The sequence below is a fragment of the Xanthomonas sp. DAR33341 genome (assembly GCF_003992815.1).
GTDB lineage: Bacteria > Pseudomonadota > Gammaproteobacteria > Xanthomonadales > Xanthomonadaceae > Xanthomonas > Xanthomonas cissicola.
In genome coordinates this window covers 1-55,664 of sequence record NZ_QEYV01000016.1, presented here as the reverse complement: position 1 = coordinate 55,664, position 55,664 = coordinate 1, and the positions used below count along the sequence as shown (strand labels likewise).

The following is a 55,664-nucleotide window of genomic DNA, read 5'->3' as shown; positions in this document are numbered from 1 at the left end:
GCGATCGAGGCCGGCGCCGCGCAATGAGCACGGCCGCGGTCCTGCCGGCACCGATGGACGACGGTCGCCGGCTGATGATGACGCTGGTGATCTCGCTGCTGCTGCATGGCGTGCTGATCCTGGGGGTGGGCTTTGCGGTCAGCGAGGACGCACCGTTGGTGCCGACGCTGGATGTGATCTTCAGCCAGACCAGCACCCCACTGACGCCCAAGCAGGCCGACTTCCTGGCCCAGGCCAACCAGCAGGGCGGGGGCGATCACGCCACCGCGCAACGCCCCCGGGACAGCCAGCCCGGCGTAGTGCCGCAGGACCGCACCGGGCTGGCGCCACAGGCGCAACGCGCCACCAGCGTGAACGCACCCGAGCCTACCCAGACCCGCGTGGTGACCAGCCGTCGTGGTGAACAGGCCGTGCCGACGCCGCAGCCGAATCCGCAGACCGACCCGCTCACCCCGGCCGAGGCGCAGCGCATCCAGCGCGATGCCGAAATGGCCCGGCTCGCCGCCGAAGTGCATCTGCGCTCGGAGCAATACGCCAAGCGCCCGAACCGCAAGTTCGTCTCCGCCAGTACCCGCGAATACGCGTACGCGAACTATCTGCGGGCCTGGGTGGACCGCGCCGAGCGCGTGGGCAACCTGAATTATCCGGACGACGCGCGCCGCCGCCGGCTAGGCGGCAAGGTGGTCATCAGCGTGGGCGTACGCCGCGACGGCAGCGTGGAAAGCAGCCGCGTGCTGGTCTCCAGCGGGGTTCCGTTGCTGGACGATGCCGCGCTGCGCGTGGTGCAACTGGCGCAGCCGTTTCCGCCACTGCCCAAGACCAAGGACGATGTGGACATCCTGCAGGTCACGCGCACCTGGCTGTTCCTGCCCGGCGGCGAGCTGCACGACGATCGCTGAAGCAGTGTGCGCCTGATCGGCGCGCCGACGATGGCGTGCTGCGAATCGGATGACGGCGCTGCCGCCCACGCTGCTAGGCGACCTGCCCCGCCTCATACAATCGGTCTGCCAGCACAACAATCTCTGCCGCATCCTGCACGCGCTCGCGCCAGGCGGCCGGGATGCCCTCGATGCCGTAAAACGCGCCGGCAAGCTGCCCACAGATCGCCGCGGTGGTATCCGCATCGTCGCCCAGGTTGGCGGCACGCAGCACGGCCTCGTCGAAGCTATCGGTGGTGGCAAAGCACCACAACGCTGCCGACAGCGAATCGATGACGTAGCCCGTGCCGCGAATCCGCGCTGCGGGCACGGCCACATGGTCGCGGATCGACAGTACGTGGACTGCAGGCGTCAGCAATGCTTCCGGCTGCGCATGCAGCACCTGATCGCGCGCATTTCCGAGCAGCGCCGCGCGCAGCTGGAACGCGAACAATCGGCAGGCATCCAGCGCCTCGGCAGAGGCATGGGTGGTGCGCGAACTGTCGGCGGCGCGCTCGGCAAGCTCGTCGGGGCGATGCGCGTAGTACATCGCCACCGGCGCCAACCGCATCAGGGATCCATTGCCGGCCGCGCGCGGATCGGCGCTGCCGCTGAAGGCGGGGCCGCCATCCAGATAACGCTCCAGCGCCTGGCGCACGGTGTTGCCGATATCGAAACAGTGGCCGGTGCTGCTGAGGTAGCCGTGCTGATACCAGTTGCAATAGCGGTTCATCTGGTCGGCCGCATCGAACCCCTGCCGATGCAGCAGGCTGTGCGCCAGGCACAGCGCCATCGAAGTGTCGTCGGTCCACTGCCCTGCTCGCAGGGCGAATGGGCCGCCGCCGCGCATGTCGGCGATCGGCGTGAAGCTGCCCGGCGCGCAGAATTCCAGCGTGGTGCCGAGCGCATCGCCCACCGCAAGACCGAGCAGGCAACCGCGAAACCGCGCGCGTTCGAGATCGCCGTGTGTCATGGCGCGGCGGCGGCGGCCTTCGCTGCGCGGGCGGCCTGTTGCTCGACCAGGGTGAGTGCAACGTTGTCGCGCAGGTACGCCGGTTCCACGCGCTCCGGCGCCAGCCCTTCGCCCCGCTGCAGCGCAGGCACCGCAAGCGTGAGCAGATCGGCGGCATGCGGCAAGGCACTGGCATCAACGCTGCTCAATTGTGCGGCAAGGCGCTGCTGCAGCAGTCCGTCGGCGGCCGCAAATCCGGTTCCCACCCCAGCCACGCGCTGCGCCGTCTCGGGCATGACCACCGCATCGGGCGTGCACACGCGCTCCGGGGCAAGTTCTAGCAACCCATCCTCGTTACGCGCGAACACCCCGGCATAGACCTCGCCCATGCGCGCATCGATGCAGGCCAGCACATGCCTGGCCTCGGCCGGCGCACGCAAGGCCAACACTTGCAACGTGGAAACGGCCAGCACCGGCAGATCCAGGGCCAGCGCGATCCCTTGCGCAATGCCGATCGCCAGACGCACGCCAGTGAAGGCACCGGGGCCCCTGCCGACCGCGATCGCATCGAGCTGGCGACGGGTGATGCCGGCGTCGGCGAGCAGCGCATCGGCCCAAGGCAAGGCCAGTTCGGCGTGGCGACGCGGCGCCAGTTCGAAGCGCTCGATCACGCGACCATCCACGTGCAGCGCAACGGAACAGGCTTCGGTGGAGGTTTCGAAAGCGAGGACGTTCATGGCGGGGCCGCAATCAGGAAGAAGAAGATCGGTCGCCGCCGACCGGCAACGCGAGCGCGCCATTGTCGCCCACCGCCGGTTCAACGCCAAAAAACGCCTGCACATCGGCAATGGCGTGCGTGCGCGCAAACGGCGGCAGCGACTTCATGAAGGTGCGGCCGTAGCTCTTGTTCACCAGCCGCGGGTCGCACAGCACCAGCACGCCACGGTCGGTTTCGCTGCGGATCAGCCGGCCCACGCCCTGCTTGAGCGCGATCACCGCCTGTGGCAGTTGTTCGTCGCGGAACGGGTTGCCGCCCTCGCGACGGATCGCATCCAGGCGCGCTTCGAACACCGGGTCGTCGGGTGCGGCGAATGGCAGCTTGTCGATCACCACCACGCTCAAGGCGTCGCCCACCACGTCAACGCCCTCGCGGAAACTGGCCGAGCCCAGCAGCACGCCATTGCCGGAATCGCGGAACCGCTGCAGCAAGGTCGCGCGCGGCGCCTCGCCCTGCACGAACAACGGCCATGGCGCGCCGCGCAAGGCTTCGGCCGCTTCGCGCAGCGCGCGGTGCGAGGCGAACAGCAAGAACGCACGGCCGTTGGAGGCTTCCAGCACCGGCGTCAGCGCGCCGATCAAGGCAGTGCCGAACCCGCGTGCGGCCGGATCGGGCAGGTTCGGCGGCAGGTAGCACAAGGCCTGACGCGCCCAATCGAACGGGCTGGGTTGCAGCAAGGTCACCGGATCGCTCAGGCCCAGCCGCTGCGCGATGTGGTCGAACTCGCCGCCCACCGCCAGCGTGGCCGAGGTGAATACCCAGGCCGCCTGCGACTTTTCGCGGTGTTCGCGCAGCGGGCCGGAGACATCCAGGGGCGTGCGCTGACAGCGGAAGCCGCGCGGGCTGAGTTCGTACCAGAGCACATCGTTGTCGACGGTCTCTTCCGGCGGATCCTGCGCGAAATCGGCCACCGGCAGATCTTCGCCCAGCCAGCGCGACAGGCGGCTCAACGCCTCTTGCGCACGTGCCGTGCAGCCGTCGAAACCCGGTGAAGCCTCACGCAATGGCAGCAGGGATTCGCCCAACCGTGCCAGCGACGACAGCACGGCATCGAACCCTTCGCGCACCTGCGGCTTGGCCAGCGCACGCCATTGCGTGCCGCGTGGCGGCAGCCCTTCCATTCCGGCGCGTAGGCTGCGCAAGGCCTCATCCAGCGCCAGGATCGGTGCCTGCAGGCTGGCCTGCGCGCCGGCAACCAGGCGCGCTTCGACCATGCAATCGCGCGCCAGCTCCTGCCATGGCCGCATGCCGAAACTCTCGCCGAAGAAATTGGCCGCCAGTTCGGGCAACTGATGCGCTTCGTCGATGACGAAGGCCTGCGCACCGGGCAGGATTTCGCCGAAACCTTCCTGTTTGAGCGCCAGATCGGCCAGCAGCAGGTGGTGATTGACCACCACCAGATCGGCCGCCTGCGCACGCTGGCGCGCCTGCACCACGAAGCATTCGCTGTAGAACGGGCAGTCGGTGCCCAGGCAATTGTCGACGGTGGAGGTCACCATCGGCAGCAGCGGCGAGTCGTCCGGCAAGGCTTCCAGCTCGGCCATGTCGCCGAACTGGGTGCGCCCGCTCCAGGCCACGATGCGCTGGAACTGCGAGACCTGTTCGGGCGTGGCAAAGCGCGGTTCGCCACGTGCCTGCTGGGTGCGGTACTTGCACAGGTAGTTGGCGCGCCCCTTCAACAACGCACTGCGCAGCCCCACGCCCAGCGCGGCGCGCACACGCGGTAGATCGCGATGGAACAGCTGATCCTGCAGCGCGCGCGTGCCGGTGGAAACGATGGTCTTGAGCCCGGACAGCAGCGCCGGCACCAGATAGGCGTAGGTCTTGCCGGTGCCGGTGCCGGCCTCTGCCAGCAATACATCGCGCTGCTCGAACGCCTCGGCGATCGTCCCGGTCAGGCGCAACTGCGCAGCACGTGGCGCGAACGCGTCGAGCTGGCGCGCAAGCGCCCCGCCCTCGCTGAGCGCTTGGATGCTGGCAGTGGCAAGTTGGGACATGGGACCGAACGAAAAAACGGACAGGAAGCACGACAGCCTAGCGCGTGCGCGGTGATGCTGCCTGGGTTGCACTTGATGGATTGCGCACATCCCGCTGCTGCGCCAGCAACCGTCAGGTGCGCCTGTGCTTGCTGAAACCGCACCGGGCAGCCAGGAGCCCCCTCCTCACCTTGGCTCGAAGTGCTCCAGGCATTTCAAGCGCACGAAGGACACGGCCATCCAAGGCATCCACCGCGCCCGCCTTGCGGTGCGCAGTCGCTTCGATCGCCGGTCTCAGTACCGCTTCACGCCTGCCACGGTGCAACCGGCAATCTGCGCCTTGGCAGAGGCGGCGTTTTCCTTTTCGCCACGCGCCAGACGCGATTGCTCGATGGTCGCCCAGTGCCGACGGCACAACGGCCCGGTCTTAGACCCCAGGTCGATCGCCTGCTTGGCGAGGCGTTCGGCCGCTGGCCAGTCGGCCTGCAGCACCGACACTTCGGCACGTTCCTGCAGAATCGCCGGGTCGCCCGACACCAGGCCCAGCGCCTGATCCAGGGCCGCAGCGGCGCCGGCCAGATCGCCGGCCTGGCGTTTGCTCTTGGCGGTCTCGCGCAAATCATCCACCTGCGGGTCGCGCAGCGGCTGCACCGACAGTTCGGTGTCGTCCGCGCCGGCTTCGCGTTCGATCAGCAACAGCCGCTGGGTCGGGGTCGTCGGGTCCACCGGGGTCGGCGGCGGCGCGGGTGGTGCGCTGACGCAGGCGGTGAGTGCGGCCAGGACGCCGATCGGGGCGAGCAAACGGTGCATTCGGTTCATGGGGTCGTTCCAATCAACGCGTGGGTGGGGCCGCGGCAGGTGCGGCGGCAGGGTCTTCGGGCTTCTTTTCCAGACCGAAGAAGCGGCGCCAGCCACCGCCGCTGGATTGTTCGGCAGGTGCGGCCGCTTCGCCGGGCGCGGCTTCGATCGACGGCGCGTTGCCCGCGCACGGCGCGTAGGCCGGCGTGAAGCCGACCACGAACGGGAACTGGCGCGCACCCGGGCAACCCGGGTCGGTGACGCCGGTGCCGCTGGCGTCCACCCACTGCCAATCCAGACCTTTGCCGCTGACCTTCAATGGCGCACTCGGCAGGCGGGCGAAGATGCTCGACCACACCCGCATCGCGCCGGTGGCGCCATACAAGCCGGTTTCGGCGTTCTGGTCGTTGCCCATCCAGATCACCGCCAGATGATCGCCGGTGTAGCCGGCATACCAGCTGTCGCGACCGTCGTTGGAGGTACCGGTCTTGCCGGCCGACGACAGGCGCCCCAGGCCATCGCCCAGCAACTGCCGCGCGGTGCCGCCGCTGACCACCTGCTGCAGGCCGATGCTGATGAGGTTGGCGGCCACCGAATCGCCTTCCTGCGCCGGCGCCGGGGTCTTGTCGTAGCGCTTGAGCAGCTTGCCTTGCGGGTCGAGCACACCGCGCACCGCATGCAGCGGCTGGATCTCGCCGCCGGCTGCCAGGAACTGATACAGCTGCGCCATGCCATACGGGCTCTGGTCGGTGGTGCCCAGGATCAGCGCCGGATTGGGCTCGGCCTTGATACCGGCCAACACCTGGATCAGCTGCGCGATGCGGTCCGCGCCGACCTGCATGCCCACCCGCACCGTGGCCTGGTTGTAGGAATGCGCCAGCGCATCGACCAGGCGCACCGTGCCGTGGCTGCGGTTGTCGGAATTGCCCGGCGACCAGGTCTTGCCGCGGCTGAGCTGCACGGTCACCGGCGAGTCGTCGACCCAGCTGGACAGCGCCCAGCGGTCCGGCGAGGCCAAGGCCAGCATGTAGACGAACGGCTTGAGCAACGAGCCCACCTGCCGCTGCGCTTCCACCGCACGATTGAAACCCGGCTTGGCCACATCGCGGCTGCCGACCACGGCGAGCACATCGCCGTTATGCACGTCGGTAAGCACCAACCCCGCCTGCAGCGGCGGGCGTTTCTTGTTGTCCAGCCGCTTGATGGTGCCGGTCACTGCGCCTTCGGCATACGCCTGCGCCGACGGCGACATGCCGGTAAGCACGCTCATGCCGGCGCCCTGCAGCACGCCTTCCGGATAGTCGTGCGCCAGCTGGCGCCGCACCAGGTCCACATACGCCGGAAAACGGTTGGCAGCGACCAGGCCAGGCTCGATCGGCACGCCCAACGGCGCAGCCAGCGCGCGCTTGTATTCGGCGTCGTTGATCAGATTGTTTTCGTGCAGCTTGCCGAGCACGAAATTGCGTCGGTCCAGCGCGCGTTCCGGGTTGCGCCGCGGGTCGTAGTACGACGGCCCCTTGACCAGCCCGATCAACAATGCGATCTGCTCGGTGGTCATCGAATTGAGTTCGCGACCGAACCACAGTTCCGCGCCCGACGACACGCCGTGGATCGCCTGCCCGCCGCGCTGGCCCAGATAGACCTGGTTGAGATAGGCCTCCAGGATGGTGCGCTTGTCGTAGCGCGCCTCCATGATCACCGCGTACAGGATCTCGTTGAACTTGCGCGTGAGCGTCTGTTCCTTTCCGATGCCGAGCAGGCCGCTACGGGCCAACTGCTGGGTCAGGGTGCTGGCGCCCTGGCGGACCTGGCCGCCGGAGCGCGCCATGATCCAGGCCGCGCGCACCATGCCGCTCAGGTCGATGCCGTGGTGGCTGTTGAAGTCGCGGTCTTCCACCGCCTGCAGGCCGGTGACCAGCAGCTCGGGCACTTCTTCCATGCGCACCAGGCGGCGTTCTTCCTGCTTCTGGCCGTACAGGGTGGCGATGCGCGCCGGGTCCAGGCGTGCGCTCTTGAGCGCCTTGCGGTCGCCGGCGTCGCGCAGGCTGGCCACGCGCCCACCGGCCAGGCTGACTTCGATACGGCGCGCCGGCACGCGTCCATCCACATCGATGTAGCCGCGGCTGGCGATGGTGAAGCGGCTGCCGTCCTGCTGGTAGGTGCCGGCCAGCTTCGCCTGACCGTCGTCGCGGTACGACGCCGCGTCCAGCTCGGTCTTCAGCGTGGCCGCATCCAGTGCGTTGCCCGGCACGAGCACCAGCGGCCGCCCGTACACGCGGGTGGGGATCTGCCAACGCAGTTCGCCAAAGCGCTGGGTGACCTGCTTGTTCAGATACACCGTATAGGGAATCAGGAAACCGAGCGCCAGCGCGAACGCGGCAAATCCCCAGACGATGAGTCTGCGTTGCCAGCGGGAGCCTTGCGCGTTGGTGTCGTCCTCGAAATCGTCGGGAGCGTCGTTGTCGTGGCGTCGGGGCACAGGAATGCGAGAATGTAGAGTGCGGCGAGTCTAGCGCAGCGCTGTCATGGCTGTGACCTGCCGGCCCGTCGGCCGTTAAGAGCGGCTAACAAAACGACCGATGCCGCTTCGCCAGGCGCGAGGTGTTCTCGGCAGCAGCAGGCATGGCTCGCACACTGCGCTGGCAGATGCAACGATTGCCTCGACCCGCGCTCTGCTCGCCACGTTTCACTGCCCCACCACGCTGGAGTTCCAACGCAATGTCGATGTCTTTGGCCGATGCGCGCTATCTGTTCAATCGCGTCCTCGGCCTGATCCACCGCAGCGTGGCCAGCATGCGCACGCGCGGCTGGCGCGCCACCTGGCAACGCATTCGCGTGCACACGCAGGCGCCCCCGGTCGCCCTGGGCACGCCGCTGTGGCTGCCGCAGGCCGCCCCGTTCGCGGCGTTCGCGCTGCCGCACAGCCCTACCCCGCGGGTGACGGTGGTGATTCCGGTCTACAACCACATTGCGCACACCTTGGCCTGCCTGCGCGCGCTGGCGGCGCATCCGCCGCTGCTGAGTGTGGAAATCATCGTCGTGGACGACGGCAGCAGCGACGCCACCGCTGAACAGTTGCCGCAGATCGCCGGTCTGCACTATCACCTGCGTGCGAGCAACGGCGGCTTCATCGCGGCCTGCAACGACGGCATCGCACTGGCCCGCGGCGATTTCGTGGTGCTGCTCAACAACGACACCATTCCGCAGCCCGGCTGGCTGGACCGGTTGATCGACACCTTTGCCCAGTATCCGGGCGCCGGCCTGGTCGGCGCGCAACTGGTGTATCCGGACGGGCGCCTGCAGGAATCCGGCGGCGTGGTCTTCGGCGATGGCAGCGCCTGGAGCTACGGCCGCTTTGAATCGTCCGAAGACCCACGTTATGCATATGTACGCGCGATGGACTACTGCTCGGGCGCGGCAATCGCGCTACCGCGCGCGCTGTTGCACACGCTGGGCGGGCTGGACCGGCGCTACATGCCGGCGTATTACGAAGACACCGATCTGGCGTTTGCAGTCCGCGCGGCCGGATATCAGGTGCTGGTGCAGCCGGCCAGCGTTGTGGTGCATGACCGAACCAATGAGACGAAAACGGGATCAATGGTTGCGGAGCATCAAAGGCAATTCGCCAAAAAATGGGCACCGCAACTCAGCAAACAAGTTCAGCAACCAGTGCTGCCCGGGCCGGCACTGCTGCACCGCCACCAGCGACAGGTCTTGATCCTGGACGAGTGCGTGCCGCAGCCGGACCGCGACTCAGGCTCGCTGCGGCAGTTCAACCTGATCCGACTGCTGCGCGAAGAAGGCGCACATGTCGTCTTCGTGCCGACACGCCGCGAACACGCCGGGCGCCACACCCAGGCATTGCAGCAGCTCGGTATCGAAGTCTGGTACGCGCCGTTTCTCGAAGGCATCGGCAGCTGGCTGCGCAGCCATGGTGCGCGATTTGCGGTGGTGCTGCTGGTGCGCCACCACGTAGCGCATGCCTGCCTGCCGTTGCTCAGGCAATATGCGCGCCAGGCGCGCACCTTGTTCGATACCGTCGACCTGCATTACCTGCGCGAACGCCGCGGTGCCGAGCTGGCCGGCGATGCCAATCTGCTGCGTAGCGCAGAACGCACCCGCGTGCGCGAGCTCGAGATCATGGCGGCCACCGATGTCACCTTGCTGGTGTCTGCCGCAGAACAGGCGCAGTTGCGCGCGGATGCGCCACACATCCGCACCGCCCTGCTGTCCAACCTGCATGAGGTCGCCGGCAGCGGCCACAGCTTCGCGCAGCGCCGCGACCTGGTCTTCGTCGGCGGCTTTCGTCATCCGCCGAATGTGGATGCGGTACAGTGGTTCATCAGTGACATCTTTCCGCAGGTCCGTGCGCAGCTGCCCGAGGTGGTCTTCCACTGCATCGGTGCCGACCTGCCCGACGCCCTGCGATTGTTGGCCGACGAATGCCCCGGCGTGCAGCTGCATGGTCACGTTCCGGATCTGGTTCCATTCATGGATAGCGCGCGTATCGCGGTGGCGCCGCTGCGTTTTGGCGCGGGCGTGAAAGGCAAGATCAATCTCAGCATGGCGCACGGCCAGCCGGTGGTCGGCACCACCTGCGCGGTGGAAGGCATGCACCTGCGCGATGGCGAGGATGTGTGCGTCGCCGACGATGCGGACGCCTTCGCCGCTGCAATCGTGCGGCTGTATCGAGATGCGACGTTGTGGCAGCGCTTGGCCGATAACGGCTTGCGCAACGTGGCCGAGCATTTTTCGCTGGACGCAGCACGGGCGACGGTACGCGAGTTGTTTATTGCGGGGTGAGCAGGCGGCTAGGGATTGGCGCCTGGATCGTTTGCATCACGAAACGCCCCAGGACACGCAGTGATTGGCGATTGATCCGCCTTCGCCGCATCGCGAGGCTGCGCACGTACCCTCATCCGCCCCTTCGGAGCACCTTCTCCGGTGGAAGAAGGGAGTGTGCATCGCAGCTTGTATCGCGTGCTGGTTGAAGGCTGCACAGCTTGGTCCACCTGCGTCTGCAGCACGCATCGCATCTGATGCAAATATGGGGGCTTGGAGCGTGGGACTGTGCCCGTACCTGATGCAACACGGACCTTAGACCGTGGGACTGCACACGCTCGGCGGGCTTCCAAGTTGCCCACATCACCAGCAACCGCTCACCGCTGTTCGGCCACCGCCTTGACCCGACGCGTGAATTCGGCCAGTTCCGGCAAACCCGGATCCAGCTGATGCGCCTCGTCCTGCGCACGGCGGGCGAAGGCTGCGTCCTCCTGGCCCAGCCGCTCGCTCCCGACCGCCACCCAGCGCTGTGCAAGGCGGCGTCGCGCACCGGCCAATGCATCGGCATTGGGTGTCAGCGCCTGCCAGGCATCCAGGCACCCACGTGCGGCACGCAGGCGGTTGTTGCGCAGTTCGTCCTCGAAACAACGTTGGCTGGCCGGTACCACGCGCGCCGCTGCCCGCAGCACACGCGGATCGCGCGGCGCCAGCGCCTGCGCGGCACGCACGGCGTCGTAGGCGCTGGCGCCGGGCGGTGTCATCCAGTGTTGCTGCGCTTGGGCATCGGTAACGCGCTGCAGCAATGCCCGCAGACGGCGCTCGCGCGTGCCCCGCGACAGGCTCGCGTCCGGGCCGCGCTGGGCGTCGCGCGCGCGCGCAATCGCTTGCCCGGCCTGCACGATCGACGCGGCGCCCGGCGCCAATTGCTGCGCCTGACCCAAGGATTGCAACGCATCGTCGAAGTGGAAATCCGCCGCCTGCCGGCTGGCCTGTGCGGCGTACTCGTCCGCCACCTGGTCGCGGCCCCGCTGGGCGGCCCCATCGTCCGGTTCGGCGGCCAGCACCGCGTTGAAATCGCGCGCAGCCGGGGCCAGGCGACCACGTCGCAGCAAGGCCTGCGCACGTTGACGCCGTTGCTCCAGCACGCGGTGGTACTGGCCTTCGGTGAGCGGCATGTCGACATGCCCGGCGTCGTAACGCTTGGCCGCGGCCAGCAGCGCCGAGGCCTCGCCGAGCTCATCGCGCGCCAGTGCGTGGCGTGCCTGCGCCAACAGATCGGTCAAGGCGTCTTCGCGGCCTTCCAGTGCGTCGGTGCGGCCAGGCGCCAGGGTCAGGATGCGTTGGTAGAGCGGCAACGCACTCTCCGGCGTGCCGTCCAGGCGGCCCTGCTGCTGGGCAGCCGCCGCCTGCGCCAATAAGGCATCCAGCCCGACCCGACGCGCCTGCAGCGCGCGCAGCCGCGCCGCAACCGGGGCGATCTGCGCCTGCGGCGCCTCCAGGGCGGTGGCCAGCGCCAGCGCGCGCTGCGCTGCTGCGACATCGCCTGCTGCAACCGCTGCACGTGCCTGCACTACCGCAGCAGCGCCGGTCCGCGCCAGCCCGGTCCGGGCTTCCCCACGGTCGCTGTCCAGTGCAAGTGCGGCGGCGAACAGTTCCCGCGCACCGCTGCCGTTGGCGGCGCTGAGCTGGCCGCGCGCCAAGGCCGCATCGCCCCGCTGCAACAATTGCTGGATGCGCGTGTCCGGCCACAGCCAATCGGCCAGCGGCCTGCGCAGCACGACCACGGTGAGCAGCAGACAGACGCACAGCGCCAACACCACGCGCCAGAGCGCACGGCTGCGCAGTGGCGCCCAGAGGCGGGGCGATCTGGCCCAGCGCGGGAGCAAAGACATACGGTGGCGTCCATCCTTGGCGCGACCTGACGGGGACGCGTTCACCGCATCATGGTAGCGGTGGAGGTTGCGAAGGCGGCGTGGGCTCTTCGGGAATCGGGAATCGGGAATCGTCAGGCAAGCACAGCTCTCGCCCCTCATGGGCTGTGTGTTTCACACCGGGGCGCACCTTCCAGGTACGCGGCGTCCTCAGCCCAGCCGCCGCACCTCGCTCACCCCGGGCAGCGCATCCAGCTTGCCAAGCAGGCCGGACAGCTGGCCGTAATCGCTGACCTTCAAGCGCAGCCGCAGTTGCGCCCTGCCGGTATCGCGAACGTTGTCGCTGTTGATTTCCAGCACGTGCGCGTCTTCCTGGGCGATCAGGTTGGTGATGTCCTTGAGCAGCCAGCGGCGGTCCACCGCGCGCACCTGCACATCCACCTCGTAGCCGCTGCCGGCCTTGCCCCACTCCACCGGCAACACGCGCTGCGGGTGGGCGGCCGCCAGGCGCGCCAGTGCCGCGCAGTCGGTGCGGTGCACGGTGATGCCACGGCCGCGAGTGAGGTAGCCGGCAATCGGCTCGCCGGCCACCGGCTGGCAGCAACGCGCCAACTGCACCAGCAAATTGCCCACTCCCTCGACGGTGAATTTGGATTTCCCCAACCCATCGCGCCGCGCGGTCGGCCGCGGGGGTGCCGGTACTGCCGGCTGGGACGCGGCGCGCTCGGCCTCCAGCAACGCACGGCTGACTTGGTTCGGGCCGGTATCGCCCAGGGCGACCTGGATATACAGCTCGTCGATGTTTTCGGCGTGGAATTTGCGCGCGGCCACGCTCAGATCCGCATGCTGCAGGCCCAGGCGCTTGAGCTCGCGATCAAGCAAGTCCTTGCCCGCCTGCACGTTGCGCGCGCGGTCCAGCTTATGGAACCAGGCGCGCACCTTGTCGCGCGAGCGCCCGCTGGCCAGAAAGCCGTTGGAGGCCAGCAGCCAATCGCGGCGCGGGTCCGCTTCCTTGGCGGTCATGATCTCCACGCGGTCGCCGCTGCGCAGCCGGTAGGTCAGCGGCACGATGCGGTCGTTGACGCGCGCGCCACGGCAGCGATGCCCGACCATGGTGTGCACGTGATATGCAAAATCCAGCGGCGTGGCACCTTGCGGCAGATCGATCACCTCGCCCTTGGGGGTCAGCGCGTACACGCGGTCTTCGATCAGCTCGGCATCCAGCGCGCCGGCCAGCTCGCCATGCTCGCCCTCCTGCACCTGCTCCAGCAGCTGGCGCATCCACAGAATCTTTCGGTCGAAGGCCTTTTCGCCGCCCTTGCCGCCTTCCTTGTATTTCCAGTGCGCGGCCACGCCGAGTTCGGCCTGAGCGTGCATTTCGAAGGTACGGATCTGGATTTCGATCGTGCGCCCTTCCGGGCCGACCACCGCGGTATGCAACGAACGGTAGTCGTTGGCCTTGGGCCGGGCGATGTAATCGTCGAACTCGCTCGGGACCGGCGCCCACAGCGAATGCACCGCACCCAACGCGGCGTAGCAGGCGGCCACGTCATCGACCATGACCCGCACCGCACGGATGTCGTACAGCTGATCGAACGACAGACGCTTTTTCTGCATCTTCCGCCAGATGCTGTAGATGTGCTTCGGCCGCCCGCTCACCTCCGCGCGCAGGCCCTGCTGGGCAAGCGCTGCCGACAAGGTGCGCTTGACCGCTTCCAGGTAGCGCTCGCGCGCCACGCGGGTTTCGTCCACTTCACGGGCGATGCGACGATAGGTCTCCGGCTCCAGATGCCGGAATGCCAGGTCCTCCAGCTCCCACTTCACCTGCCAGATGCCCAGCCGGTTGGCCAGCGGCGCGTGGATGTCGCGCGTGAGCTGAGCCAGCGCGCGGCGCTCATCTTCGCTCAGGCGATCGGCCACGCGCATGCGCGCCAGCTGCCGTGCCAGCAGGATCGGCACCACGCGCAAGTCGTGGATGATGGAAAGCAGCAGACGTCGCAACCCTTCGCTGTTGCGCCCGGCCTCGCGTCCGGCATGCAGCGCCCAGACCTGATCGGCTGCGTCCAGGCCGTCCAGCAGACCTTCCACCGCCACCCGCCGCTCCGCCGGTTGCCACGGCAGGCCCGCGATCGCGCCACGCAAGGCAGGCAAATCGAACAGCAACGCCGCAATCAGGGTGGCTTCGTCGGCAGCCAGCAGTGCCAATGCATCCAGGGTGTCGCCAAGCAATGCCCACGGCACGTTATCGGTCTGCGCGGGCGGCAGGTCCTGCCAGGCCTGCGCCAGCGCATCGCGCACTGCGGGCGCGATCGAGGCCACGGCGGGACGCTGCAGCAACGCCTGCAGACGATCAAATGAGAAACTGGTCACAGCGGTGGACACGGCGGTGGGCAACAGCAGGGGGCTGACGACTACGGTAACGTGCGCGTCACCTTCTCCACAACGCGTTTTGCCGAGGCGCTCGCCATGCGAGACGCCGCTCTCGCTTATGCCAGGTTCACCCGGCAACGTCTTGATTCGTAACCGCCAGGCGCGAAAAGCGACACGGCGCCGCAAAGGAAAGTTGGGACCGACGCGCCTTTTTACGTCCGCTTTACAACTGCGCCAGACCGCCTGCCTATGCTCGGAAGACGTCGTGCGTTGCATCCAGCAGCCAGCGACGTTTTCCCCAACTGCGAGGTAGCCGTATGAAGACCTGGAAGAAGCCTTTCGTTCGTGAAGTCAATTGTGGCGCCGAAATCAACTGCTACGTCTCCGGCGAGTTTTGATCCTGCACGTTTCACGCGCACCTTGCCGCCCTTCCTCTTGATGCATGACCGGCAGTTGCCGGCAGATTAGGTCACAGTTCTCCATGCGCATCATCGTCTTGGGATCGGCGGCCGGCGGTGGGCACCCGCAGTGGAATTGCCACACCTCCGCAAGCCTGCGGGCGTGGCAGCAAACAGACGGTGCCCAGCGTCGTACCCAGGCCAGTATCGCGGTCAGTGCCGATGGCGAGCGCTGGGTGCTTATCAATGCCTCTCCCGATTTCCGCCAACAAATTCTTGCAACACCTGCCTTGTGGCCGCAGCACGGGCTGCGACATTCGCCGATCGAGGCGGTGCTGCTGACCAGCGGCGAGATCGACCACATCGCCGGACTGCTCTCGATGCGCGAAAGCCAGCGGTTTTCATTGCATGCCAGCAGCCGCGTGTTGGACCTGCTCGCGCAAAATCCCATCTTCGACGCCGTCAATCCGCACTACGTGAGCCGGCAGCCGTTCGCGCTGGACACACCGCTGGCGCTGTGCGGGTTGCAGCTCACGCCATTCTCGGTGCCCGGCAAGGTGCCCTTGTTCATGGAATCGCGCAGCGGCGGCGACCTGGCTGGGTCCAATGAAGAAACCCTCGGGCTTACCATCGACGATGGCCGCCGCCGCATGCATTACATTCCAGGCTGCGCTGCGATGACCGACGCCTTGCGTGCGCGCCTGCAGGACGCCGAACTGGTGTTCTTCGACGGCACGTTGTGGCGCGACGACGAGATGGTGCAGCTGGGCATCAGCCAGAAGACCGGCCAACGCATGGGCCACATGAGCATCGATGGTCCCGATGGCACCATCGCCGCGTTCGCACCCTTGAACGTGGCGCGCAAGATCTTCATCCATCTCAACACCACCAATCCCGTGCTCAACACCCTCTCGCCCGAGTTCGCCAGCGCGCGCGCCAGCGGTTGGGAGGTTGCGCATGACGGCCTGGAGATCGCCCTGTGACCGCCCTGCTCAGCCCCGACCAACTGGAAGCGGACCTGCGTGCCATCGGCGCGCGCCTGTATCACGACCAGCATCCGTTCCATGCGCTGTTGCACCACGGCAAGCTCGACCGAGGCCAGGTACAGGCCTGGGCGTTGAACCGCTTCGAGTACCAGCGCTGCATTCCGCTGAAGGACGCGGCGATCCTGGCGCGCATGGAAGATCCGGCGCTGCGGCGGATCTGGCGGCAACGCATTCTCGACCACGACGGCAATAGCGCCAGCGATGGCGGCATCGCGCGCTGGCTACACCTCACCGACGCGCTCGGCCTGGACCGCACGCTGGTGGAGTCCGGGCGCGCGCTGCTGCCGGGAACGCGCTTTGCGGTGCAGGCGTACCTGCACTTCGTGCGCGAAAAAAGCCTGCTCGAAGCCATCGCCTCGTCGCTGACCGAATTGTTCGCGCCCAACATCATCGGCCAGCGCGTGGCCGGCATGCTCAAGCATTACGACTTCGTCTCGTCCGAAGCGCTGGCCTATTTCGAGCATCGCCTGACCGAGGCGCCACGCGATTCGGATTTCGCGCTGGATTACGTCAAGCAGCATGCCGATACGGTCGAAAAACAGGCGCTGGTCAAGGCCGCGTTGCATTTCAAGTGCTCGGTGCTGTGGGCGCAGCTGGATGCACTGCATGTGGCCTACGTAGCGCCAGGCATCGTCTGGCCGGATGCCTTCGTGCCGGACCGCGACGCCAGCCGGGTCGCAGCATGAGCGGCATTACCCGCGATAGCCGGCCGGCGCTGCGGGCGGGCGTGCGCCTGCAACAAGACCGCGCACGCGAGCAGTGGGTGCTGCTCGCACCCGAGCGCGTGGTCGAGCTGGACGACATCGCCTTGGTGGTCGCGCAGCGCTACGACGGCACACGCTCGCTGGCGCAGATCGCGCAGGAGCTGGCCGCAGAATTCGATGCGGACGCAGCGCAAATCGAAGCGGACGTGATCGAACTCACCGATACCCTGCATCAGAAACGTTTGCTGCGGCTATGAGCATCGCGCCGCCACCGCTGTCGGTGTTGTTGGAGCTGACCCACCGCTGCCCGTTGGCGTGCCCGTATTGCTCCAACCCGATCGCGCTGGCCGCGCTGCGCGAGGAAATGGACACCGCAGGCTGGCGCTCGCTGTTGCAGCAGGCCGCCGACATGGGCGTGCTGCAGGCGCATTTCTCCGGCGGCGAACCGATGCTGCGCAAAGACCTGCCCGAACTGGTCGCACATGCGCGCGCGCTCGGGCTGTACAGCAACCTGATCACCTCCGGCGTCGCTGGCGGCGAGCCGATGCTGGACCAACTGCAGGCGGCCGGGCTGGAACATGTGCAGCTGAGCGTGCAGGACGTCGACCCGGCCGGCGCCGACCGTATCGCCGGCTACCGCAATAGCTTGTCCAGGAAGCGCGAATTCGCCGCTGCGGTCCGCGCACGCGGCCTACCGCTGACGATCAACGCGGTACTGCACCGCCATAACGCCGAGCGCGTGCCCGGCATGATCGCGCTGGCGCTGGAGTGGCAGGCCGAGCGCATCGAAGTAGCGCACACCCAATACTACGGCTGGGGCCTGCGCAACCGCGCTGCGCTGATGCCCAGCCGCGAGCAACTGCTGGCCACCATCGACGCGGTGGAAACCGCACGTCGCCAGCTCGGCGACCGCCTGGCGATCGATTTCGTCACGCCCGATTACTACGCGCGCCAGCCCAAACCCTGCATGGGTGGCTGGGGCCAGCGTTTCGTCAATATTTCTCCGCGCGGCGATGTGCTGCCCTGCCATGCCGCCGAGACCATCGAGGGCATGCGCTTTGATAATCTGCGCGAGCGCTCGCTGGCCGACATCTGGAACAACGGCGAGGCGTTCGTGCGCTTTCGCGGCACCGCATGGATGCCGGAGGTGTGCCAGGGCTGCCCCAAGCGCGAGATCGATTGGGGTGGCTGCCGCTGTCAGGCACTGGCGCTCAGCGGCGATGCCGCCACGCTGGACCCGGTCTGCGAGCGTTCGCCCATCCATGCGCAGGTGCGCGCAGCCGCCGAGCAGGAGTCGGCATCGCCGGCACCGGCCTTCGTCTACCGCCGCCCCGAACGCCTAGCACCAGCCGCTGCGGACATGCTGGAATAGGCAGCGCCGGCGTGCGTCAACAGCGTCTACACTAGCCCCCTCTTCTTCTTCGGATGGCTTCCATGTCGCTCGCGCGCCGCATTCCCTTGCTGGTTTGCCTGACCTTGGCGTTGCATGCCGCCCCCGCCCTGGCGCAACGCGCGGTGCAAGGCGACCTGCAGTCGCAAATGAGTGCCGAACAGTTCAAGGCCGCCGGCCTGGACAAGCTCAATGCCAGCGAACTGGCTGCGCTCAACGATTGGCTACAGGGCAAGGTCGCCAAAGAGGCCGCAGTGGTGGTCGAACAGGCCAAGGAAGCCGGCCGTCAGGAAGTGATCGTCAAGAACCGCGGCTTCTTCGACTTCGGCAGCAAGGAGCCGATCGAGAGCACGATGCTCGGCGAATTCAAGGGCTTTTCGAAGGGCCGCGTCTACACGCTGGCGAATGGTCAGGAGTGGGAACAAACCGATACGGCCAGCCTGTCCGCGGTGCGCAAGGATGCACCCAAGGTCAAGATCAAGCCGGGTCTGGTCGGCGTGTGGTATCTGCAGATCGAGGGTTACAACACCCCTGCAAAGGTGCGGCGGATCAAGTAGCGCATCCGCCACGCTTTCGCGGCTGCCGAAGACGGTCGCCGCGCTTGGCATCGGCAGGCGCCACGCGAATCCCGCCGCTGGGCGTTGCGCATGCAAGATCGCAACTGCAGCCGCTGCACTTCGCCCGCGGGATGCCGCTCACTGCAGAGCAGCGCATGCGCAAGGCAACGCTGGTGCCGGCAGACAGAGCGCAAACCTAGGTGCGACCCCTCTAGGCGCAGCTGACGTGGCGCGCCGAATCATCGTACTCCGCATCGCGCAGACACAGCCCATTGCCGGTAGCGAGAAGCGCCGCCCTCCTTACCGATAGCGACCACGCGTACACTCCTGCACACACCGCGCGCCCCACCCCGTCGCTGACGCGACTGCTGACCACGCTTCCCATGCGATTGGCGCGGCAAGCGCTGGCCACACGCACGGTCTCTGGAGAACCTGCATGCGCTCGATGACCTATTGCAGCCTGGTACTGCTATCGTCACTGACACTGTTTTCCGGCATCGCGTCCGCTGACTCACTCGCTTCTGCTGCGTCGCCGGCAGAGCGCTGCGCGAATGCACCGGAGGTTGGCTTCGGGCAATCCTTGGTGTGTTACCGCGATGCCATCGAACGACAACCGTTGACCTATACGCGCGTTGGCACCAGCAGCGTTGCCGGTGTCGAGCGGCGCGACTACCTGCTGACCTCGCAGGACTGGTCGCCAGAGGGACTGGTCACGCCGTCGCGCTGGCAGCATGACGTGGCGATCTATGTGCCGAAAGAGGCCTTGCCCACGCGCGCGGTATTGATCTCAACCAACGGTACGCGTCATCCGGTGGATGGCAATACGGCGCAGCAGGCCAGCGAGTTGGCGCCCGAGGCGCTGGCGGCGTTGGCGCAACGCACCCACACGGTGGTGATCGCGCTCAGCGACATTCCCAACCAGGCGTTGAGCTACCAGGGCGATACCATCCCACGCCGCGAAGACGACAGCGTGGCCTATAGTTGGTCGCTGTTTCTCAAGGCGCCGCAGCAGCGCAAGACACTGCCGCTGCACGTACCGATGGCGGCCGCGATTGCGCGCACCATGAGCCTGGCCGAGCGCGAACTGGCCCCACTGCGAATCCACCGCTTCGTGCTTGCCGGCGCCTCCAAACGCGGGTGGGCCAGCTGGCATGCCACCATCGCCGACCGGCGCGTGGAGGCGGTGGCGCCATTGGTGATCGACATCCTCAACATGCCGGCGGTGCTGGAGCATATGTCCCGCACCTATGGCGGCAACTGGCCGATTGCTTTCGACGCCTATGCAAAGCAGGGCATCACCACACAACTGCAGACCCCGGCTTTCGCGCAATTGGTGCAGCTGCAAGATCCGCTGAGCTATTTGCACACGCCGTACCGCACACGGCTGGCGGTGCCCAAGTACATCGTCAATGCCAGCGGCGACGACTTCTTTTTGCCGGACAACACCCGGTTCTTCTATGACGCGCTGCCCGGCAGCAAGGCGCTGCGCGTCCTGCCCAATAGTGCGCACAACATTCGCGCCTCCGTCGTCGATACCCTGGCGCCGTTCATCACGCGCCTGCAGCAGCAGCGCCCGTTACCGCAAGTGAGCGGTGTGTTGCGTACCAGCGAAGCGCCGCAGATCCGCTTCCGCTCCTCCGAGCGGCCAACGCAGGTGCAGCTGTGGAGTGCACATAATCCACAGGCGCGCGATTTCCGCTACGCCTGCGGCATACGCTACAGCGCCACGCCGATTGCGCTTGCCGACGGCGGCACGGTCTCGGTACCGGTGCAGATTCCAGAGAACGGCTGGAGCGCGTATTTCGTGGAAGCCACTTACGCGGATGGATTCGTTGCCACCAGCCAGGCCTATGTACTCGGCAAGCAGCGTTACCCCACCCAGGCACCGCCCACCGATAACGCGGCCTGCAGCACGTTGCCTGGCGTGACCAGCGGTGGCGCAGGGCCCTGACGCAGTCCTTGAAACAGGGTGGGTGGGGCGATAGCCAACTGAAGCACCTGGTGGGCAGCTGGGCGCCACGCGCCGGCTTGCCGAGTCCGCTTCACCAACCACTGCGCCACGTTGGACGCATTTGTCCAATTTGCGCAACGAAGTCCGCACAGACAACCCCGAAGCGCACGTTTTTGCACTTGAGTACGCCACCAAGATCGATCCAACCCGGCTGATCCATTGACATCGTTGTCACCAACTCCTAAACAGGCCCCTACTCGCTGACGGCATCGGCCGGTCAGACGGACCAAAGGACTGAATGTGGCTGCGATTTCGCGTTCCGCTTACGCCTCTGCCTCGCCCGATGTCCCCGTTGCCATCAGCTTCATCGCTGCCGATGTCGGCGGCACGCATGTGCGTGTCGGGCACATGCTGCAGGCGCGCGATGCAGCCATCGAGCTTTCGCATTACCGCACCTATCGCTGCGCCGAGCACGCCAGTCTCCAGGCCATCCTCGAGGATTTCCTGCACCAGCGGCGCGGCGTCGATGCGGTGGTCATCGCCAGCGCCGGCGTGGCGCTGGACGATGGCAGCTTCATCAGCAACAACCTGCCATGGACGATTTCACCCAGCCGCATCGGTGCTGCACTGGCAGTGCGCAACGTGCACCTGGTCAACGATTTCGAGGCGGTGGCCTACGCAGCGCCGCAGATGGAACAACGCGCCGTGCTGCAGCTGAGCGGGCCGACACCGCGCCATGCGCGCGCCAACGGGCCGATTCTGGTGGTCGGCCCCGGGACCGGTCTGGGTGCAGCACTGTGGATCGATGCCAAGCCACGCGCGATCGTGCTGGCCACCGAAGCCGGCCAGGTCGCGCTGGCCAGCACCCACCCGCGCGAGTACGCCGTGCTGCAATGCCTGTTACGTGACCGGCACTATTTGCCGCTCGAGCACGTGCTCTCCGGCCCGGGATTACGGCATCTCTACGATGCGGTGTGCGAGCTGCATGGCGCAACGCGGCGTCATCGTCTGCCCGCCGCCGTGACGCACGCAGCGCTGCACGAAGACGATGCGCTTGCGCGCGAGTGCCTGGAGATTTTTTGCGGCCTGCTGGGGAGCGCGGTCGGCGACATGGCGTTGGCCTACGGCGCTGCCGGTGGCATCTATCTGGCCGGGGGCTTCCTGCCGACGATCGGCCAGTTCCTGGCTGGCAGCGCCTTTGCCGAGCGCTTCCTGGACAAGGGAAACATGCGCGCTGTGCTCGAACGCATTCCGGTCAAATTGGTCGAGCACGGGCAACTGGGCGTGCTCGGCGCGGCCAACTGGTATCTGCAGCACCACACCGACCTGTCGTAAGCGATACCACGCGTTCTACCCCGAGCGCGCGTCTGCAAGACCCCGCATCCGGCGAGCGGCAGCCCGCCGTCCATCCCTGTGCGTGATGAGGAGAGACATCATGAAATACAGCACTACCCTGCTGTCCAGCGCCATTGCACTATCGCTGGCATTCGCTGCGCAAGCCCAGGACAGCGCTGGTACGCAAGCCACCGACCTGGATGCCGTCCAGGTGGTCGGCATCCGCGCCAGCCTGGAAAAATCGCTCGATACCAAACGCAACAACACCGGCATCTCCGAGGCGATCACCGCCGAAGACATCGGCAAATTCCCGAGCACCAACGTGGCCGAAGCGCTCTCGCAGATTCCCGGCGTGACGTTGGACAGACGCTTCGGGCAAGGCGAGCGCGTGAGTATCGACGGCACCGACCCCAGCCTCAATCTGTCGTTTCTGGACGGGCATCCGGTCGCGCAGGCGATCTGGCTCTACGGCGAACAACCCAGCCGCGGTTTCGATTACACCCTGCTGGCCCCGCAGATCCTGGGCCGTGCGGAAATCCTCAAATCCTCCGAAGCGCGCCTGACCGAAGGCAGCCTCGGTGGCACGGTGCTGATGCATACGCGGCAGCCGCTGGATCTGAAAGTCAACGAAGTGGCTGCATCCATCGGCTACAGCTACAGCGACCAGGCCAGCCAGGGCAAACCCAACGCGGCACTGCTCTACAGCTGGAAGAACGCAGCCGAGACCTTCGGCATTGCGGTCTCGGCGCAACATTACGAAGAACGCGTGGACCGCCGCGGCATGGAGGTCTTCGGCTACGTACCGGCCAGCACCTTCGCCAATGCCGCAGGCGGCGTGCCTGCCGATGCGGATGTGCCCAACTCGATCAACGCTGCCTGGTTCCAGCAGGATCGCGAGCGCGACAGCGCCGTGGTCAACCTGCAACTCAAGCCCAGTGAAGCGCTGGAGTTCAATCTGAGCGGCCTGTACATCAACGAGAACTTCGACAACTACAACCAGTCGATGTACAGCTTTTTGACCTGGAATGCCGGCACGGTGGCGGCGGTGGACCAACTTGGCGGCGTCCGTAACGGTGTGGTCACCAGTGGCCACTCCAGCGCCAATGCCCTCCCGCTCGGCGGTACGGTGATCTACGACAACAACGTGCGCGAATCGGAGGTGACGACCAAAGGACTGGACCTGCGCGGCGCCTTCCGCGGCGAGGGTTGGGGCTTGAACGGACAGGTGGGCCGGAGCAAGTCCGAGAACAAAGATCTCTCGCAATACTTCATCGAGCCGTTCTACAACGGCGGCTTCAGCTGGGACACCCGCCGCGGCATCCGTTTCGACGATTCGGTAGCGGCACGTAACCCGGCCAATTGGGGTTCGGCCGGCGGCTGGTTCGGCAACAACGGCATCTTCTCTACCGAAAGCAAGGACGCGTATGGCCAGCTGGATTTGAATCTGCAGTTCGACAGCGTGTTCAATCAATTGTTGCTGGGCGTGCGCCACGGCAAGCACGACGAGCGCTTCGAGCTCAATGTCTATGGCGGCGTCACCCCCGGCACCCTGGCCGATGTGGGCACGATCGGGCTCACCGATCTGCAGGGGTTCTATCCCGATCACGGCCGGCACATACAGGCAGGTCGCAACAACGTGCTTAACTGGATCCGCAACAGCCCGGTCGATTACAGCGCACCGGATCCGGCCAGCTACCTCAACAACAGCTGGGCGCTGGAGCAGACCAACAACGCAGCCTATGCGCAGCTGAATTTTTCCAGTGGCGGTCTGCGCGGCAATCTTGGCGTGCGCTACGTGGATTCCAAGACCGAAGGCAGCGGCTTCGTCTACAGCGGCACGCCCTCCCTCGCCGACGCCGGCAGCCTGTGGCAGACCCGCACCCGCAAGGAAGACTTTCTGCTGCCTTCGCTGACGCTGTCGTACGACACCAGCGACGACTGGGTATTCCGCTTCGCTGCGGCCAAGGTCATCGCCTGGGCACCTTACAACCAGATGGTCAACAACACCTTCCTCAACGACACCACGTTGACCGGCAGCGGCGGCAATGCAGACCTGTCTCCGTACGAATCCTGGAACTTCAATCTCTCTGCCGAATATTATTTTGCGCAGCAAGCAGTGGTGGCGTGGTCGGTGTTCTACAAGAAGATCGACAACTACATCGACACCAGCGCCAGCGTGGAGCGCCAGTACAACGCATTGCGCGATACCGCACCGCAAAGCTGGGCGCAGTTGGTGGGCAGCAACGGCTGCACGGCCGATGGCTATTGCGACTACAGCATTCAACGGCCGCGCAATGCCGGCGATGGCAAGGTCAAGGGCTTCAACATCTCCTTCCAGCAACCGTTCGGCGACAGCGGCTTCGGCCTGACCGCCAACTACACCTATGCCGCTGGCGAAAACAACACCGGCGATGCCCTGCCCTACCAGTCGCGCAACAGCCTCGCCTTCAGCCCCTACTACGAAAAAGGCCCGCTCAATGCGCGGCTGACCTACAACTGGCGCGACAGCTACCTGGCCGGCGGTTATGTGGCCGGTGCGGCACCGGCAAGCGTGGACGATTACGCCGAACTCGGCGCCAGCATCGGCTATGCCTTCAGCCCGAACTGGTCGCTGCAGGTCGATGCGCAGAACCTGCTGGACGAGCAATACCTGCAGTATCTGGGTGACAAGGACCACCTGGCCGGTCGCTACAAGAGCGGACGCCGCTACATGGCCAGCCTGCACCTGAAGTTCTAGCGTAGCCAGCAACACGACTGCGCTCACCGCCGGGTGGGCGCGGCCGGTGCCCAGAATCGGCATCTACCACTTACACATGCCGGTTCCTGTGCGCCGTCCCGCCCGCCTGGCGCCTGCTCGCGACGTCTGTTAGCAGCTCTCAGCTTCTAAGACGGACGCCGCGCGGGTTGTGAGATGCGCGCGGCCCGTGTCGGATGCGCAGCCTTGCATCAGGCCTCAGCTGCGCAATGCAGCCACCCGTTGCGACAGTTTCTTCGCCGAAACGCCGGATTTTGCACCCAGCTCCTGCGCAAATACCGACACGCGCAGCTCTTCCAGATCCCAACGCAGCGCCTGCCACTCTTGGCGGTTTTGCAAACCGCGCGCGGCGGCCTCTTCCACTGCATCCACGAACGGTTTGAGCTCGAGCATGCGCGCCTGGTCGCGCGCAGGATCGCGCTTTGCGCGTTCGGTGCGCAGGATCATCGCCCTGAGGTAGCGCGGATAATTGGCCAATGCGTCGGCCGGGGTGTCGCGCAGGAAGCCTGCATGCACCAGCGCGCGCAATTGCTGCTCCATGTCATCCAGATTGCCGCGTGCCCAGCCCATCAACGGTGCTTCCAACAGTGGCTTGAGTTCGGCCACGGCGCCCAGGATGCTTTCGGCCAGCTTCAAGCGCTCCATCGCTTCGCCGAACAGCCGCTTGCTCGCATCGTCTCGGCGCTGCGCAAATGCGCCGGGGTCGCGAATGGCGCCCAGGCCATCGGCCAGCACGGCGTTGAGCGCCGCATCGACCAGATCGCCACGCAAGCGTTCCTGTGATTCGATCGCCGCATACAGCAGCCCGGTCTTGGGCGACACCGGCAGTTGCTTGCGTGCCTGTTTGATCTTGTCGGCCAATGCAATTTCCAGCAAGCGCCGCACGCCGCGCGGATGCGCCCGCGCAGCGTCGTTGCGGTCGGCGAAGATGCGCAGCGCCGCGTTGTCGCCCTGATCCACCAGCGCCGGGTACGCCGGCACACCGGCCTCGCCTGCCACCTGCTCGGGAATCGGCGCGCTCGGAAAATCGCGCAGGCCCTCGGCGGCCAGCGCGCGTCCGGCCCGCGCGGCGAATGCCTGCCCGGCACGCTCGCCGAAGCGCGCCCGCAGTCCGTTCAGATCGCGCGACTCGGCCAACACCTTGCCGTCGTCGTCGCGCAGGCGCAGGTTCATCAGCAGATGCGTGTCTAACGCCTGCTCATCGAAATCCAGCGCGGTGACCTGCGTCCCGGTGGCCTTGGTCAGAAAGCGCGCCAGCTCGCCACGGATATCGTCGGCCGAGGCCACACTGTAGGCCTCGTAGAACGCGCGCCCGAAATCCGGTGCCGGCACGTAGTTGCGGCGTTGCGCCTTGGGCAGGCTACGAATCAACGCAGACGCCTTGTCGGCAACGAATCCCGGCGCCAGCCACGACAGGCGCGAAGGATCCAGCGCATTGAGCAAGTGCAATGGCACATCCAGGGTCACGCCGTCGTCGACGGCACCCGGCTCGAAACGGTAGTGCAACGGCAGGCGCGCATCGCCAAGCGGGAAATACTTCGGAAAGCGATCGGCTTCGCTGCCTTCGCCCGGCAGCAGATCGTTCAACGACCAATGCAGGCTGCGGCGTTTGTCCGGCGGCAAGGTCTTCCACCACGCATCCAAGCCGCTGGCCGAATGCAGCTCGGCAGGAATGCGATCCAGATACCAGCGCGCCTGCCAGCCTTCGTCGGCAACGATACCGGCGCGACGCAACTTGGCCTCTTCTTCGCGTGCCTGCTCGAGCACTTTGAGGTTATCGGCCACGAATGCGGCCCGCGTATTGATTTCGCCGGTCACCAAGCCTTGGCGCACGAACAGGTCATGCGCTGCGGCCGGATCGATCTTGCCGAAATGCACTGGCTTTTTCGGCGCCAGCACCAGCCCGAACAGGCTGATCTGTTCCGAAGCAACGACCTGCCCCTGCGCACGCGACCAGTGCGCATCGAAATGCTTGCGCGCCAGCAGATGCGGCAGCTCGGCGATGGCCCAATCCGGCTCGATCGCGGCATTGGTCATGCCCCACACTTTCTGCGTGTCCAGCAACGTGGCGGCCAGAATCCACGGCGGCGGTTTGCGCGCCAGCGCCGAACCCGGGAACGGCACGAAGCGGCGTTGCCGCGCGGCCAGATAGTCGCCCTTTTCCGTGCGGTGGCCGATCTGGGTCGGCAGCCCCGCCAACAGCGCGCGGTGCAGCGCCTGATAGGCCGCCGCACGTTCGCGTTCGCTGCTACGGGCCGATGCTTCGGCAGCTTCGGCCGGCTGGTTCACTGCAGCCGGCGCGGGTGTCGCAGGCGCTGCGTTGGGATCGGGCTTGCCTTCGCGCGCCAGTCGCGCGGCACGGTGCAGCTGGCCACGCGTGGGTCGGTTGGCGTTGTGGCCGTCTTCGCGGGCGGGCGCACTGGCACCGGCCAGCAGTGGCGCCAGCATCGCGTTGGCCGGCTCTTCGCTCCAGCCCAGTTCTTCGCACAGCAACCGCAGCTGCCGATGCAGCTCGCGCCACTCGCGCATGCGCAAGAACCCGAGGAAATGCCGGTTGCACCAGTCGCGCAGCTTGGACTGGGTAAGATCTTCATGCACCTGCCGGTACGCATCCCACAAGCGCAGGATGCCGACGAATTCAGAGCGCGCATCGGCAAACAGCGCATGCGCGTTATCGGCCGCTTCGCGCGCCTCCGGCGGGCGCTCGCGCGGATCCTGGATGCCCAGGAATGCGGCGATGATGATCATCTCGCGCAAGCACCCATGTTGCTGCGCGGCCACCAGCATGCGCGCCAGCTTGACGTCCACCGGCAGGCGCGCCATCTGGCGGCCGGTCGCGGTCAGACGCCGCTGCGTATCGATGGCGCCCAGCTCCAGTAGCTGTTGCCAACCATCGGCCACCGCACGTTCGTCGGGTGCTTCCAGAAACGGGAAGTCTTCGATCCTGCCCAGCCCCAGCTGCAGCATGCGCAAGATCACCCCGGACAACGAGGAACGTCGGATTTCCGGATCGGTGAATGCCGGACGCGCGGCAAAGTCCGCTTCGGCATACAGCCGGTAGCAGATGCCTTCGGCAATACGCCCGCAACGGCCCATGCGCTGGTTGGCGCTGGCCTGCGAGATCGGCTCGATATGCAGGCGGTCCAGCTTCTGGCGCGGGCTGTAGCGCTTGACGCGGGCAAGCCCCGGGTCCACCACATACCGGATGCGCGGCACCGTCAGCGACGTTTCGGCCACGTTGGTGGCCAGTACCAAGCGCCGGCGCGGGCCCGGGTTGAACACGCGGTCCTGATCGGCTGCCGACAGCCGCGCATACAGCGGCACCACTTCGGTTTCGCGGTATTTGCGCCGTTCCAGCGACTGGTGCGCATCGCGAATCTCGCGCTCGCCCGGCAGGAACATCAGCACATCGCCGCGCGGGTCGATGCGGGTGATCTCATCGATGGCCGCCACGATCGCATCGTTGACACTGCGCTCGCCGTCGCGGCCGCTGCCGTGTTCTCCCTCGTCGCCGTCGCCCGTATCGCCTTCCAGCGGGCGATAACGCACCTCGACCGGGAAGGTGCGGCCTTCCACGCTGATCACCGGCGCGTTGTCGAAGTGCTGCGCAAAGCGCTCGGTGTCGATGGTGGCCGAGGTGACGATCAACTTGAGATCGGAGCGCTTGTGCAGCAACTGCTTGAGATAGCCCAGCAAGAAATCGATATTGAGGCTGCGCTCGTGCGCCTCGTCCACGATGATGGTGTCGTAGGACGACAGCCAACGGTCGCTGGCGATTTCCGCCAGCAGGATGCCGTCGGTCATGAACTTGATGCGCGACTGATCGCTGACGCGATCGGTGAAGCGCACCTGGAAGCCCACCGTGGTGCCCAACGGCGTCTTCAGCTCGTCGGCCACGCGCGCGGCCACCGCGCGCGCGGCGATCCGGCGTGGTTGGGTGCAGCCGATCATTCCGGCGGCTCCGCGTCCGGCCGCCAGGCACAGCTTGGGCAGCTGGGTGGTCTTGCCCGAGCCTGTTTCGCCGGCGATGACCACCACCTGATGGTCGCGGATCAGCGCGATGATGCGCTCGGCCTCGCGCGCAATCGGCAACTGGTCGTCCAGCGTGATGGCCGGCTGCTGCTCGGCCCGTGCCTGGCGTTGCGCCTGCGATGCCGCCAGTGCCTGCTCGAACGCATCGCGCACCTGCGGGTTGCCTGGCTTGCCCTGCCAGCGCGACCATAGGCCCAGCAAGCGGCCACGGTCGCGGCTCATCGCGCCATCCACGGCACGGCGGCGCTCACGCAAGGTGTCGGCAAGGGTGGAGTCGATAGCGCTCATTGATGGAAAAATGTGAAAAATTGAATGACGTTTGATCCTTTAGCCTGTCTATTGTGACGCCATATCAGTTCCCTAAGACATCAACCCCGCAAGGACCATCCCATGTCCAAGAAAAAGAACGCCAACAAGCCCGTCGTCGTCAGCGACGCCCTGCCGGTCGCTGCTGCATCGGCGCCGCATATCGATATCGGGATCAAGGACAGTGATCGCAAGCAGATCTCCGACGGTCTGGCCCGCTACATGGCTGACGCCTTCACCTTGTATCTGAAGACCCACAACTTCCACTGGAACGTCACCGGGTCGATGTTCAACTCGCTGCACACCATGTTCGAAACCCAGTACACCGAGCAGTGGGCGGCGCTGGACGAGGTGGCCGAGCGCATCCGCGCCCTGGGCTACAACGCTCCGGGCTCGTACCGCGAATTCGTCGCGCTGACCTCGATCCCGGAAGAGCCGGGCCTGAGCGACAGCGCCGACTGGCGTGAAATGGTGCGCCAGCTGGTCAGCGGCAACGAAGCGGTCTGCCGCACCGCACGCAAGGTGCTGGGCACCGCCGACGACGCCGGCGACGACCCGACCGTGGACCTGCTGACCCAGCGCCTGCAGACCCACGAGAAGTACGCCTGGATGCTGCGCTCGCTGTTGCAGTAAACCCTCTGGGCTTCGCCCCTTCGGGTTTGCCCAAGGTTTCGCAGTTGCGAAACCGTGGGCCCCTGCTCAATTGCCTGCCACACCCCGCGCCTTCGGCGCGCCCCCTAACTCAGGGGGCTCTTGGTGTCATGTTCACTGCGATAGAGCGCATAGAGCACGGGCTGTGCAGTACTCAGCATTCCTTTGCCGGGCCACGCATATCGAAAGTCTTTGAGCCCCTCTCCCGCCGGGGCGAGAAGGCACAGCTTGCGCGCCACTGGCGCGCTTGCCTCGGCGCGCCCGCGCCGCAAGCGCAGGCCGGGGCGCGGAGCGGGGGTTTGGGTGAGTACGCAGCGAAGCCTCGTGCAACTCCTGCTCCCAACTCCTCACGCATCACTGGTCAACCCAACATCCACATCACGGCAATCCCTGATGCGGCTTCGCGCAACTCCACCCAGCAACACCCCGGCCAGGGCTTGACCCGCACGGTATCCTAGGCGGATGTCTTCCCCCGCCCACGAACTGCTCAGCCGCGTCTTTGGCTACGACGACTTCCGCGGCCCGCAGCAGGCCATTGTCGAACACGTCGCTGCCGGCAACGATGCCCTGGTCCTCATGCCCACCGGTGGCGGCAAATCGCTGTGCTACCAAGTGCCGGCGCTGCTACGCGACGGCATCGGCATCGTGGTCTCGCCGCTGATCGCGCTGATGCAGGATCAGGTCGAGGCCCTGCGCCAGCTCGGCGTGCGCGCCGAGTTCCTCAATTCCACCCTGGATGCAGAAAACGCCCAGCGCGTGGAACGCGCCCTGCTGTCCGGCGACCTGGATCTGCTCTACGTTGCGCCGGAGCGCCTGCTGACCCAGCGCTTCCTTTCATTGCTGGAACGTAGCCGCATTGCGCTATTCGCCATCGACGAAGCGCATTGCGTCTCGCAATGGGGTCACGATTTCCGCCCGGAATACCGCCAGCTCACCGTACTGCACGAGCGCTGGCCGCATGTACCGCGCATGGCGTTGACGGCCACCGCCGACCCGCCGACCCAGCGCGAGATCGCAGAGCGCCTGGATCTGGTAGACGCGCGCCACTTCGTCAGTTCCTTCGACCGCCCCAACATCCGCTACACGGTGGTGCAGAAGGACAATGCGCGCAAACAGCTGCAGGAATTCCTGGGCCGTCATCGTGGCTCGGCCGGCATCGTCTATGCGATGTCGCGGCGCAAGGTGGAAGAAACCGCGCAGCAACTGTGCGCGCAAGGCTTCAATGCACTGCCCTATCACGCCGGCCTGCCGGCAGAGGTACGCGCAGAAAACCAGCGCCGCTTCCTGCGCGAGGACGGCATCATCATGGCCGCCACGATCGCTTTCGGCATGGGCATCGACAAGCCGGACGTGCGCTTCGTGGCGCACGTGGATCTGCCCAAATCGCTTGAGGGCTACTACCAGGAAACCGGACGCGCCGGCCGCGACGGCGATCCCGCCGAGGCCTGGCTGTGCTACGGCCTGGGCGATGTGGTGCTGCTCAAGCAGATGATCGAGCAGGGCGAAGCGGCCGAAGAGCGCAAGCGTCTGGAGCGCGCCAAGCTCGACCACCTGCTGGGCTATTGCGAATCGATGCAATGCCGCCGCCAGGTGCTGCTGGCCGGCTTCGGCGAGACCTATCCCAAACCCTGCGGCAACTGCGACAACTGCCTGACCCCGGCCGCCGCCTGGGACGCCACGGTGGCCTCGCAGAAGGCGCTCAGTTGCGTCTACCGCAGCGGGCAGCGCTTTGGCGTGGGCCATCTGATCGACATCCTGCGCGGTAGCGAAAACGAGCGTATCAAACAGCTGGGGCACGACCAGCTCAGCACCTACGGCATCGGCCGCGATCTGGACGAACGTACCTGGCGCGGCGTGTTTCGCCAACTGGTGGCCGCCAGCCTGCTGGAAGTCGATAGCGAAGGTCACGGCGGCTTACGCCTCACCGATGCCAGCCGCCAGGTGCTCAAGGGCGAGCGCCAGGTCATGATGCGCCGCGAAAACCCGGCTGCCGGGCGCGAGCGTAGCGCGCAGCGCACCGGCCTGCCGGTGCAGCCGCAGGATCTGGCGCTGTTCAATGCCTTGCGCGGCTTGCGCGCGGATCTGGCCAAGGAACAGAACGTGCCGGCCTTCGTGATCTTCCATGACAGCACCTTGCGCAACATCGCCGAACAACGGCCAACCAGCATCGATGCGCTCTCGCGGGTGGGCGGCATCGGCGGCGGCAAGCTGGCGCGCTACGGCGCGCAATTGATCGAGATCGTGCGCGAACAGGGCTGATGCAGCAGCGTGTGTCAACACAACACCGCAGACGGCACAAAAATCCGCAAGATCGACAGCGCGCATTCAATCAGCCGTTGCTAGTTTCACACAGCGAGCTGGCACGCGCTGCCAGCCCCTCTTCGTAGAGTCCAACAGATGAAACGCAGCCTGCTTGTCCTGGTCACTCTGTTTGCCGCCGGCAGCGCCGCCGCTGGAAGTGCGTCGGCCCAAGCCAGCGACGGCAATCCCGACACGGCGACCGCACGTTCGCTGGACCTGAGCCTTCCGCAAGCCCCGGTGCAGCTCCGCTCCGACCCGGAATACAGCAACGACCCGCCGGGCACCTTCTACGGCGACAAGAGCGGCCCCAAGCCGGCACTGGCCCGGCCAAGTGCAGCCTCCATCGCTGCCGAGCGCGCCGAGCAATGCCAGGGCAAGCTGCATGGTGCTGTCGAAACCGGCCTGGGCTATTCCAGCCGCGGCGGCAACAGCAACTGGCAGGCGGTGAATTTGAATTCCTGCAAGACCTATTACGACGACGACGGCAAGGCGCACCAGATTGGCGTCAGCATCAGTGTCGGACGTGGTGAGGGCTCCATCTTTGGCCCGCGTTATGCACCCGGCGGCTATGGTCCAGGCCCGTTCGGCTGGTAACCATACGGCGAGGTTTGCGTTGACAGAGGGTTCACTGCCGCATCGCTGAGAATGTGGCCTGCCTTACGAGACCAGCTCATGCCACAGAACAAGGAACGGCCGGTTGTCTTCGTTGTCGAAGACGGCGACGGAACCCGACAGCTCAGCTGCCTTGTGCTGGAGAGCTATGGTTTCACCTGCCGCAGCGCCGGCTCGGTCGAGGAAGCCTTGACCTTGATCGAAAGCGATCCGCGCGTGGATGTGCTGTTTTCCGATATCCATTTCCCGGGCGGCCTGACCGGTGTGGACCTGGCGCTCAAGACCGCACACGCGCCGTACAACCTGCCGGTACTGCTGACTTCCGGCCTGGCCGTCGAATACGTGGAAGAGATCCTCCCCGACGGCGTTGCCTTCCTGGAAAAGCCGTATACCCCTGAGCAACTGCTGAGTGCGATCCGCAGCGTGATGGCCAAGCGCCGCGTGCTGGCAAGCCCGGTCGCGTAACGCGAGCGGCCACGACTGGACGGCCGCCCAGAATCCCGGTGTTGAATGCCAGCCGTCGCGCGGTGCGACGGCGACGGCGACGGCGACGGCGATTGACCACAACACGGTGGTACCACAGACGCGCCGCAACGCGCATCTGGCCACGCCGTGTCTTACGCCAGGGGAAAACACGAGACATCCAGTGACCGCAGCCGTTGCCATGGCTGCGCTGAGCGGTTGCGCCACGGTCATGAACGATGCAACGCAGCCAATTCGGGGCGACACCAAGAAGGCCGATGGACAACTGGTTTCCGGCGCCGACCGCGCCATCAGCAGCGACAAGGACCGCGTGACGGTGAAGTCCGGCCAGACCGCATAAGTGCGTCGTTCCGCGCGCGATCTGGATGTGGCCTGCGTACTGCCCGGCCAACGCGACGCCGCAGGCCGTCCCATGTCGCGCGCCAACGTGGGCATTTGAGGCAACATTCTGACTTCAGCGCGGTTTGCGGCAGCGGCAGCGGCAATACGGTGCAGATCGATTGTTCCGGCTCCACTGCAGCTCCACCTTTCAGTGATGCGGTGAGCGGGGAGTTGTAGGCGCAAGCCCGTGTTCATACGCAGATCGTCGCGACGGCTGTCGGGAACGCCCCGACAGCGTGTCGGCTCGCTCCCGATTTACCCGACCGATGTCGCATTTAAACTGCAGCCACCGGACGCGAGGCCTGTTGGGCCGCTCAACTCGCGGGGCGCAGAGCACGCCCCTGCCGGGACACGGATGAGTAAAGGTGCGAGAGAATGGCCGCGCCTCCTCCCCGATCTGCCCGTGCGTTCGCTCGTGCAGCCATTTAGCAGGCAAGAATTGCGGCCAGGTTCGATGCCTGGAAGCCCTGCCTCGCCCTGCAATTGACCGCAGTCAACAGACGTTGCGATCGCGCATCTCACTGGCACTCAATCAGCGCAGCATGCCCATGTGCGCGCATCACGCCGCAAGCGCTCGCTTGGCGGCCAGCTCATGCACGGGGCCATCCTTCCCGAATCACGCTGCACAGGCACGCTCCCCGACGTGCAAGGTGGCTGGTTCCTTGCTGCATGGATCGATGCAAGGGCAACGTCAGCTACCGAGTCACTCAGGTAGATGCTGGAAAAACAGCACTCTGCGTCATCGACGCGGCCGAAATATTCGCCTGCTTCTGCAGCAAACCATGCATTTCACGCGATCAAGCAGGCTGCTCGCTAGGCTAACCTGATCGCAGCGCTGTGCTGCGCAAGACTGTCAGGAGTTCCGCATGGGCGACAATTCGTTTTTATCTCCGGCCTTCATCATCCTGGTCATTGGTGTGATTGCCGTTGTGCTGTTCCTGGTCACGCGTGCCAAGAAAAAGCGCAACAAGAAATAATCGCTGCATGCACTGCTGGCCGTGCTAAGCACATTTGCACGCAAGCGCTACGTGATTCCAGCGGCTGCAGCCGCGTGCCGCGGTGCTCCAGTCAGAACCGCTCACCTGCCGGCAGGTAGCGCCATTCGCCGATCGCCAGCTTGCCCAGCGACACCCGGCCCACGCGCAAGCGGCGAATGCTCCTGACCTCCAGGCCTACTTCGCCGCACATGTAGCGCAGTTGGCCGGGCTGCACGTGCTTGATCGCAAACCGCAGGCGGTCTTCGCTTTGCCAGCTCACCTTGCAAGGCGATAGACTGCGTTGCTGGTAGACCAAGCCATGCGCCAGCCGCGCCATTCCGTAGGGACGCAGCTCACCCTGCACTTCAACCAGAAATTCCTGCTCGATCGCGCTGGCGTCAGCGCTCAGCCGGCGCAGCACGCGGCCATCCTGGCTCAGGATCAGCAGCCCGCTTGCGGCGTCTTCCAGCGGCAGCGGCGCTTGCAAGCGTAGGAAGTGCCGCTTCAACACACGTAGGTCGGACTGGTCCAGTGCGCTGCGCGTTGCCGGCGTGGCCAGCGCCAGCGCGGCATCGGCGCAGATGCCTGCGGGCTTGTGCAGTAACAAGGTGGCGGGCTCGGCAGGCGCCAACACCGCATTTGCGGCCAGGGTGACCTGCGCCACGGTAGCCAGCGCCTGCGGTTCTTCGACCACCACGCCGTCCACGCTGACCCACCCGCCCTCGATGTAGTGCTGGGCCTCGCCACGCGAGCAGCCGAACGCGGCAGCTACACATTTATCGAGACGGATCGGATCGGACATGCGGCGAGCTCAGCATCAGGGGACGGCAGTGTACGTGCTGGCTGCTCGCCCGCGTGAGTCGCTGCGCAATGCATTCGATGGTGCGCCTGCGCAGATCGGCACTGTCCGCTACCGATGCAACGGCAAACGCCGTGCACGCAGACGCCGGCAAACGCTTCTGCACTGAACGACAACGTGGGAAACTCGATGCTCACACAGGAGATCGCAGATGTTTATCCAGTTCGGCACCGCCCGGGTCCGCCTCAACCATATCTCTGTCATCAGCGACCCGTTCAACGCTGGCGAAAGCTTCGGGTCCTACTGCCACTCGGTTCGGGTCGGGCTGATCTCCGGCGAAGAGCTCTTTGCGCGCTTCAACAGCGAGGGTGGCGCCCAGCAACTGCACGCAGACGTGCTCGCTGCGCTGGAAGCCTGAGCAAGAGTGATCGCCATCGCGTCGCGCTGCTTGCGCACGCGATGGCGCAAGCGGCAGCACGTTGCGTTTCCCGGCAGGCATGCTGCAGCGCGGCAACACGCGCGACGCAGCATGCGGATACTTCAATCCACTAATTCGCACGGCCTGCCCGCTACCAGGCTCGCGGCAGATCGTTGCCCAGCGCTCGATGCAGAACTGAGCCCTGCATCGCAATCCAATGACCGGTTGCAGGCGCGGCCACGCGCCAATGTCGGCAAAGCGTCAGAAAATCACTGCACCACTGAGACGCTTCGATCCGGCCAGATGCACATAAATTTGCACCTCGGAGCTCCCATGTCAGGACACGGGAAGCCGCTGCCAGGAAACTTCCGATCTGTAATGAATCAACGGTAAGTATTTTCGATCGACGGTCTTTAGCTCCCTGGAATCCGGCCGCTAGCTGGGCAAGGCGCTTGAGTCGATGCACCCCGCATCCACCGAGCTGCTCAGCTGTGCTACCTGGAAGCGGTCATGAATGACTTTCTGCAACGCCTCAATGTCGGCCGTCGCCTCGGAATGGCCTTCGGCATTCTGATTCTGCTGTCGGGCCTGCTGGTGGCCACCGGCCTGATCACCATGTCCAATGCGCGTTATGAGCTGGACACCATCGTCAACAACAACATGGAAAGGATCCGGCTGTCTTCCGAAATGCTCGATGCCAACACCAACGTGGCGATCGGCTTGCGCGACGTGGTGATGGTCTCCGGCGATGCGGCCAACCGGCGCGCACTGGACACGATCGAAAAGAGTCGTGCGCGCTACAAGCAGGCCCACGATGCCTTGGCTGCGATGCCGAGCAGCGAACTCGAGAAAAAAGCGCTAACGCTGGTGCAGGAAAAGCGCGACGTCTCGGTCAAGTTCAACAACCAGATCCTCGACTACGGCATACGCGACCAGAATCAGCAAGCGCAAGCCTTGTTGCAAGGTGCTGCCGCTGCGGCGATGGACGAGCAACAAGCCGCGATTGCCGCAAATGCTGCCTTAGAGCGCCGCCTCAGCAAAGATGCTTACGCGGCAGCCGTTGCATCGATGCATAACGGCAAGATCATCCTGGCCAGCGGCGGCATTGCTGCGCTGGCGATCAGTGCGTTGCTCGCATGGTTGATTACGCGCAGCCTGACCAGGCCGTTGAGCCAGGCCACGCGCACTGCCGAAGCCATTGCCGCAGGCGATCTGCGCAACGATGTGCACACCACCGCAACGGATGAAACAGGTCGCCTGTTGCAGGCCATGGACAAGATGCAACTGCAGCTGCGCAACCTCATCGCGGCGCAGACCGACATGGCCAAGCATCATGACAACGGCCAGATCAGCTTCCGCATCGACGCAACCGTCTTCCCGGGCGACTACGGCCGCATGGCCAACGACACCAATGCGTTGGTGGCCTCGCACGTGGCCGTGCAAAACGATCTGGCGCGCATCATGGGGCGCTATGCCATCGGCGAACTCTCCGAAGACATGCAGCCCTTGCCGGGCGAAAAGGCCGCCTTCAGCAACACCATGTCGCAGGTCAAGCTCAACCTGTCGGCAATGAATCACCAGATCAAGCACCTTGCACAGGCCGCCGCCAATGGCGACTTCAGTGCCCGCGGCGATGTCGAGCGCTTCCAGTTCGACTTCCGCGTCATGGTGGAGAGCCTGAACCAGTTGATGTCCACCGCGGACGGCAATCTGCAATCGCTGTCGGCACTGCTGCAGTCGATCGCAGCCGGCGACCTCACCGCACGCATGAGCGGCGACTTCCGCGGCGTGTTCGCACAGATGCGCGATGACGCCAATGCGACAGCGAGCCAGCTGGCACAGATCGTCGGCAACATCCAGCAGTCGGCAGTGTCGATCAACGCGGCTGCCACCGAGATCGCCGCGGGCAATCAGGATCTGTCGCAGCGGACCGAGCAGCAGGCGGCCAACCTGGAAGAGACCGCCGCCTCGATGGAAGAGCTGACCTCCACCGTCAAGCAGAATGCCGAGAGTGCGCGCCAGGCCAATCAACTGGCGATCGGCGCCGCACGCGTGGCCTCGGAAGGTGGCGATGTGGTTGGTAAGGTCGTAGACACGATGAGCGGTATCGAAGCCTCGTCCAAGAAGATCGCCGACATCATCTCCGTCATCGACGGCATTGCCTTCCAGACCAACATCCTGGCGCTAAACGCCGCGGTGGAAGCTGCCCGTGCAGGCGAACAAGGTCGTGGCTTTGCGGTTGTCGCCTCGGAAGTACGCACGCTGGCGCAGCGTTCCTCCGGCGCAGCGAAAGAGATCAAGGACCTGATCGACGATTCCGTTCAACGCGTGGCCGAAGGCTCGGCACTGGTGCACAGCGCCGGCAAGACCATGGGCGAGGTCGTGGCCAGCGTCCAGCGCGTCACCGATATCATGGGCGAAATTTCGGCGGCCTCGCAGGAGCAATCTGCCGGCATCGAACAGGTCAATCAAACCATCACGCACATGGACGAAACCACGCAACAGAATGCGGCGCTGGTGGAAGAAGCCACTGCCGCCGCCCGCTCCATGGAAGAACAAGCCGTGCAGCTCACCGACGCGGTCGCCATCTTCAAGATCGATGCACGGCAGGTACGCCGGGCAGACACGCGCGCCACCGCACCGGTCGCGCATCTGTTGAACAAGGTTCGCCACGCCTGAGCAGTGGCGTGGCCCGCTGGCTGCCCTCCAAAGGCGCAGCTGGCGTGAGCGGATAGAAGCGCCTGCCGGCGGCAATCGCAACAAGACGCTCACGTCGTCCCAAGCGCGCCCTGAGAGGCGCGCTTGGCTGTTGCAACGGCGCAGCCACATTCCAGGGACACCATCTACCCCAACGCCGCCTGTTCGCTGTCACAGAAACTGCCAAAACATATCGAATTGTCGAGCAATCCCTGCACCGGCGGCGATCCGATGGCCCTGGCCTGGCGGATGGACTGCAACAGATCACGATTGAAACAGCAGGATGTCCGGCTCCGATATGTCGGTAGTTGCTGCGCAATGACTGCATAACGCTCCGGACAGAGCGATCAGCGCAGCTCCGCGTGCTCGGGGAGCAGCAACAGCACGCACAGCAGCAGCATGAAGACCGCGATCAGTCCATCCAGTATCCGCCACGCACGCGGATGCCGGAACACTGGCTGCACCAGGCGGGCCCCATAGCCCAGGCCAGAGAACCAGCTCACGCTGGCCACACACGCACCCAGTGCAAATGCCCAGCGCAACGCGCCGGGGTAATGCGTCGCCAGACTGCCGAGCAAGAGCATCGTATCGAGATAGACGTGCGGGTTGAGAAAGGTAAACGCCAGGCAGGTGAGCATGGCGCGTTGCCAGCGATCTTCGCCCTGTTCCGCTGGCGACATTGCGCCATCTCCGCGCCAGGCACGGCGTGCCGCCATCCATCCATACACCGCCAGAAACGCGGCGCCCGCATAGCGCAACACCTGCAGCAGGCCCGACCATTGCTGCGCCAACACGCCGATTCCAGCGACGCCGAGCAGGATCAGCGCAATATCTCCAAGTGCACAGATCGTCACCACCAGTCCCACGTGCTGGCGCTTGAGCCCCTGCCGCAGCACGAACGCATTCTGCGCGCCGATCGCGACGATGAGACCGGCACCGGCAAGGAAACCGGCCACTGTTGCTTGAACGATCATGGTGTTGTCTCCGAGGCTGGCGTGCATCGTGCGTCCTCGCGTCGGATTAGGAAAACTAAATAATCTGTATGCTCATTAGAACTTCTAATGTCGACAAAAGCATGGATCTTCTGCACCCGCAATTGGCCGCCTTCGCAGCCGTTCTGGATGAGGGCAGCTTCGACGCGGCCGCGCAGCGTCTTGCACTGACGCCCTCGGCAATCTCGCAACGCATCAAGGCGCTCGAAGACCGACTCGGGCAGGTACTGGTCATGCGCACGGCGCCCTGCCGGCCCACGCCGGCCGGCGAACGGCTGCTGCGCCGGCTCAAACCCATGCAGGTCCTCGAGGCCGAAGCGGTCGCCGACCTCCTGCCTGGCGATGGCATCGCCGGTCATCCACGCACTCTCGCCATCGCGGTCAATGACGACTCGTTACAGACCTGGTTCCTGCAGGCGCTGTCTTCGCTGCACCGGGCGCACGGCTTTTTGTTCGATGTACAGATGGACGACCAGGACCACACCCTGGAATTGCTGCGCGCTGGCAGCGTGCTGGGCGCGGTCACCTCAGAGCGCGCGCCACTGCAGGGTTGCAACGTCCAGGCGTTGGGCGTGATGCGCTACCACGCGATCGCATCGGCAGCGTTCGTCGCCGCACATTTCCAGGACGGCTTTACCGCCGACGCGCTGGGGAAGGCGCCGATGCTGGTGTTCAATCGCAAAGACACCTTGCAGGCGCGTTTCGTCAGGCGGATCACGCGTGCCCGGCTGACCCCGCCCACGCATTACCTGCCCACCTCCACCGGCTTTGTCGAAGCCGCTGCACGCGAGCTGGGCTGGTGCCTGGCACCCGAAGCGATGGTGCTGCCTGCGGTGCGCAACAGGCAGGTCGTCATCATCGACCCCACCCGCTGGCTCGATGTTCCGCTGTACTGGCAATACGCCGCTGTGCGCTCAAACGCCTTGCAGCAACTCAGCCAGGCACTGCGCAAGGCGGCTGCCACCAGCTTGCGTGGCAGCAGATAGACGCCACGCCCACCGATCTCACCGCCGGCCAATCGCCGGACTGCCATGCATCTGCGGCGCTCCGAGTTTACCGGCCCTAATCGCCGCGTTGGCTGCACCTGCCACGTTAGCCAGGTAATCAGTGGGCAGGCACGCCCAAGCGGTGATTCAAGGCATTATCCGCGCCGATTGAATGCCGACCGTGCCATGCGCGCCCTGGCACTGTGGCGGTCGGCGATATCGAACTCCTCGCCCGCAACAATGTCGTTCAACTGCAGTAAACCCGCGCTGGATCACTCGGCGCTGCGGTGCTGCAAGAGCGATAGCGCATGCTTCAGATCACGAAAATGGAAGGGTTTCTGCAGGCCGTGCCGGTGCCGGTACCTTTCGGGAATCCCGCCCTGGGCATAGCCGGTCACGAAGATATACGGAACACCGCGCGCGTCCAGTTCTTCTGCAATCGGAAACGACAAGGTGCCGCCAAGATTGATGTCCAGCAGTGCCAGGTCGAGGTTGCCTGCCTGCACCGCTTGCAGCGCGGCGTCCACGTCGGCCACGGTTGCCGCCACCTCGTAACCCAGTTCCGCCAGGCAATCCTCCAGGAGCATCGCCACCAACGATTCGTCTTCGACCAGGAGCACGCGCATGGTCATGGCCGTGCCTCGATATGCTCGCGCGGCAACGGGATGGACACACGGAAACACACGCCAGCCGGATCGAAGGACAGCTCAACTTCGCCCTTGAGGTCGTGCTTCAAACCACGCTCCAGAAGACGCGTGCCGAACCCCTTGCGCGTGGGTGGCTGCACCGGCGGCCCCCCGGCTTCCCGCCAGATCAATTCAAGCAGCTCCTGCTCGCCGCGTGTGATGCGCTCCCACGAAACCAGTACATTCCCAGCTGGCAAGGATAATGCGCCGTGCTTGAGCGCGTTGGTACACAGCTCATGCAGCGCCATCGATAGCGCCAATGCGCGCCGCGGATCAAGGCGACAAGAATCACCCTGCAACGTGAAGCGCTGGCCGTCGTGCGACTCATAGAGCGCGGCAGCGTCGCGGGTCAGTTCCAGGATGTCGGCGCTGACCCAATTTTCGCGCGTCAGCGTGTCGTGTGCGCGCGACAGCGCCAGCAAGCGCGCATCAAGCTTTTCCTGTGCGTCGCCCAGGCTGCCGGCATTGGTGAACGATTGGCGCGCCAGCGATTGCACCATCACCAACGAATTTTTGACCCGGTGGTTGAGCTCGTTGATCAACAGCTGCAGATGCTGCTCATGCTGCTTGTGTTCGGTGATGTCGCGCGTGGCGCCGGCGATCGCCTCGACCTTGCCGTCGGGTCCGAACACGGGGGTAAAAATGTAGTCGTAGATGCGCAGGCCCTTGGTCGTATGCGGGAATGGCACCTCGCCGCGCACCGGCTGGCCTGTTGCGATCACCTGTTCGATCTCTTCATCGTGCATGGCCGCATGCCAGGGCTCGTAGCCCAGTTCCAGGCAGGTTTTGCCGCAGGCGTCTTCCCAGCGCATTCCCCACATCGTCAACAACGCCTGATTGGCGTAGACGAAGCGATGCTGGATATCGAACACATACAAAAGATCCGGTGTTGCCTGCAGCAGGGCCTCGTAAATGCGCGATTTCGCTGCGTCTTCCTGATGCTCGGCCATTGCGTCATGGTCCTAAAATTGAAGCGAACGATAAATGGACTTACGTGAACGCCTGATCACGCGTATTTGACGTCGGATCAGCTCAAGCAGACGCGCGCCGCCGCCGGGAGAAACCACTTGCGATCGGCCAATACCGCAAGCGCATTCCACTGTTTCCTGCCTGTGCCGGCCAACCCGCGGCAGCCAAACCTGGATCGATGACCGGCTCCTGGTCGCCCTGCACCATCGTCCCTGATAGCCTTCGGGCTTCTTCCGCAGTGATCGCCGATTCGCCATGAAAAAAGCCGTTGTTCTATTGTCCGGTGGCATGGATTCCGCCGCCGTCATCGCACTCGCGCAGGAGCAGGGCTTTGCCGTCTACGCGCTGAGCGTTCGTTATGGCCAACGCCATACGTCGGAACTGGACGCTGCAGCGCGCGTTGCTGCCGCGCAGGGCGCCATTGCGCACAAGGTGGTCGACGTGGACCTGCGCAGCATCGGCGGCTCGGCCTTGACCGACGACATCGAGGTCCCCGACGCTGGCGGCGACGGTATCCCCGTTACGTATGTGCCCGCGCGCAACACCATCATGCTGTCGCTGGCGCTCGGTTGGGCCGAGGTCATCGGCGCCAACGATCTGTTCTGTGGCGTCAATGCGGTGGACTACTCTGGCTACCCCGATTGCCGTCCCGAGTTCGTGCGGGCTTTCGAGGTGCTGGCCAACCTGGCCACCAAGGCAGGTGTGGAAGGCGCGGGGCTGCGCGTGCACGCACCACTGCAGTTCCTCAGCAAGGCCGACATCGTCCGTGAAGGCGTGCGCCTGGGCGTGGACTTCGGCCTCACCGTCTCCTGCTACCGCGCAGATGCGGATGGGCGCGCCTGCGGCCACTGCGACGCCTGCCGCCTGCGCGCGGCCGGCTTCGCCGATGCGGGCATTCCCGACCCCACACACTACGCCATTTTGTCTTGACGCTCGCGTAGGGTAGAATGCGCACCCCGACGCAATGTCGGGTCAGTGGGCCGTTAGCTCAGTCGGTAGAGCAGAAGACTTTTAATCTTTTGGTCGATGGTTCGAATCCATCACGGCCCACCAATAAATTCAATGACTTAGATGGCGCCTATGGCGCCTTTTTTGTGCGTTTGGAAAAATTGTTGGAAAAAAAACCTGAATTTCATTGTTCCACGGCCCCACTGAGTCGCGCTGCAGCCACGAGTTCGGCAACTGCAGCGCTGTGCGGTCACTGCTTTTTCGGCGGACTCACGACGGGTACCTGGTGGTCGTAACGTTGAGTCATCTGAGGCGACTTGTGCCCAGCTGCGTCTTGCTTGTCGGCGCGGTTCCCAACCGTATCGGTGATGCCGCGATGCTTTAGACCGTGCAGCGAGAAGCGCTGATCTTCCCTGATGACCTTCTCTCGAATCGCCATCTGCATCATCCGCTGCCATGCGCTGTCCAGCGCCCCTTTACTTAGGGGTGTACCTGACTGATTGACCAGAAGGCGACGTTTTTCGGGCTTCAGCTCCACGGGGCGGCCGCGCGCCGACATTGCATCTTTCCGATAGCCGACCAGCCACTGCCAAGCCTCCCTCAATTCGTCATTCCACGTGGTGATGTTGTCCCGAGAGCCTTTGCGCCGGTTGCTCCGGATCCCGACCTCGTCAGCATGTGCGTCAGTGAGTTCGGTGACCTCAACCCCACGAAGTCGCAGGTTGTAAGCCAATTGCATCACCGCATGTAAGTAGGGAGAGACGCTGCCAAGGCTGTGTGCCTTGAGCCGACCGCGCTGGCGAGCGAAGTCTAAAATCGTGGCAAACGCATCGGACTCCGGCATTTTATGCTCGGCCAGCTCCCTCGCCTGCCGCACGCCCTTGGCAGGATTGTGGGCGCAAAGCCCGAATCGCATCCCCCAAGAGAACAACCTTCTGAGGAAACGCAGGACGTGATTTGCCTTGCTTGGACGGGGCTCAATCAATGGCTGCGACGCACTGGCGGAGCGTCCGTTTGCCAGCGTCTCAACAAGACGCTGGATCATAGGGATATTCATCCGCGCAACTTGCATCTTTCCCAGGGTGGAACCGTCCTTCAGCACGTAGCTGCACGCCGCAGCAGCGCATTGGCGATAGTCTTTCTGCGTCCCCGCCGCGAGTTCCTTGAACTCACTGGATGCGGCAATCGGCGGGGTGCCAAGAAAATGATCGCAAAGATAGGCCAGCGTCCCTTGCGCGCTACCTCCCCTAGCCGCTTCGACAATCGCATGCAGCTCGGAGAGACGTGCACTGGCAAGCGCAACTGTTCGCTTCGTGAGACGCCCTCCTTCTTTATGAGGCTCATACATGAACCAGCGGTTGCTCTCCCAATAAAGCCCTTGAGGAAGAGCTTGTTGGTCAACATGGCTAGGAATGGCTGGGTTGAACTTCCGTTTTCTACCGCGTCCCATCAGATCAGCTCCATGGCATTTTCTTGGTTGGCCGCAGGCTCGGCGATGCCAAGCGCGGCATTCACTGCGTCGATCGTTGTCCATATCCGACCCTTGCGGTCGTAGCGGTAGCGGATGCCTTCGCGGTCAGCCCAGCGGCAGACGACGGTGAGGCGTGGCGCCGGGCCGTCCGGCGAACAGATGCGCTGCAGGTCGACGAAATGCAGGATTCGCCCGGTCATAGCAGCTGCTCCTTCTGCCACTGCCGGCGGCTCTTCCATTGCTCGCGCATCTCGTCGCGCAGATCCTGCGCCGCCTGGTCGCCACGCTTGGCGGCGACCAGTTGCTGCAACAGGGCGACCGATCTGGCGTCGGTGTACCCCTGTCGCAGCCAGTAAAGCGCTTCGCATTGGCGCCGGTGTACTTCTGTTTCCTCATCGCTCATTGGCCGGTGCCTCCGCGCAGGCGTAGGCCCAGCTGCACCACGTTGCTGTCGGCTGGCGCCGTCTGTCGTGGTACGCGGATGCGGTGCATCCGCTTCCATTCGGCCAGTGCCTGGTCGAAGGCGGAGTGCTTCTTGGTGCGGCCGCATCGACACTCAATGACGTGTCCGCCGCCGGCCTGCAGGCGACGGCCATCAACGATGTGTCGGCCCGCATGACCGGCCCTGCAGGCGGGAAGCGGCTCAGGGTGCGAGATCTCGCGCTGTGTCATGCGGTATTTTCCTCCGCTGCCCCCGCGCCGTTCCGGATCGCTCGCTCTGCCTGCCATAGGTGCGCAATGGTGTCTTCATCGATCCGATCGAGCGCCTGCGCGATGGTGTAATCCATGTCCGCGAGCCAGTCGTGCCGGTTGAGCACCAGGGCAGCGGTCAACGCTTCCCCGGTAGACAGCGGACCGGGGCCGTCGTTGCGCTGTGCAGCGCGGGATACAGCAATGACGCGATCAAGGTTCATCGCAGCGCCCTCCACGCGGCGCCAACCCGCAGACGAGCCTCGGTGATCGCAACCGTTTTGACACGCATGCGCTGCGCCGTGCGTTCGGCCAGCGCCTGGTCATTGGTCAACATGAGCACATCGTTCTGGCTCAGTTGCCAGTCCTCGCCCTTGCGTTGCAGTCGCTCGTCCAACTCCACCACGCGTTTAAGGCCGTAGGCCTGGCAGATCGCCTCGGCGTTGAGCGACTTGCCGCTGGCCATCGGCCCATAGACCACGATTGACTCAACCATGGGCCACCACCCGGCGCACGGCCATGGCGCGACGGCGGCGCAGGCGCTGCGGGATCTGCCCTACGGCCAGCCCGATATGTGCGGTACGCGTCGGGCGCGAGATCCATAGGCGGTAGAGCAGCGCGCCGCCGATCGTCGGCGCAATCATGATCAGGACCAAATTAAGCATGCGCCACCTCACGCGCGGCAGCAGCGATCGCCGCCTCGGCAGCGGCGGTCGGGCGGCGCGGCAGCATGTTGGCCAGGTCGAAAGGAAAATCCAGATTGTCCATAAATTCGGCCAGCGCATTGCTGATCCGGTCGGCCTCGCTGGTGAACAGGCGTGGGCCGTTGATCAGCTTCCATCCTTTGCCAGGGCCTCGGCGGCGCTCCCAGCGCTGGGCGGCACTGCTGTTCTGCCCCATGGTCAGAGCGGCCACCACCACGACTGCGTCGTGGGTGATGTAGAGCGTGGCGATCGCGCTGCATTCCTTGCATGCGGCTAAGTCGAAGGCGGCTTCGGCGGGCGTGGTAGCCTCCTGGCCGGGTCCGGCACTGGAAATCTGCGGGCGTGTAACAGCGTGCTGTTGCATGTGGCTCTCCTCGAGCTTCGTTGATGGAAGGTCCAGGGGCGGTGTTGACGCACCGCCCGCCGGACCCGCTGGAACAGGTCAAATCAAATCGGCGCCGGTTGGCGGCTTGCTGGCTTCGCGCAGGTGCCTGGCGCTGCAGGCGATATCGAGCAATTCTTCGCGCATGAAATCGGCAACTGCTGCAATGCCGTCGTGACTGATTCCTGCGCGCGTGGCGATGTCGTGATTGAGGGTGGCGAGCAAGCTGGCTGCTTGCTGCACGCGCCATAGGCGGTCGTGTTCTTCTTCGCTGATCGTATAGTCGGCGTCTTCTGGATAAGCGGTTGCACGCACGCTGTTCATCGTGCGGCTCCGTTCGCGCGAGCCTGTTTCTGCAGCCAGGTGAGCACGTCGGCGGCAGGATCCACACGCATGCAGACATGCAGCCGGCCCAGCACGACGCTCTGCGCATCGCCACCCAACAACACGTCATCAAAGCCCGTTGCTTCGCAAGCGATCAGAACAGGCGCGACATCGTGCTGTGCATCGGAATGCAGCATTGCCAGCACATAGCCTTGCATCATCTCGAAGCTGAGGATGACGCCGGCGCAGACGCGAAACTGCTTGTTGGTACTCATCGTTGCGCCTCCGCATACGCCGCATCGACGGCAGCAATCGTGGCTTCAACGTCGGCAAGCGTGAGGGCGTGTATAGCCTTGCCAGTGCCTTCTAGGCGCGCCATCAGGCTCAGCCACGCGGCATGGTTCCATTCGAGGGTGTTGGCGATCAGGCCGAAATAGTGTGCGACCTGGCGCGCCGCAGACGCGGGCGCTTCTTGGGTGTCGTAGGACATGGTGCTGACTCCAGTTCGATAAGCGAACCGTCCACCACGCCGCCAAGCAGGGTGGACGACCGAACGGGGTTGGCGGACCGGGTCAGCGCCGGCAGGCTTTGCAACCTCCCCGTCCGACCGTCCATAAAAAATAGACAACGCCGGGCACGAAAAAAGCCGCAGAGAATGCTCGATGCGGCTTTCGCCGCTGACAGTCAGGCCGCCAAGCCCGGTCACCGATTGTGCGGCGACGTAGGAATAGTCGCTCCGATCCTTGGCGCGTGTCAACGGGGAAATGCGGAAATCTGCGGTGCTCACTTCGAGAACACCCAGCACTTCACGGTTGTGCCGGCGCCGAAACCTTTGGTGAGCACGGCGCTGTTGACGGCGGTGTTGGCCGACACCAGCTTGTGCCGGCGCGAATCCGCCAACAGGCCGCGCAGCACCTTGAGATCGGGCACGACCTGACTGAACTGCGCCGCCTTGCCCGCGAACTGATTGAGGTTGATCGCGATGCGGCTATTGTCGCGGCTGTGGTTCACCACAGGCTTGCCGTTGCCGGAGGCCTCCAAGTACTCGTAGACCTCCCAGAACTCGTTTACTTGCGCGTGGTCGGCGCTGATCGCCTTCTGCCGTTCGAACGCCATCTCCAGCAACGCATCGCGCGTGGCCTTGATCATCTCTTCGGGAATGGTGATCACCATGCGCAGGCAATCCAGCAGCGCCAGCATCTGTGCGTGGTTCTTGATGACGCGCTCCAGGCGCAGATCCGGCTTCTCGCGCAGGCGCGCCTCGTAGAACTTCACTCGCTCGGCGAACTTCTCCAGGATGGCGCCCTCGCAGCGCACCGCCTTGATCAGGAAGTGGCTCAGTTCCTCGACCTGCAGTGCGTTGAGGTTGTCTGCCGCGATGCGGCTTTCTGTGGTGACCTGCGGGCGCTTGAAGTGGAGCTTCACGATGCGCGTGAGGATCGCCTCGGACGCATCGACTGCTGCGTTCTGGCTGATCACGATCGTGCCGCGAAATGGTGGCTCGTAGGTGTCGTTGCCACCGTTACGCACGCCGCGTGTCGCCAGTGTGCCGCCACCGAAGAAGTCCTTCAGTTCGTCCCACTCAAACGTCTTTGCGTGTGCCTTGTCTGGCTCGCTGCGGTCCGCTTCCAGCAGCACTACCGGCATACCGGAGATCTGTCCCATGGCGCGTGCGCGGCCGGCCTTGGACGACTTTGCTGGGTCGAAGCCCTCGTAGTCGGAACGGCCCAGCAGCTTCCACAGGAAGGTCAGCAATGTGGTCTTGCCGGCGCCAGCTTCACCAGTAGCTTCGAGGAACGGGAAGCTCTTGTGCCCGGCGCGGATCTGCTCGGCGAACAGTGAGCCGAACCAGAACGTCATGGCGACCATGCCGTGCGTGCCAAAGCACTGCCACAGCCACGGCAGCCAATCCATGCGGAAGGCCTCTGGATCGCGCTGGATCTCTAAGCGGATCGACTTCTGCGTGCTCTTCAGCCGTAGCTTCTTGAAGCTGAAGTAATCCTCTTCGTTGGCGGTGACTACCTCACCATCGCGCACCGCGATGTCGCCAAGCAGATAGGCGCGGTGTTCCTTGGAGTAGCCAACAAAGTCGATGGCCTCCACGGTCTTGATTGCCTCGGTCTGCTCTTCAATCAGGCGATCGAGCTGGTGGCCGCTACCGGTGAACATCGCACCGGCGGCCAGGCTGATCAGGCGCTTCTTGAACTCACTGGCGCTGGAGATATGGCCGCCTGTAAAGGTGCCTTTGACACTGTTCGCGTCGTGAGGGAAGTCGATGCGGAAGTAGTACCAGCTTTCGTCGGTGACCTCCTGGCGCTGGAAATACAGCGCTTCCGGATAGCAGTTGGCGATCTTGTTCACCGAGCACGCGGCGCGGCGGATCTTCGCCAGCTTGTCCGGATCGATCTCGCTGTCTTCTTCCGGCTCCACGTCGCGCAGCAGCTTCTCGAATCGCACCGTGTCGAACTCGAACCAGTACAAGCGCGAGCGATACTCCAGCCAGAAGTCGGAAGCCTGGTTGTGGTCGTACATGAGCAAGCCCTTCTCGATCGCCGAGCGGGCCATGAGCAAATCGCCCTGATAGCGCGCTTCGGTCAGCGCCGCGTCCCATTGCTTCTGGCTGTCGCCGCCTGCCTGTGCACGTAGATGCAGATCGTTCCAGTCGATCTTTTTGCCGGTGACCGGCTGCGCGATCAGCGCCGCACGGCTCTTGAAGCCCAGTGCATCGGCGCGGCGGGCATGCTTGTGGGTGTAGTCGCGCGCGCCAGGCTCGTTGTCCAGGCCCCACACCAGCGTCGGCAGATTGCCGGCGCGTAGCTTCGCCAGCTGCCGCAGGGACTCATCAGGAAAGGCATTGCACGACATGGCGGACACGGCGCAGACGCCGTGCTGCAGCAGCGCGATCGCATCGAAGATGCCCTCGACAATCCACACCTCGGTCGCCGTGCGCATCAATTCTGCAGCCGCCGGCGCGCACCACCATGCTCCCGCGTAGCTCTTGCCTGGCGCGAAGCGCGCCTTCTGCTTGCCGAACCTGTGCGGCCGATCGATCAGGCGTTCCCACCAGCCGCCCTTGTCGAGCGCGAAGCGCACCGTAGCGGTGCCCTCCTTGACCTTGATGTCGTAGTAGCTTTCCTGCGTGTACAGACCACGCAGCGGCGCCAGCGCGAAGCCGCGCGAGGATTCCAGATAGGCGTCTGCCGATGCGGTTGGCGAGGCCTGGGTGATCGGAAAGCGCTTGGACCAATCGTCGAACAGGTCGTCGTACAGATCCTTGACGTGCAGTTCGTGGCCGCACTTGGCTTCGCGGCCGCATTTGATGACCCACGGCTTCGGCTCGAAGGTGTAGAGCTCCTTCTTGCTGCAAGCTGGGCACACGCCGCCGCGCATGTAGCTGGTGCCGCTGCGATGCTTGAGGCCATAGTCGCGCTCAAGTCGCTGCAGCACCAGTTGCCGTAGATCCTCCTGCATGGATCAGCCGCCCTTGCGCACAGTGGAGCGCAGCGCCAGCGCAGCCAGGCTCTTGCCGATCGGGCGCGGTGTGGTGATCACCTCGTAAGCACCGCCGCTCGCCAGGTGCGCTTCCACCTGCAGGCGCAGCACATCGGCCTGTTCCCGCTTCTTGTGCGGCGCCACGTACTGCTGGCTGGCTTGAGAAGGCGCGTCAACAAAGCGCGGCGCCTGGGCGGTAGCCCATCCGTTGCTCTGGCTCATGCGCTGATCTCCCGCGCAACGCTGCCGTAGTCCAGCAGTTCCATTGCCGCATCGGTCGCCAGCGCATGCATGGAGTGTGTGCGGCTGCTCATGAGCAGACCGCGCAGCATCAACTGCGCCACGGTGGCTGTTTCGTAGGTGCGTCCAACTTCGCGCTCGTGGTGGTAACGCGGTGCGTATTCGGCACCGGTTTTGGTCAGACCACCGCAGCGAACGGCGGATTGCAGGCACAACTGTTGAGCGGACGTAAGGTCCGCAAGCTCGATCTTGCCCATCATTGATGCCCCCTGAGGCTGAAAACTACGGTGCTGCGGCGTCTAGAAGATCCATCTGCGGGGCATTGGCGACCTCCCGGTACGCCTTGAGTGCCATTGCGCGGAGGTAGCCAGGTGTCGGCGGCAAATCGCTGTGTGCGTGTGGCATGCCGCTAGGGCTGCACAGGCCCGTCAGTTCGGTATGACCGGTGTAGCTGGCCCCACACACCGGGTTGTCGCAGACGTACACGTCGTTGCGCAGGAAACGATGCGTGAGATAGCTACTGCGCTTGTGCAGTGACGACCCACAGGCCTCACAAATGAAGACCGCTTTTCGTCGTGGAAGGACGGCTGACATGCCCGCCTAGTTCCGCGAGGATTTCGGGGATTGTGTGGCAGAATCCGGGTTCGGTTTCAGGCCCAGCAGCACTGCTGCGCGGTGTGTGTCTCCGAAATTCCCAACTGTTCTGCCAAGTAGCAAATCGCCCACAACATCGCGGCTCAAGCCATGTTTACGAGCGAATGCAGCAATGGTGATGCCATTGGCACGAAGCCACGTTCGGGCTTCATCTGTAGTGCGTGTGTGAGGTGTGGCAGTGGTCTTGCGGCGTGCAGGCATATCGGTGCTTCACGTTGGTGTACGGCAAGAATAGGGAACTTAAGTTCACCTTTCAAGGAGATTTTTGTGTCGGTTGGTTTGAGGTTGAAGGAAGAGCGCAAGCGCATTGGTCTGACACAGACCGAGTTGGCGGAACGCTGCGGGTTGACGAAGCGTGCTCAGGTCAACTTTGAAAAAGAAGAAGGCGAACAGTTGCCCGGCGGTGCATACCTGCTCGCGGCTACTACGCTGGGGATCGATGTGCTCTATGTGCTCACGGGCGAGCGCAACGGCATCAGCACAGATGAGGCACAGGTGTTGTCGGCCTATCGTGTTGCCTCGCCAGAGATCAAGTTGGCCGTCAGCGCAGCGCTAGGTGCGGCGGTGAAAGCATCAGGCCGGCACAAGTTCGTGATGCATGCCAACGAAGTTGGGCAAGCGCTAAGCGGCGATATCAGTCAGCCCGGACTGACCATCAACCTGGGCGGAAAGAAAGCCAAAAAAAAGAGCAGCTAGTGCAGCTGCTAGTGGGACAGATGGTCTTGGGAAATTGGCCGTTATCGGCTATACCTGCCTGAACTGTAGAGCTTGCTAGCTCGCAAAGAAAAGACCACCGACTTCTAACCGGTGGCTTCTTTAGGTGTCGGCGCGTGGCTCCGTGCGTTCGAATAGCCGTCATCCTGACAGTTCGAGATGGCCTGACATCCCGGCGCAATCATGGCTCATTGACTGCTAAATCTATGTAGGAAAACTCCTAAAAACAAGTAAGTTAAATAAGAATTCGCGAACCTAATAGGTGGAACACTTAAGAAAACAAGTGATTCAGGATTTTTCTTTCCTCGGAAAATTAAATGTATTCTCAATTTTCTCTGCAAGATTATGCATTTCAGTTAAAAGTGGATCTCTTGCTGGTCGTAGAGCGCGGTTTTGATTTTCGAAATCAGGATCGCCTGTTACAAGCTCATCCAAATCAGTCATCAACCTTCGGCATTTAGCCCCATCAGCTATATTTATGGTTGGAAACTTGCCGGCATTGCGTCGAATTCTTCGATACCCAGCTACTAGCAATGCTGCAGATTTTTCTGTGTTTTTAATGGAGTCTTGGGATGTATAGTGCTCACTCGCAGCTGCGCACCATTCATGGAGTTCCTCTGTCAAATCTTCACGCCAGCGTTTTACATCTGCGGTCTTCCGTGCAGATGCCTCTCTCATGCGAGAAAGCCTGTCGGTGATGAGGCCTGTGAGTAGAATACATATAACTGTAAACCACCAAGGGGTCGCAACCATTAGATTAACGGGATTCCGCTGATGCTTCGCTTATACGAAGCCAGACTGTTTCAACAGCCTCAGGATCATCTTGAGCCAAGATTGTTACCCTGCGCTTTGCCTCGCTTATTCCAAGAATTTTGCCAATCTCACCAAAAGCCTCATCTAAGAAGCCTGAGCTATAGCCGACTGTGCCGGAAAGGTCAAAAGTAACATGATCGTAACTATCAAGCAGGGGAATAGTGACTTTATTACGAAATTCTTCTCCTGAAAACTGGCCATGATCTTTCCTTCGTCCCCCTGGGAAGCGAGAAAAAGATTTGGCTACGTTAAACATGGTGGATTTCATGGTCTGAGTCAGCATGAGATATTGTAGTGGTCGGCAACAGTTGGGGTGGCTTTAGAGACCAGACCACCAAAGTTCCTGATAGTTCCGTGGGCATCGAACGTTCGACACTTTTCTGTCCTGTGGTCCATTGTACATCGCCATTGTTCGCCAGTACACGAAGAGTTCCGTTAAACTCAAGCCTATCTACGAATGCTTTGAGCTTTTTCAGTCCGTGACCTCGGCGTTTTGAGTCGATTCTAGAGATGCGTTTTCGCACGGCGCGTGAAATGAAGTGACCATCATGCCAGGCCCCCAACTTGCCAATCACACTGCGGCCGAGCTTGCGCCGAATTGTAGAAGCAATGCCTCTACCTTGATCTAGGAAACTGAATGAAATCGATTTGTCTGTGCTATCTGAATAGCCGACCATCCACCATTCACGAAACAAATGTGCTTCAGCTGGACATGATTCGTTAAAAACGTATGCGTGCTGAAAGACATTGTCCATACACTCTACTAACGCTATCTGGAGACGGCGCTTATCTTCAGGTGAAAAAGTGAATTCAGTTTCAAAGCATGTGAGTAGGTCGTCAGCTACCTTTGCTAAGATCTTGTTATGCCGCTCGACTCGGATGTAAGTCCGCGAGTCGTAGGTCGCTGGAAGCTTGGGAGCTTTTATTCCTAATGATTTATAGAAACCTATTTCCGTCAAAAGATGAGAGACATCATGGTTTGCGGGATAAGTGCCGGTGAGCTGCGTCCTTGGTTCGCAGTAAATTCTACATCTTTGAATTTCCGCAAGCATCAGCATCGCTACTTCGGGAGACATAGATGTTACTGAAGTATGATCAAGCACAACCTTACGATAGTTGCCATATAGAGACGCAGATTTTATGCGTGCGATTGCGGAAAGAACATCATTTCTATTTTCGTCAGACGACAAATCCATTGTGGCGGGAAGGCGCACAAATTCAGTTCCACGCACTTTCCCTTTTAGTTTAAATTTATAGTTCTTCGTTGGTATGTGCTGGCCGTATCTGCCAGAAATATAATTGCAATCCTTTCTTTTAATATTTCGGCGCTCACGGTCCTTGGAGCGAACCGTGTGTTTAAGGCCATCCTTAGGGTCTCGATGCCCGGTCTTTTTCAAGTTACCCCTCCATAGGAAATATTTTTAACAGCTTACCAACAATTTCCGCCTGCCAACTATAGGGGGAATTCTTACTTCAACCGGCCTAGTCACTGAATATCTCAAGCTCTAGGTGGCTTTGGAAGCCGACTCTACTGACGGAATGAGTGGCCCGAGAGATAATCCACCCTTGCGAATCTATCGCTGGCTTGAATCCGCCGACTGTAACACTCTGCTCCGGATACAGCTCGGCCCTTCCAATCGCCAACGTGTAGTCGAACTTTGCCGTCCCACGCTTCACGCGTTCGAACTCAGCATGCGCATGCTGGCGTGCCGTTGCTTCATCTGCATACGACTCGCGCAGGCGCTTGGCGTTGTCGTCTGTGCCTACCAGCACCGACTGCCGCCGCGCCTTGCCCTTGTCCATCCAGTACGCGCGCACGCCGGTGTAGGCGTCGCGGTCGGCCACGGAGTAGCGGTGCTGGTCGCCATCGCGACGCGTCAGCGTGACGGTGGGCAATGGCTTGCCGGTCGCCGTGGTGCCGGCGCCTATCGGCGCAAACACCAATGCTCCTGCTTTGACCGTGGCGACCGCATCGAAGCGCTGGCCCAGGCGCGTGAGCAGATTCATATCGCTCTCGTTGGACTGGTCGAGATGGGGCAACTTAGTGCGTGCCAGCGCCTCTGCCACGCGCGGCGTCAGTCCATGCTCGCCAGCGAGCGTGTTGAGCACGGTGCCCAGGGTGGTGTTGTGCCAGCTGCGCTCGCGGCGTGTGCGCATGTCCGCAGTCAGATCCGCACTACGCGCGCGCACGGTGATGATGTCCGGCGCACCGCTGTATTCCACCTCGTCGACGATGAAAGTGCCTTTGTCGACCAGGCCGGTGGCTTTCCAGCCCAATGCAACGGCTAGGCGCACGCCGCGTTTGGGCAGCGCCATCTTGCCGTCGTGGTCGTGGATGCGCAGATCCAGTTGGTCGGCTTCCCCGCCACGGCATTCGGTGAGGGTGAGATCGAGCAGGCGCGGTGCGATGCGCTCGGTGAGGTCGGTGCCATCAAGCACCACGCGCCACTGCGGAATCGGGTAGCTCATGCGGCAGTTGCCTCGGGCGCAACGTCGTCGGTGCGACGCAGGCTCAGTTGGAACTCGACGCGGCGCGGTGTGCCATCTGGGAAGAACAGCGAGGCCGTCTCGTTGACAGCCAGCAGCACATACGGCCCATAGACCCAGCCAGTGCCATCGACCAGCGGTAGCGGCTCGCCGGCTGCTGCGAGTCTGCGCAGAGTGGTCAGCGATCCACGCGTGCCCGTCAGGTCCGGCGCGATCAGACCCGACAGCTCGATGGTTTCATCGCCTGGACCCAGGAACTGGCTGGCCGCTCGCGCGCCGACGCGCTCGCTGGTGGCGTGGCGCCAACTCATCTGCCGCTGCAGCTGCAGATAGGCGGCGCTATCGAGGGCAAACACGAACGTGCCGTAGGACATCATCATCGGGGTGGATCCTCAGTCGTCGCGCAGGCTGGAGCGGCGCGTGGCCGCCGTGCGCCGTTCGCGTTCTTCGATCTGGCGGGCGACTTCGCGCGCCAGTGCGGTCGCGTCCATGCCCGGTGCGGCATGGACGTGGATGACGTAGCTGTTGCCGCCTGCAGGCGCGCTGGCGGCGCGCACAGGGGCCGACAGTGGCGCGCGGCTATCGATCGCCGCCACAGGCGCTGTGGCCGTCGCCAGGGCCAGGCCGGCGCCCACCGCACGCATCCGGTTGCCAAGGGCCATGACGGCCTGCACAGGCGCGCCCTGGCCGCGCTGCAGACCTACGGTGAGGCCCTGCATGGTGAAGTCGCCCAACTGGGCGAACACGCGCGACGGGCTGTGGATGCCCAGCAGGCCCTTGAAGCGATCGACCACACCCGTGCCGACGCTGGCGATCGCATTGGCAGCGGCGCCGAGCTTGGAGCGGATGCCCTGGACAAGGCCGCTGATCATGTC

At 64.1% G+C, this 55,664-nt stretch carries 55 protein-coding genes, 1 tRNA gene, 1 other RNA gene and 1 pseudogene (1 of these 58 running past the window's edge); 24 read left to right on the top strand and 34 right to left on the bottom strand.

The features are described 5' to 3' along the window. Both gshB and EO156_RS04545 read left to right on the top strand, forming a co-directional pair. Positions 1–27, top strand: the final stretch of a protein-coding gene (gene gshB / locus EO156_RS04550) for a glutathione synthase (RefSeq protein ID WP_016849856.1). Its footprint begins 924 nt before the window's first position; only the last 27 of its 951 coding nucleotides appear in the window; the start codon falls outside the window, past its left edge; the stop codon is at positions 25–27. Further along, complete coding sequence (locus EO156_RS04545) at positions 24–899, top strand: energy transducer TonB (RefSeq protein ID WP_016849855.1); 876 nt, start codon at positions 24–26, stop codon at positions 897–899. The genes gshB and EO156_RS04545 overlap by 4 nt, the downstream gene beginning before the upstream one ends. A gap of 73 nt (positions 900–972) precedes the next feature. On the opposite strand, the gene EO156_RS04540 is transcribed toward EO156_RS04545, so the two are convergent. The 5 genes from EO156_RS04540 to mrcB form a co-directional block, all read right to left on the bottom strand. Then, positions 973–1,890, bottom strand: a complete 918-nt coding sequence (locus EO156_RS04540; protein ID WP_016849854.1) for an ADP-ribosylglycohydrolase family protein — start codon at positions 1,888–1,890, stop codon at positions 973–975. Further along, entirely contained in the window at positions 1,887–2,606 is a 720-nt protein-coding gene (tsaB, locus tag EO156_RS04535; protein WP_003482499.1) for a tRNA (adenosine(37)-N6)-threonylcarbamoyltransferase complex dimerization subunit type 1 TsaB, read from the bottom strand. The genes EO156_RS04540 and tsaB overlap by 4 nt, the downstream gene beginning before the upstream one ends. A gap of 13 nt (positions 2,607–2,619) precedes the next feature. Continuing rightward, positions 2,620–4,644, bottom strand: coding sequence for an ATP-dependent DNA helicase (locus EO156_RS04530; RefSeq protein ID WP_003482501.1), 2,025 nt, complete (start codon positions 4,642–4,644; stop codon positions 2,620–2,622). Positions 4,645–4,917: 273 nt separating this feature from the next. After that, on the bottom strand, positions 4,918–5,442 hold the full coding sequence (locus EO156_RS04525; RefSeq protein ID WP_003482503.1) for a hypothetical protein: 525 nt from the start codon (positions 5,440–5,442) through the stop codon (positions 4,918–4,920). A gap of 13 nt (positions 5,443–5,455) precedes the next feature. Then, entirely contained in the window at positions 5,456–7,900 is a 2,445-nt protein-coding gene (mrcB, locus tag EO156_RS04520) for a penicillin-binding protein 1B (RefSeq protein ID WP_003482504.1), read from the bottom strand. Positions 7,901–8,139: 239 nt separating this feature from the next. On the opposite strand from mrcB, the gene EO156_RS04515 reads away from it, so the two are divergent. Then, complete coding sequence (locus tag EO156_RS04515; protein ID WP_029829319.1) at positions 8,140–10,224, top strand: glycosyltransferase; 2,085 nt, start codon at positions 8,140–8,142, stop codon at positions 10,222–10,224. Between the two features lie 356 nt (positions 10,225–10,580). On the opposite strand, the gene EO156_RS04505 is transcribed toward EO156_RS04515, so the two are convergent. After that, positions 10,581–12,023, bottom strand: coding sequence for a hypothetical protein (locus EO156_RS04505; protein WP_029829321.1), 1,443 nt, complete (start codon positions 12,021–12,023; stop codon positions 10,581–10,583). A gap of 261 nt (positions 12,024–12,284) precedes the next feature. Then, positions 12,285–14,471, bottom strand: coding sequence for a bifunctional (p)ppGpp synthetase/guanosine-3',5'-bis(diphosphate) 3'-pyrophosphohydrolase (locus EO156_RS04500; protein ID WP_029829322.1), 2,187 nt, complete (start codon positions 14,469–14,471; stop codon positions 12,285–12,287). Positions 14,472–14,761: 290 nt separating this feature from the next. Here EO156_RS04500 and pqqA point away from each other — a divergent pair, with 290 nt between their 5' ends. From pqqA to EO156_RS04450, 10 genes are all read left to right on the top strand, one after another. Beyond that, a complete protein-coding gene (gene pqqA / locus EO156_RS04495) occupies positions 14,762–14,842 on the top strand; it encodes a pyrroloquinoline quinone precursor peptide PqqA (protein ID WP_078585717.1) in 81 nt (26 codons plus the stop codon). A gap of 83 nt (positions 14,843–14,925) precedes the next feature. Next, complete coding sequence (gene pqqB, locus EO156_RS04490) at positions 14,926–15,825, top strand: pyrroloquinoline quinone biosynthesis protein PqqB (protein ID WP_003482510.1); 900 nt, start codon at positions 14,926–14,928, stop codon at positions 15,823–15,825. Then, positions 15,822–16,574 carry a pyrroloquinoline-quinone synthase PqqC gene (pqqC, locus tag EO156_RS04485; protein ID WP_005921461.1) on the top strand — a complete coding sequence of 251 codons (753 nt, stop codon included), beginning with the start codon at positions 15,822–15,824 and terminating at the stop codon, positions 16,572–16,574. The genes pqqB and pqqC overlap by 4 nt, the downstream gene beginning before the upstream one ends. Continuing rightward, a complete protein-coding gene (pqqD, locus tag EO156_RS04480; RefSeq protein ID WP_016849287.1) occupies positions 16,571–16,849 on the top strand; it encodes a pyrroloquinoline quinone biosynthesis peptide chaperone PqqD in 279 nt (92 codons plus the stop codon). The genes pqqC and pqqD overlap by 4 nt, the downstream gene beginning before the upstream one ends. Further along, entirely contained in the window at positions 16,846–17,964 is a 1,119-nt protein-coding gene (gene pqqE / locus EO156_RS04475) for a pyrroloquinoline quinone biosynthesis protein PqqE (protein ID WP_003482516.1), read from the top strand. The genes pqqD and pqqE overlap by 4 nt, the downstream gene beginning before the upstream one ends. Positions 17,965–18,026: 62 nt before the next feature. Further along, positions 18,027–18,539 (top strand): hypothetical protein, encoded by a 513-nt coding sequence (locus EO156_RS04470; protein ID WP_015463489.1) that lies wholly within the window; start codon positions 18,027–18,029, stop codon positions 18,537–18,539. 436 nt (positions 18,540–18,975) lie between these two features. Then, positions 18,976–20,490, top strand: coding sequence for a PhoPQ-activated protein PqaA family protein (locus EO156_RS04465; RefSeq protein WP_016849289.1), 1,515 nt, complete (start codon positions 18,976–18,978; stop codon positions 20,488–20,490). Between the two features lie 300 nt (positions 20,491–20,790). Then, positions 20,791–21,825, top strand: coding sequence for a glucokinase family protein (locus EO156_RS04460; RefSeq protein WP_016849290.1), 1,035 nt, complete (start codon positions 20,791–20,793; stop codon positions 21,823–21,825). 100 nt (positions 21,826–21,925) lie between these two features. Beyond that, entirely contained in the window at positions 21,926–24,562 is a 2,637-nt protein-coding gene (locus EO156_RS04455; protein WP_016849291.1) for a TonB-dependent receptor, read from the top strand. A 61-nt stretch (positions 24,563–24,623) separates the two neighbouring features. Then, positions 24,624–24,697, top strand: a non-coding RNA gene (locus EO156_RS04450) — sX9 sRNA. An 81-nt stretch (positions 24,698–24,778) separates the two neighbouring features. Here EO156_RS04450 and hrpA read toward each other — a convergent pair. Then, positions 24,779–28,900, bottom strand: coding sequence for an ATP-dependent RNA helicase HrpA (gene hrpA / locus EO156_RS04445; protein ID WP_029829327.1), 4,122 nt, complete (start codon positions 28,898–28,900; stop codon positions 24,779–24,781). 102 nt (positions 28,901–29,002) lie between these two features. Between hrpA and EO156_RS04440 the strand changes: the two genes are divergently transcribed. From EO156_RS04440 to EO156_RS23900, 5 genes are all read left to right on the top strand, one after another. Beyond that, positions 29,003–29,551, top strand: a complete 549-nt coding sequence (locus EO156_RS04440; protein WP_003482535.1) for a Dps family protein — start codon at positions 29,003–29,005, stop codon at positions 29,549–29,551. Positions 29,552–30,031: 480 nt separating this feature from the next. After that, positions 30,032–31,828: a DNA helicase RecQ gene (gene recQ / locus EO156_RS04435; RefSeq protein ID WP_011052052.1), complete on the top strand. Its 1,797-nt coding sequence runs from the start codon at positions 30,032–30,034 to the stop codon at positions 31,826–31,828. 138 nt (positions 31,829–31,966) lie between these two features. Continuing rightward, positions 31,967–32,464: a hypothetical protein gene (locus EO156_RS04430; RefSeq protein ID WP_005913671.1), complete on the top strand. Its 498-nt coding sequence runs from the start codon at positions 31,967–31,969 to the stop codon at positions 32,462–32,464. A 78-nt stretch (positions 32,465–32,542) separates the two neighbouring features. After that, on the top strand, positions 32,543–32,947 hold the full coding sequence (locus EO156_RS04425; protein WP_016851165.1) for a response regulator: 405 nt from the start codon (positions 32,543–32,545) through the stop codon (positions 32,945–32,947). A 181-nt stretch (positions 32,948–33,128) separates the two neighbouring features. Then, on the top strand, positions 33,129–33,305 hold the full coding sequence (locus tag EO156_RS23900) for a hypothetical protein (RefSeq protein ID WP_154666349.1): 177 nt from the start codon (positions 33,129–33,131) through the stop codon (positions 33,303–33,305). 1,109 nt (positions 33,306–34,414) lie between these two features. Here the strand turns inward: EO156_RS23900 and EO156_RS04415 are convergent. Further along, a complete protein-coding gene (locus EO156_RS04415; RefSeq protein ID WP_011052054.1) occupies positions 34,415–35,125 on the bottom strand; it encodes an rRNA pseudouridine synthase in 711 nt (236 codons plus the stop codon). Positions 35,126–35,333: 208 nt separating this feature from the next. On the opposite strand from EO156_RS04415, the gene EO156_RS04410 reads away from it, so the two are divergent. After that, complete coding sequence (locus EO156_RS04410) at positions 35,334–35,540, top strand: hypothetical protein (RefSeq protein ID WP_016851168.1); 207 nt, start codon at positions 35,334–35,336, stop codon at positions 35,538–35,540. 510 nt (positions 35,541–36,050) lie between these two features. Then, a complete protein-coding gene (locus EO156_RS04400; RefSeq protein ID WP_016851169.1) occupies positions 36,051–38,219 on the top strand; it encodes a methyl-accepting chemotaxis protein in 2,169 nt (722 codons plus the stop codon). 365 nt (positions 38,220–38,584) lie between these two features. Here the strand turns inward: EO156_RS04400 and EO156_RS04395 are convergent, their stop codons facing one another. After that, positions 38,585–39,211, bottom strand: a complete 627-nt coding sequence (locus tag EO156_RS04395) for a LysE/ArgO family amino acid transporter (protein WP_026007238.1) — start codon at positions 39,209–39,211, stop codon at positions 38,585–38,587. Positions 39,212–39,312: 101 nt separating this feature from the next. Here EO156_RS04395 and EO156_RS04390 point away from each other — a divergent pair, with 101 nt between their 5' ends. After that, positions 39,313–40,215, top strand: coding sequence for a LysR family transcriptional regulator ArgP (locus tag EO156_RS04390; protein WP_016851171.1), 903 nt, complete (start codon positions 39,313–39,315; stop codon positions 40,213–40,215). 272 nt (positions 40,216–40,487) lie between these two features. On the opposite strand, the gene EO156_RS04385 is transcribed toward EO156_RS04390, so the two are convergent. Further along, positions 40,488–40,847, bottom strand: a complete 360-nt coding sequence (locus EO156_RS04385) for a response regulator (RefSeq protein ID WP_003482555.1) — start codon at positions 40,845–40,847, stop codon at positions 40,488–40,490. After that, positions 40,844–41,851: an HWE histidine kinase domain-containing protein gene (locus EO156_RS04380; RefSeq protein WP_016851172.1), complete on the bottom strand. Its 1,008-nt coding sequence runs from the start codon at positions 41,849–41,851 to the stop codon at positions 40,844–40,846. Before EO156_RS04380 ends, EO156_RS04385 begins: the two co-directional genes overlap by 4 nt. Before the next feature lie 274 nt (positions 41,852–42,125). On the opposite strand from EO156_RS04380, the gene queC reads away from it, so the two are divergent. Together queC and EO156_RS04370 are read left to right on the top strand one after the other, a co-directional pair. Continuing rightward, complete coding sequence (gene queC / locus EO156_RS04375) at positions 42,126–42,800, top strand: 7-cyano-7-deazaguanine synthase QueC (RefSeq protein ID WP_016851173.1); 675 nt, start codon at positions 42,126–42,128, stop codon at positions 42,798–42,800. A 47-nt stretch (positions 42,801–42,847) separates the two neighbouring features. After that, positions 42,848–42,923: transfer RNA gene (locus tag EO156_RS04370), tRNA-Lys, on the top strand. A gap of 145 nt (positions 42,924–43,068) precedes the next feature. Here the strand turns inward: EO156_RS04370 and EO156_RS04365 are convergent. The 16 genes from EO156_RS04365 to EO156_RS04295 form a co-directional block, all read right to left on the bottom strand. Beyond that, positions 43,069–44,268, bottom strand: a complete 1,200-nt coding sequence (locus EO156_RS04365) for a tyrosine-type recombinase/integrase (protein ID WP_026007239.1) — start codon at positions 44,266–44,268, stop codon at positions 43,069–43,071. After that, a complete protein-coding gene (locus tag EO156_RS04360) occupies positions 44,268–44,489 on the bottom strand; it encodes a hypothetical protein (protein WP_016851175.1) in 222 nt (73 codons plus the stop codon). Before EO156_RS04360 ends, EO156_RS04365 begins: the two co-directional genes overlap by 1 nt. Further along, positions 44,486–44,692: a hypothetical protein gene (locus EO156_RS04355; protein ID WP_016851176.1), complete on the bottom strand. Its 207-nt coding sequence runs from the start codon at positions 44,690–44,692 to the stop codon at positions 44,486–44,488. The genes EO156_RS04360 and EO156_RS04355 overlap by 4 nt, the downstream gene beginning before the upstream one ends. Next, a complete protein-coding gene (locus EO156_RS24595; protein WP_016851177.1) occupies positions 44,689–44,961 on the bottom strand; it encodes a hypothetical protein in 273 nt (90 codons plus the stop codon). The genes EO156_RS04355 and EO156_RS24595 overlap by 4 nt, the downstream gene beginning before the upstream one ends. Further along, a complete protein-coding gene (locus EO156_RS04345; RefSeq protein ID WP_016851178.1) occupies positions 44,958–45,203 on the bottom strand; it encodes a hypothetical protein in 246 nt (81 codons plus the stop codon). Before EO156_RS04345 ends, EO156_RS24595 begins: the two co-directional genes overlap by 4 nt. Further along, positions 45,200–45,475, bottom strand: a complete 276-nt coding sequence (locus tag EO156_RS04340; RefSeq protein ID WP_026007240.1) for a hypothetical protein — start codon at positions 45,473–45,475, stop codon at positions 45,200–45,202. Before EO156_RS04340 ends, EO156_RS04345 begins: the two co-directional genes overlap by 4 nt. Then, positions 45,468–45,644 (bottom strand): hypothetical protein, encoded by a 177-nt coding sequence (locus EO156_RS23895; RefSeq protein ID WP_164517441.1) that lies wholly within the window; start codon positions 45,642–45,644, stop codon positions 45,468–45,470. Before EO156_RS23895 ends, EO156_RS04340 begins: the two co-directional genes overlap by 8 nt. After that, positions 45,637–46,047 (bottom strand): hypothetical protein, encoded by a 411-nt coding sequence (locus tag EO156_RS04335; protein WP_016851181.1) that lies wholly within the window; start codon positions 46,045–46,047, stop codon positions 45,637–45,639. The genes EO156_RS23895 and EO156_RS04335 overlap by 8 nt, the downstream gene beginning before the upstream one ends. 78 nt (positions 46,048–46,125) lie before the next feature. Then, a complete protein-coding gene (locus tag EO156_RS04330) occupies positions 46,126–46,389 on the bottom strand; it encodes a hypothetical protein (RefSeq protein ID WP_016851182.1) in 264 nt (87 codons plus the stop codon). Beyond that, positions 46,386–46,664 (bottom strand): hypothetical protein, encoded by a 279-nt coding sequence (locus EO156_RS04325; RefSeq protein WP_016851183.1) that lies wholly within the window; start codon positions 46,662–46,664, stop codon positions 46,386–46,388. The genes EO156_RS04330 and EO156_RS04325 overlap by 4 nt, the downstream gene beginning before the upstream one ends. Next, a complete protein-coding gene (locus tag EO156_RS04320; RefSeq protein ID WP_016851184.1) occupies positions 46,661–46,879 on the bottom strand; it encodes a hypothetical protein in 219 nt (72 codons plus the stop codon). The genes EO156_RS04325 and EO156_RS04320 overlap by 4 nt, the downstream gene beginning before the upstream one ends. 293 nt (positions 46,880–47,172) lie before the next feature. Further along, entirely contained in the window at positions 47,173–49,860 is a 2,688-nt protein-coding gene (locus tag EO156_RS04315) for a toprim domain-containing protein (RefSeq protein ID WP_016851185.1), read from the bottom strand. Between the two features lie 3 nt (positions 49,861–49,863). Next, positions 49,864–50,103: a hypothetical protein gene (locus EO156_RS04310; RefSeq protein WP_011038118.1), complete on the bottom strand. Its 240-nt coding sequence runs from the start codon at positions 50,101–50,103 to the stop codon at positions 49,864–49,866. Next, positions 50,100–50,378, bottom strand: coding sequence for a hypothetical protein (locus EO156_RS23890; RefSeq protein WP_080573073.1), 279 nt, complete (start codon positions 50,376–50,378; stop codon positions 50,100–50,102). Before EO156_RS23890 ends, EO156_RS04310 begins: the two co-directional genes overlap by 4 nt. Before the next feature lie 25 nt (positions 50,379–50,403). Beyond that, positions 50,404–50,715 (bottom strand): ogr/Delta-like zinc finger family protein, encoded by a 312-nt coding sequence (locus EO156_RS04300; protein WP_080573074.1) that lies wholly within the window; start codon positions 50,713–50,715, stop codon positions 50,404–50,406. Positions 50,716–50,721: 6 nt separating this feature from the next. Continuing rightward, positions 50,722–50,976, bottom strand: coding sequence for a DNA-binding protein (locus EO156_RS04295; RefSeq protein WP_016851187.1), 255 nt, complete (start codon positions 50,974–50,976; stop codon positions 50,722–50,724). 66 nt (positions 50,977–51,042) lie between these two features. On the opposite strand from EO156_RS04295, the gene EO156_RS04290 reads away from it, so the two are divergent. Beyond that, positions 51,043–51,471: a helix-turn-helix domain-containing protein gene (locus EO156_RS04290; protein ID WP_026007241.1), complete on the top strand. Its 429-nt coding sequence runs from the start codon at positions 51,043–51,045 to the stop codon at positions 51,469–51,471. A gap of 306 nt (positions 51,472–51,777) precedes the next feature. Here EO156_RS04290 and EO156_RS04285 read toward each other — a convergent pair whose 3' ends face one another. The 6 genes and pseudogenes from EO156_RS04285 to EO156_RS04260 all read right to left on the bottom strand — a co-directional run. Then, the gene (locus tag EO156_RS04285) at positions 51,778–52,167 is read right to left on the bottom strand and encodes a hypothetical protein (protein WP_162098678.1); all 390 of its coding nucleotides are present in this window, start codon (positions 52,165–52,167) and stop codon (positions 51,778–51,780) included. Positions 52,168–52,246: 79 nt separating this feature from the next. After that, on the bottom strand, positions 52,247–52,570 hold the full coding sequence (locus EO156_RS04280) for an STAS-like domain-containing protein (protein ID WP_157382238.1): 324 nt from the start codon (positions 52,568–52,570) through the stop codon (positions 52,247–52,249). Further along, positions 52,551–53,699: a hypothetical protein gene (locus tag EO156_RS04275; RefSeq protein WP_162098679.1), complete on the bottom strand. Its 1,149-nt coding sequence runs from the start codon at positions 53,697–53,699 to the stop codon at positions 52,551–52,553. Before EO156_RS04275 ends, EO156_RS04280 begins: the two co-directional genes overlap by 20 nt. 85 nt (positions 53,700–53,784) lie before the next feature. Beyond that, positions 53,785–54,771: a phage late control D family protein gene (locus EO156_RS04270; RefSeq protein WP_016851189.1), complete on the bottom strand. Its 987-nt coding sequence runs from the start codon at positions 54,769–54,771 to the stop codon at positions 53,785–53,787. Beyond that, a complete protein-coding gene (locus EO156_RS04265) occupies positions 54,768–55,169 on the bottom strand; it encodes a phage tail protein (RefSeq protein ID WP_016851190.1) in 402 nt (133 codons plus the stop codon). The genes EO156_RS04270 and EO156_RS04265 overlap by 4 nt, the downstream gene beginning before the upstream one ends. A gap of 12 nt (positions 55,170–55,181) precedes the next feature. Then, a pseudogene (locus tag EO156_RS04260) lies at positions 55,182–55,664 on the bottom strand (phage tail tape measure protein); the annotation flags it as partial.

Bases quoted from the DNA above. Each gene is read 5' to 3' on its own strand.
- EO156_RS23890 (WP_080573073.1), bottom strand. From the start codon at position 50,378: ATGGGCAAGATCGAGCTTGCGGACCTTACGTCCGCTCAACAGTTGTGC.
- EO156_RS04465 (WP_016849289.1), top strand. From the start codon at position 18,976: ATGCGCTCGATGACCTATTGCAGCCTGGTACTGCTATCGTCACTGACA.
- tsaB (WP_003482499.1), bottom strand. From the start codon at position 2,606: ATGAACGTCCTCGCTTTCGAAACCTCCACCGAAGCCTGTTCCGTTGCG.
- EO156_RS04295 (WP_016851187.1), bottom strand. From the start codon at position 50,976: ATGCCTGCACGCCGCAAGACCACTGCCACACCTCACACACGCACTACA.
- EO156_RS04380 (WP_016851172.1), bottom strand. From the start codon at position 41,851: ATGGCCGAGCATCAGGAAGACGCAGCGAAATCGCGCATTTACGAGGCC.
- queC (WP_016851173.1), top strand. From the start codon at position 42,126: ATGAAAAAAGCCGTTGTTCTATTGTCCGGTGGCATGGATTCCGCCGCC.
- EO156_RS04265 (WP_016851190.1), bottom strand. From the start codon at position 55,169: ATGATGATGTCCTACGGCACGTTCGTGTTTGCCCTCGATAGCGCCGCC.
- EO156_RS04530 (WP_003482501.1), bottom strand. From the start codon at position 4,644: ATGTCCCAACTTGCCACTGCCAGCATCCAAGCGCTCAGCGAGGGCGGG.
- EO156_RS04355 (WP_016851176.1), bottom strand. From the start codon at position 44,692: ATGAGCGATGAGGAAACAGAAGTACACCGGCGCCAATGCGAAGCGCTT.
- EO156_RS04525 (WP_003482503.1), bottom strand. From the start codon at position 5,442: ATGAACCGAATGCACCGTTTGCTCGCCCCGATCGGCGTCCTGGCCGCA.
- pqqE (WP_003482516.1), top strand. From the start codon at position 16,846: ATGAGCATCGCGCCGCCACCGCTGTCGGTGTTGTTGGAGCTGACCCAC.
- EO156_RS24595 (WP_016851177.1), bottom strand. From the start codon at position 44,961: ATGACACAGCGCGAGATCTCGCACCCTGAGCCGCTTCCCGCCTGCAGG.
- EO156_RS04315 (WP_016851185.1), bottom strand. From the start codon at position 49,860: ATGCAGGAGGATCTACGGCAACTGGTGCTGCAGCGACTTGAGCGCGAC.
- EO156_RS04300 (WP_080573074.1), bottom strand. From the start codon at position 50,715: ATGTCAGCCGTCCTTCCACGACGAAAAGCGGTCTTCATTTGTGAGGCC.
- EO156_RS04425 (WP_016851165.1), top strand. From the start codon at position 32,543: ATGCCACAGAACAAGGAACGGCCGGTTGTCTTCGTTGTCGAAGACGGC.
- EO156_RS04310 (WP_011038118.1), bottom strand. From the start codon at position 50,103: ATGAGCCAGAGCAACGGATGGGCTACCGCCCAGGCGCCGCGCTTTGTT.
- EO156_RS04340 (WP_026007240.1), bottom strand. From the start codon at position 45,475: ATGGTTGAGTCAATCGTGGTCTATGGGCCGATGGCCAGCGGCAAGTCG.
- EO156_RS23895 (WP_164517441.1), bottom strand. From the start codon at position 45,644: ATGCTTAATTTGGTCCTGATCATGATTGCGCCGACGATCGGCGGCGCG.
- EO156_RS04280 (WP_157382238.1), bottom strand. From the start codon at position 52,570: ATGAAATCCACCATGTTTAACGTAGCCAAATCTTTTTCTCGCTTCCCA.
- EO156_RS04285 (WP_162098678.1), bottom strand. From the start codon at position 52,167: ATGAGAGAGGCATCTGCACGGAAGACCGCAGATGTAAAACGCTGGCGT.
- EO156_RS04410 (WP_016851168.1), top strand. From the start codon at position 35,334: ATGTTTATCCAGTTCGGCACCGCCCGGGTCCGCCTCAACCATATCTCT.
- recQ (WP_011052052.1), top strand. From the start codon at position 30,032: ATGTCTTCCCCCGCCCACGAACTGCTCAGCCGCGTCTTTGGCTACGAC.
- EO156_RS04330 (WP_016851182.1), bottom strand. From the start codon at position 46,389: ATGAACAGCGTGCGTGCAACCGCTTATCCAGAAGACGCCGACTATACG.
- EO156_RS04385 (WP_003482555.1), bottom strand. From the start codon at position 40,847: ATGACCATGCGCGTGCTCCTGGTCGAAGACGAATCGTTGGTGGCGATG.
- EO156_RS04545 (WP_016849855.1), top strand. From the start codon at position 24: ATGAGCACGGCCGCGGTCCTGCCGGCACCGATGGACGACGGTCGCCGG.
- EO156_RS04400 (WP_016851169.1), top strand. From the start codon at position 36,051: ATGAATGACTTTCTGCAACGCCTCAATGTCGGCCGTCGCCTCGGAATG.
- EO156_RS04325 (WP_016851183.1), bottom strand. From the start codon at position 46,664: ATGAGTACCAACAAGCAGTTTCGCGTCTGCGCCGGCGTCATCCTCAGC.
- EO156_RS04335 (WP_016851181.1), bottom strand. From the start codon at position 46,047: ATGCAACAGCACGCTGTTACACGCCCGCAGATTTCCAGTGCCGGACCC.
- EO156_RS04470 (WP_015463489.1), top strand. From the start codon at position 18,027: ATGTCGCTCGCGCGCCGCATTCCCTTGCTGGTTTGCCTGACCTTGGCG.
- EO156_RS04360 (WP_016851175.1), bottom strand. From the start codon at position 44,489: ATGACCGGGCGAATCCTGCATTTCGTCGACCTGCAGCGCATCTGTTCG.
- EO156_RS04515 (WP_029829319.1), top strand. From the start codon at position 8,140: ATGTCGATGTCTTTGGCCGATGCGCGCTATCTGTTCAATCGCGTCCTC.
- EO156_RS04365 (WP_026007239.1), bottom strand. From the start codon at position 44,268: ATGGGACGCGGTAGAAAACGGAAGTTCAACCCAGCCATTCCTAGCCAT.
- EO156_RS04430 (WP_005913671.1), top strand. From the start codon at position 31,967: ATGAAACGCAGCCTGCTTGTCCTGGTCACTCTGTTTGCCGCCGGCAGC.
- pqqA (WP_078585717.1), top strand. From the start codon at position 14,762: ATGAAGACCTGGAAGAAGCCTTTCGTTCGTGAAGTCAATTGTGGCGCC.
- EO156_RS04270 (WP_016851189.1), bottom strand. From the start codon at position 54,771: ATGAGCTACCCGATTCCGCAGTGGCGCGTGGTGCTTGATGGCACCGAC.
- hrpA (WP_029829327.1), bottom strand. From the start codon at position 28,900: ATGAGCGCTATCGACTCCACCCTTGCCGACACCTTGCGTGAGCGCCGC.
- EO156_RS04455 (WP_016849291.1), top strand. From the start codon at position 21,926: ATGAAATACAGCACTACCCTGCTGTCCAGCGCCATTGCACTATCGCTG.
- EO156_RS04540 (WP_016849854.1), bottom strand. From the start codon at position 1,890: ATGACACACGGCGATCTCGAACGCGCGCGGTTTCGCGGTTGCCTGCTC.
- EO156_RS04320 (WP_016851184.1), bottom strand. From the start codon at position 46,879: ATGTCCTACGACACCCAAGAAGCGCCCGCGTCTGCGGCGCGCCAGGTC.
- pqqD (WP_016849287.1), top strand. From the start codon at position 16,571: ATGAGCGGCATTACCCGCGATAGCCGGCCGGCGCTGCGGGCGGGCGTG.
- EO156_RS04440 (WP_003482535.1), top strand. From the start codon at position 29,003: ATGTCCAAGAAAAAGAACGCCAACAAGCCCGTCGTCGTCAGCGACGCC.
- pqqB (WP_003482510.1), top strand. From the start codon at position 14,926: ATGCGCATCATCGTCTTGGGATCGGCGGCCGGCGGTGGGCACCCGCAG.
- EO156_RS04345 (WP_016851178.1), bottom strand. From the start codon at position 45,203: ATGAACCTTGATCGCGTCATTGCTGTATCCCGCGCTGCACAGCGCAAC.
- EO156_RS04395 (WP_026007238.1), bottom strand. From the start codon at position 39,211: ATGATCGTTCAAGCAACAGTGGCCGGTTTCCTTGCCGGTGCCGGTCTC.
- EO156_RS04390 (WP_016851171.1), top strand. From the start codon at position 39,313: ATGGATCTTCTGCACCCGCAATTGGCCGCCTTCGCAGCCGTTCTGGAT.
- EO156_RS04415 (WP_011052054.1), bottom strand. From the start codon at position 35,125: ATGTCCGATCCGATCCGTCTCGATAAATGTGTAGCTGCCGCGTTCGGC.